The 57,671-nt window shown below is 53.8% G+C and carries 37 protein-coding genes (2 of these 37 only partly in view); 26 read left to right on the forward strand and 11 right to left on the reverse strand.

Annotation, left to right across the window (positions count from 1 at the left end; genetic code table 11):
• The 14 genes from ABD851_RS04750 to ABD851_RS04815 form a co-directional block, all read left to right on the forward strand.
• Positions 1 to 1,650: the 3' portion of a SusC/RagA family TonB-linked outer membrane protein gene (locus ABD851_RS04750; RefSeq protein WP_344976164.1), read on the forward strand. It extends 1,521 nt beyond the left edge of the window; the window shows 1,650 of its 3,171 coding nt (coding positions 1,522–3,171); its start codon lies beyond the left edge, outside the window; its stop codon occupies positions 1,648 to 1,650.
• Positions 1,651 to 1,701: 51 nt separating this feature from the next.
• The gene (locus ABD851_RS04755) at positions 1,702 to 3,594 is read left to right on the forward strand and encodes a RagB/SusD family nutrient uptake outer membrane protein (RefSeq protein ID WP_344976169.1); all 1,893 of its coding nucleotides are present in this window, start codon (positions 1,702 to 1,704) and stop codon (positions 3,592 to 3,594) included.
• Positions 3,595 to 3,662: 68 nt separating this feature from the next.
• Positions 3,663 to 6,941: a SusC/RagA family TonB-linked outer membrane protein gene (locus ABD851_RS04760; RefSeq protein ID WP_344976172.1), complete on the forward strand. Its 3,279-nt coding sequence runs from the start codon at positions 3,663 to 3,665 to the stop codon at positions 6,939 to 6,941.
• 98 nt (positions 6,942 to 7,039) lie between these two features.
• On the forward strand, positions 7,040 to 8,944 hold the full coding sequence (locus ABD851_RS04765; protein ID WP_344976175.1) for a RagB/SusD family nutrient uptake outer membrane protein: 1,905 nt from the start codon (positions 7,040 to 7,042) through the stop codon (positions 8,942 to 8,944).
• A 39-nt stretch (positions 8,945 to 8,983) separates the two neighbouring features.
• Positions 8,984 to 10,162, forward strand: coding sequence for a DUF5000 domain-containing lipoprotein (locus tag ABD851_RS04770; RefSeq protein WP_344976178.1), 1,179 nt, complete (start codon positions 8,984 to 8,986; stop codon positions 10,160 to 10,162).
• A 22-nt stretch (positions 10,163 to 10,184) separates the two neighbouring features.
• Positions 10,185 to 11,327 (forward strand): DUF4998 domain-containing protein, encoded by a 1,143-nt coding sequence (locus tag ABD851_RS04775; protein ID WP_344976181.1) that lies wholly within the window; start codon positions 10,185 to 10,187, stop codon positions 11,325 to 11,327.
• 170 nt (positions 11,328 to 11,497) lie between these two features.
• Complete coding sequence (locus ABD851_RS04780) at positions 11,498 to 12,046, forward strand: RNA polymerase sigma-70 factor (protein ID WP_344976185.1); 549 nt, start codon at positions 11,498 to 11,500, stop codon at positions 12,044 to 12,046.
• A 222-nt stretch (positions 12,047 to 12,268) separates the two neighbouring features.
• Positions 12,269 to 13,183, forward strand: a complete 915-nt coding sequence (locus tag ABD851_RS04785; protein ID WP_344976188.1) for a FecR family protein — start codon at positions 12,269 to 12,271, stop codon at positions 13,181 to 13,183.
• Between the two features lie 59 nt (positions 13,184 to 13,242).
• Positions 13,243 to 16,737 carry a SusC/RagA family TonB-linked outer membrane protein gene (locus tag ABD851_RS04790; RefSeq protein WP_344976191.1) on the forward strand — a complete coding sequence of 1,165 codons (3,495 nt, stop codon included), beginning with the start codon at positions 13,243 to 13,245 and terminating at the stop codon, positions 16,735 to 16,737.
• Positions 16,738 to 16,910: 173 nt separating this feature from the next.
• Complete coding sequence (locus ABD851_RS04795; RefSeq protein WP_344976194.1) at positions 16,911 to 18,824, forward strand: RagB/SusD family nutrient uptake outer membrane protein; 1,914 nt, start codon at positions 16,911 to 16,913, stop codon at positions 18,822 to 18,824.
• A gap of 18 nt (positions 18,825 to 18,842) precedes the next feature.
• On the forward strand, positions 18,843 to 20,021 hold the full coding sequence (locus ABD851_RS04800; protein WP_344976198.1) for a DUF5000 domain-containing lipoprotein: 1,179 nt from the start codon (positions 18,843 to 18,845) through the stop codon (positions 20,019 to 20,021).
• Between the two features lie 68 nt (positions 20,022 to 20,089).
• A complete protein-coding gene (locus ABD851_RS04805) occupies positions 20,090 to 21,217 on the forward strand; it encodes a DUF4998 domain-containing protein (RefSeq protein ID WP_344976201.1) in 1,128 nt (375 codons plus the stop codon).
• Positions 21,218 to 21,374: 157 nt separating this feature from the next.
• Entirely contained in the window at positions 21,375 to 22,235 is an 861-nt protein-coding gene (locus tag ABD851_RS04810; RefSeq protein WP_344976204.1) for an alpha/beta hydrolase, read from the forward strand.
• 58 nt (positions 22,236 to 22,293) lie between these two features.
• A complete protein-coding gene (locus ABD851_RS04815; RefSeq protein WP_344976207.1) occupies positions 22,294 to 23,781 on the forward strand; it encodes a sulfatase in 1,488 nt (495 codons plus the stop codon).
• A gap of 47 nt (positions 23,782 to 23,828) precedes the next feature.
• On the opposite strand, the gene ABD851_RS04820 is transcribed toward ABD851_RS04815, so the two are convergent.
• Positions 23,829 to 24,494 carry a DUF6624 domain-containing protein gene (locus tag ABD851_RS04820; RefSeq protein WP_344976210.1) on the reverse strand — a complete coding sequence of 222 codons (666 nt, stop codon included), beginning with the start codon at positions 24,492 to 24,494 and terminating at the stop codon, positions 23,829 to 23,831.
• A gap of 252 nt (positions 24,495 to 24,746) precedes the next feature.
• On the opposite strand from ABD851_RS04820, the gene ABD851_RS04825 reads away from it, so the two are divergent.
• The 6 genes from ABD851_RS04825 (at position 24,747) to ABD851_RS04850 (ending at position 34,142) form a co-directional block, all read left to right on the forward strand.
• A complete protein-coding gene (locus ABD851_RS04825) occupies positions 24,747 to 27,773 on the forward strand; it encodes a SusC/RagA family TonB-linked outer membrane protein (protein WP_344976212.1) in 3,027 nt (1,008 codons plus the stop codon).
• A gap of 31 nt (positions 27,774 to 27,804) precedes the next feature.
• Positions 27,805 to 29,475 carry a RagB/SusD family nutrient uptake outer membrane protein gene (locus ABD851_RS04830; protein WP_344976215.1) on the forward strand — a complete coding sequence of 557 codons (1,671 nt, stop codon included), beginning with the start codon at positions 27,805 to 27,807 and terminating at the stop codon, positions 29,473 to 29,475.
• Between the two features lie 48 nt (positions 29,476 to 29,523).
• A complete protein-coding gene (locus ABD851_RS04835; RefSeq protein ID WP_344976220.1) occupies positions 29,524 to 30,564 on the forward strand; it encodes a DUF6807 domain-containing protein in 1,041 nt (346 codons plus the stop codon).
• 98 nt (positions 30,565 to 30,662) lie between these two features.
• Positions 30,663 to 31,556, forward strand: a complete 894-nt coding sequence (gene atpG, locus ABD851_RS04840) for an ATP synthase F1 subunit gamma (RefSeq protein ID WP_344976225.1) — start codon at positions 30,663 to 30,665, stop codon at positions 31,554 to 31,556.
• Positions 31,557 to 31,721: 165 nt separating this feature from the next.
• Positions 31,722 to 32,801 carry an SMC-Scp complex subunit ScpB gene (gene scpB, locus ABD851_RS04845; protein ID WP_344976228.1) on the forward strand — a complete coding sequence of 360 codons (1,080 nt, stop codon included), beginning with the start codon at positions 31,722 to 31,724 and terminating at the stop codon, positions 32,799 to 32,801.
• A gap of 12 nt (positions 32,802 to 32,813) precedes the next feature.
• A complete protein-coding gene (locus ABD851_RS04850; protein ID WP_344976231.1) occupies positions 32,814 to 34,142 on the forward strand; it encodes a hemolysin family protein in 1,329 nt (442 codons plus the stop codon).
• Positions 34,143 to 34,178: 36 nt separating this feature from the next.
• Here the strand turns inward: ABD851_RS04850 and ABD851_RS04855 are convergent, their stop codons facing one another.
• The 4 genes from ABD851_RS04855 to ABD851_RS04870 form a co-directional block, all read right to left on the reverse strand.
• Positions 34,179 to 35,123: a hydrogen peroxide-inducible genes activator gene (locus tag ABD851_RS04855; RefSeq protein ID WP_344976234.1), complete on the reverse strand. Its 945-nt coding sequence runs from the start codon at positions 35,121 to 35,123 to the stop codon at positions 34,179 to 34,181.
• 29 nt (positions 35,124 to 35,152) lie between these two features.
• Complete coding sequence (locus tag ABD851_RS04860; RefSeq protein WP_344976238.1) at positions 35,153 to 36,451, reverse strand: hypothetical protein; 1,299 nt, start codon at positions 36,449 to 36,451, stop codon at positions 35,153 to 35,155.
• A 155-nt stretch (positions 36,452 to 36,606) separates the two neighbouring features.
• Positions 36,607 to 38,607 (reverse strand): DNA primase, encoded by a 2,001-nt coding sequence (gene dnaG / locus ABD851_RS04865; RefSeq protein WP_344976242.1) that lies wholly within the window; start codon positions 38,605 to 38,607, stop codon positions 36,607 to 36,609.
• A gap of 53 nt (positions 38,608 to 38,660) precedes the next feature.
• Positions 38,661 to 39,002, reverse strand: a complete 342-nt coding sequence (locus ABD851_RS04870) for a hypothetical protein (protein ID WP_344976246.1) — start codon at positions 39,000 to 39,002, stop codon at positions 38,661 to 38,663.
• Positions 39,003 to 39,101: 99 nt separating this feature from the next.
• Between ABD851_RS04870 and ABD851_RS04875 the strand changes: the two genes are divergently transcribed.
• Together ABD851_RS04875 and ABD851_RS04880 are read left to right on the forward strand one after the other, a co-directional pair.
• Complete coding sequence (locus ABD851_RS04875; RefSeq protein WP_344976249.1) at positions 39,102 to 39,983, forward strand: DnaJ C-terminal domain-containing protein; 882 nt, start codon at positions 39,102 to 39,104, stop codon at positions 39,981 to 39,983.
• Positions 39,984 to 40,021: 38 nt separating this feature from the next.
• Positions 40,022 to 40,321 carry a chaperone modulator CbpM gene (locus ABD851_RS04880; protein ID WP_344976252.1) on the forward strand — a complete coding sequence of 100 codons (300 nt, stop codon included), beginning with the start codon at positions 40,022 to 40,024 and terminating at the stop codon, positions 40,319 to 40,321.
• A 257-nt stretch (positions 40,322 to 40,578) separates the two neighbouring features.
• Here ABD851_RS04880 and ABD851_RS04885 read toward each other — a convergent pair whose 3' ends face one another.
• The 6 genes from ABD851_RS04885 to ABD851_RS04910 all read right to left on the reverse strand — a co-directional run bounded on the left by ABD851_RS04885 (position 40,579) and on the right by ABD851_RS04910 (position 52,112).
• On the reverse strand, positions 40,579 to 42,138 hold the full coding sequence (locus ABD851_RS04885; protein ID WP_344976255.1) for a SusD/RagB family nutrient-binding outer membrane lipoprotein: 1,560 nt from the start codon (positions 42,136 to 42,138) through the stop codon (positions 40,579 to 40,581).
• Positions 42,139 to 42,180: 42 nt separating this feature from the next.
• Positions 42,181 to 45,279, reverse strand: a complete 3,099-nt coding sequence (locus tag ABD851_RS04890) for a SusC/RagA family TonB-linked outer membrane protein (protein ID WP_344976258.1) — start codon at positions 45,277 to 45,279, stop codon at positions 42,181 to 42,183.
• 380 nt (positions 45,280 to 45,659) lie between these two features.
• Positions 45,660 to 46,727 (reverse strand): LacI family DNA-binding transcriptional regulator, encoded by a 1,068-nt coding sequence (locus ABD851_RS04895; protein ID WP_344976261.1) that lies wholly within the window; start codon positions 46,725 to 46,727, stop codon positions 45,660 to 45,662.
• A gap of 13 nt (positions 46,728 to 46,740) precedes the next feature.
• On the reverse strand, positions 46,741 to 47,997 hold the full coding sequence (locus ABD851_RS04900; protein ID WP_344976264.1) for a dicarboxylate/amino acid:cation symporter: 1,257 nt from the start codon (positions 47,995 to 47,997) through the stop codon (positions 46,741 to 46,743).
• A 147-nt stretch (positions 47,998 to 48,144) separates the two neighbouring features.
• On the reverse strand, positions 48,145 to 50,073 hold the full coding sequence (gene nagB, locus ABD851_RS04905; protein ID WP_344976270.1) for a glucosamine-6-phosphate deaminase: 1,929 nt from the start codon (positions 50,071 to 50,073) through the stop codon (positions 48,145 to 48,147).
• A gap of 323 nt (positions 50,074 to 50,396) precedes the next feature.
• Positions 50,397 to 52,112, reverse strand: a complete 1,716-nt coding sequence (locus tag ABD851_RS04910; protein WP_344976273.1) for a beta-N-acetylhexosaminidase — start codon at positions 52,110 to 52,112, stop codon at positions 50,397 to 50,399.
• A 416-nt stretch (positions 52,113 to 52,528) separates the two neighbouring features.
• Between ABD851_RS04910 and thrA the strand changes: the two genes are divergently transcribed.
• From thrA to ABD851_RS04930, 4 genes are all read left to right on the forward strand, one after another.
• Positions 52,529 to 54,976 (forward strand): bifunctional aspartate kinase/homoserine dehydrogenase I, encoded by a 2,448-nt coding sequence (gene thrA / locus ABD851_RS04915; RefSeq protein WP_344976276.1) that lies wholly within the window; start codon positions 52,529 to 52,531, stop codon positions 54,974 to 54,976.
• A 38-nt stretch (positions 54,977 to 55,014) separates the two neighbouring features.
• Positions 55,015 to 55,959 (forward strand): homoserine kinase, encoded by a 945-nt coding sequence (locus tag ABD851_RS04920; RefSeq protein WP_344976279.1) that lies wholly within the window; start codon positions 55,015 to 55,017, stop codon positions 55,957 to 55,959.
• 73 nt (positions 55,960 to 56,032) lie between these two features.
• On the forward strand, positions 56,033 to 57,337 hold the full coding sequence (gene thrC / locus ABD851_RS04925) for a threonine synthase (RefSeq protein ID WP_344976282.1): 1,305 nt from the start codon (positions 56,033 to 56,035) through the stop codon (positions 57,335 to 57,337).
• 67 nt (positions 57,338 to 57,404) lie between these two features.
• On the forward strand, positions 57,405 to 57,671 hold the beginning of the coding sequence (locus tag ABD851_RS04930) for a DUF3472 domain-containing protein (RefSeq protein WP_344976285.1). Its footprint extends 1,098 nt past the window's final position; only the first 267 of its 1,365 coding nucleotides appear in the window; its start codon is at positions 57,405 to 57,407; its stop codon lies off the right edge, out of view.

Consider the following 57,671-nt stretch of genomic DNA (forward strand, 5'->3'; position numbering starts at 1 on the left):
TATATCGAGTCGAACTGGGCCACCCAGGGAGGGATTGCCGCCCGGCAGGAACGGCAGATATATCAGTGGCAGGTGGACAACCTGATCAAATGGAGCCATACCTTTAACAATATCCATCATTTTGACGTGACCCTGCTGGCCAATGCGGAAAAATACCAGGTATGGCGGAACAAAATATCAAACAATGGATTTGACCCGAGCGATGCCCTGGGTTATCATGATATTGGATCGGGCATAAACCCTGTCGTCGGGAATACCGGGGATTATAACGATGAGACCGGTGCGAATACCACATTGGGCGATGAATACAGTACCGGGGATGCGCTGATGGCCCGGGTCTTTTATTCGCTAAAAGACCGGTATATGCTGACTCTGTCGGTGCGCCGGGACGGCTATTCCGCTTTCGGATCCTCCAATCCGCGGGCTACCTTTCCGGCTGCGGCTTTTGGTTGGGTGTTTACCGAGGAACCGTTTTTTAAGGCAGACTGGCTGGATTTCGGCAAGCTGCGGCTGTCTTACGGGGTAAACGGAAACCGGGATATCCCTCGTTATGCCGCGCTGTCCATCCAGCAGACCGGCAAATACCTGCATGTAACACCGGATGGAAAAATTGTACAGGTTTCCCAGCTGTATGTAAATAATATGGCCAACCCCGATCTGAAATGGGAAAGAACCAGCGCCTATAATATCGGGCTGGACTTTTCGCTCTTTCACAGCATCCTCGACGGAAGTATAGATGCTTACCTGAGTAAGACCACCAACCTGCTGGTACAGCGGGCATTACCCGATGTGATTGGTTTTGACTATATCTGGGATAATCTCGGTGAAGTGGACAACAAAGGATTTGAGATCAACCTAAGCTCGCACAATATCGATCATCCTACTTTTTCCTGGAATACCTCGGCCAACTTTTCGTTGAACCGGAATGAGATCGTACATCTGTATGGTAATATGGTGGATATAACGGATGCCAACGGAAAGGTGATCGGGCAGAAAGAGGCGGATGATGTGGGCAACAAATGGTTTATTGGCCATGCCATCGATGCAGTCTGGGACCAGAACGCCGTTGGCATATGGCAGTCTGATGAAGCGAATGAAGCCCAAAAGTACGGCGTGTCCCCGGGCGACTTCAAGGTAAAGGATGTGAATAACGACGGCCAGTATACGGATGCAGACCGGGAATTCCTGGGCTTTACCGAGCCCCGGTTCCGCTGGACCCTGCGGAATGAATTTACTTTCTGGAAAAACATCAGCCTTTCCTTCGTGGTTTATTCCATATGGGGGAATATCGCTGCTTTTAACCAGGCGAAGAATAACAGCGGCTTTATTGACCGGAGCAGCTACTATGACTTTCCCTACTGGACGGCTGACAACCCTACGAATGATTATGCCCGCCTGTATTCCAGCAATGGGAGCGCCACCTACAGCGTTTATCGAAAAAAATCCTTTATCCGGCTGGACAATGTCGCCCTGGCCTATACCTTTCCCCAGAAATTACTGAAACGGGCAAGCATCCAGGGCCTTAAGGCCTATTTCACCGTTAAGAATGCCGCCCTGTATGCGCCGGACTGGAATTTCTGGGATCCGGAACCCAGCACTTCCGGACCCACGCCCCGGATCTATACGCTCGGACTGAATCTGACCTTGTAAGCGATGAGTTGTGATAAATGGTATTTTTCAACCAGATCAAAACTGAAAACAATGCAACCGAATCATAAAAACCAGCGCTTTGCTTTTGCTTCAAAAAAGCTGTGGCTTGCTGCCCTGCTGTTTGCAGGCGCAATGGGCTGTACAAAGGATTTTCTGAAGCCCAAACCCAAATCATTTTATGTACCGGAAACGGCTTATAATACGCCGGAAGGATTAAATGCCGCCCTGGTGGCCTGTGAGCGGAACATGCGCTACGAATGGTATGGGGACGGCGCTCCCATCATTACCCAGATGCTTTTCTCCGATGTGGCCGTGGACGGTACGACCGACAAATCCGGTCCGGCGCAGGACCTGAACCTGCTCATCACCCCGGATGCCGTTGTAAGCGGTAGCGATAATGCGGACCATAACCGGATCTTCTGGTACTGGAGCGAAGGATACAAGGGTATCAAATATGCCAATACGGTTATCTTCTACATAGATGAGCCGGATTGGGACACCACTTCTGCCGAAGAGATGGCGCAGCGCAATGCCATCCTTGGCGCCGCTTATTTCCACCGGGCCTACCGCTATTATGATCTCTGCAACGAGTTCGGGGATGTTCCCTGGGTCGGAAAGATATATGACTACCCCAAGCTGGATTTCCAAAGCGTAAAACGGGAAGTTATCCTGCAGCAGATCAAAAAAGACCTGGAGTTTGCCGCCGAATGGGTGCCGGATAATACGGATAAGGGTACGGTGACCAAAGGGGCCGTGCTGCATCTGCTGACCAAGGTCAACCTGGCCCTGGGTGATTTTGACGATGCTATCGCCTCCGCGAGTGCGGTGATCGATGGTGGAACCTATCACCTGATGACCGACCGTTTTGGAACGGATGCGGATGATGCTTCCAAAAATGTCATCTGGGACCTGCATCAATCGGAGAATAAATCCATTGCTGCCAACAAGGAAGCGCTTATGCTGGTGATCGACAAACCGGATGTGGACGGAAAATCCGGTGGGATCAGCGTCATGCGGCAGTGTGTCCCCGAATTCTACGCGGCGATCAACACCCCTGCTGGGAACAAGGGTACGACAGATAAAGTAGGTGTTGAATTCGATCTTACCACGATGTACGGCCGCGGAATAGGGAGATGCCGCCCTTCCAACTACAGCCAGTTTTCGCTTTGGGATAACGATGCCGGTGATCTGCGCCATGCTCCGGGCAACTGGGTGAACATGGAGGATATGGTGTATAATGAGCCTGATCTGAAAAGGAACGATCCGCCTGATCATCCTGCAGATCCCTATTATGGGAAGCACCTTCAACTGCACAATAGCGCAGGAACATTGCTGTGCTCCGATACCATCCGCTGCTGGTTTGGCTGGCCCTATTACAAGCTGTATGTGCCCGATAATATCAATTCCCAGCCCCAGGGTGGGAATGGAGACTGGTATGTGTTCCGCCTCGCGGAAACCTACTTGCTTCGTGCGGAAGCTTATTACTGGAAAGGGAACCTGGCTGCAGCGGCTGACGACCTTAACAAGGTGAAGGCCCGTGCCCAGGCGCCCCTGATCACGGCCGGCCAGGTAAATATCGGCAGCATACTGGATGAAAGGGCAAGAGAGCTGTATTATGAAGAGCCCCGCAAGGTGGAGCTGACCCGTATCGCTTACCTCTTTGCGAAGACCGGGAAACCCGCCTATAACGGGAAAACCTACAGCCTGGATAATTTCTCAACGGATAACTTTTTCTATGACCGGGTGATGGAGAAGAATAATTTTTATAAAAACAACATCACCACTATTCACGGAGACCGGTATACGATGAGCCCTTATCATGTGCTCTGGCCTATACCGCAGAAAGCGATAAACGACAATACCCAGGCGCGTATTAACCAAAACAAAGGATATACCGGTGCGGAAAACAACATACCCCCGCTGGATAAGATACCGGAAGACTGAGCAGGGCCACCCGGCCCTGCCCGGTCTTTACCTTTTATTATTATTTATTTGACAAAAACTCCATGCTTATGACGCAAGTCTACTTCGGGAGAAGCTTACGCTACGTCGTCTTCTCTGTTTGCTGTGTCTGTTGCCTCGCCTCTCTGCAGGCATTTGCCGGTCGCGCTGCCGTCCGGCTTCCGGCCCTTGATGCCGGAGGCATGCATACCACATCCTCCCCCGCAAAGATGTCTCTGCCCGCTGTACTGCTGCCGGATAAGGAAGTCCGGGGGCTTGTTACCGACAGCAGCGGAGCGCCCATGCCCGGGGTGACCGTCTCCGTAAAAGACAAACCTACCGTGGGTACCACTACCGACCTGAACGGTCGTTACATCCTGGTCGTACCGGATAATGCGGTGCTGATCTTCAGCATGGTTGGCTTCGACAAACAGGAAGTACCGGTGAGCGGCAGGACCTCCGTTAATATCAAGCTGCAGCCGGCATCCAACACGCTGGGTGAAACGGTGGTCGTGGCTTTTGGTACCCAGAAAAAAGCCGACGTGGTGGGCGCGGTGACTACCATCAACCCGGCAGAGCTGAAGGTGCCCGCGAGCAACCTCACTACGGCCCTGGCCGGTCGCCTGTCCGGCGTGATCGCTTACCAGCGCAGCGGGGAACCGGGGCAGGACAATGCCGAGTTCTTCATCCGCGGCGTCACCACCTTCGGATATAAAAAAGACCCGCTGATCCTGATCGACGGCATCGAAAGCACCACTACCGACCTGGCCCGCCTGCAAACGGATGATATCGCCGCCTTTTCCATCCTGAAAGATGCCACGGCCACCTCGCTCTATGGCAGCCGTGCAGCCAACGGGGTGATCCTGATCAGCACCAAGGAAGGGAAGGAAGGGAAGATGTCCATCTCGGTCAGATTGGAAAACTCGGTTTCCACGCCTACGCGCAATGTGGAACTGGCCGACCCCGTCACCTATATGAAGCTGAACAACGAGGCCGTGCTGACCCGCGATCCGCTGGGCATCCTTCCCTATACAGATCAGCAGATCGATAATACCATTGCCGGTACCAACCCTTACGTATATCCGGCCACCAACTGGCGGAAAGCCCTGATGAAGGATTACACCATGAACCAGCGGGCCAACCTGAACGTAAGCGGAGGCGGCCAGGTAGCACGGTACTATGTAGCCGGCTCCTATAACCTGGATAACGGCGTCCTGAAAGTTGACCATCAGAACAACTTTAACAATAACATCAAGCTGAAGAATTATTCGCTGCGCTCGAATGTGAATGTGAATCTGACCAAATCTACCGAAATGGTCATCCGGCTGAGCGGCAACTTTGATGATTATACCGGTCCTATCGATGGGGGAACCCAGGTATACCGGAACATCATGCGGACCAATCCTACCTTATTCCCGCCCTTTTTTCCGGTGGATGCCGAGCATCAGTATGTAAAACATATCATGTTCGGGAACTATGATGACGGGAGCGGCGTCTATTACCTGAATCCTTATGCCGATATGGTAAGGGGCTATAAGGATTATACCCGTTCGGTCATGTCTGCCCAGTTCGAGCTTCACCAGGATCTTTCTTCCCTGACGGAAGGGCTGAGTATCCGCGGACTGCTGAATACGACGCGGAATACCTACTTCGAGGTGGCCCGTGCCTATGATCCATTCTGGTACCAGGCAGGAGGATATAACAAATATGAAAACAGCTACAAGCTGTCCCTGCTCAACGAAGAGACCGGTACGGAATACCTGAGCTATGACCCCGGCAAGAAAGAGGTGGCTTCCAATTTTTATTTTGAATCGGCGCTGAATTATGCCCGTACGCTGAAGGACAAACATAGCCTGAGCGGATTGCTGGTGTTTATGGTAAGGAACAACCTGACCGGCGACGCCACCGATCTGCAAAGCTCGCTTCCCTTCCGGAACGTAGGGCTGGCCGGTCGTGCCACCTATTCTTATGAGAGCAAATATTACGGGGAGCTCAACTTCGGCTACAATGCTTCTGAGCGTTTTTACAAAAGCCATCGCTGGGGTTTCTTCCCCTCTGCCGGTGTAGCCTGGACGATCTCGAATGAAAAATTCTGGGAACCGCTGAAAAATAAGATCACCAACCTGAAGCTCCGGGCTACCTACGGGTTGACCGGGAACGATGCCATCGGTGATTCCAAAGATCGCTTCCTGTACCTTTCTAATGTGAATATGAACGACGCCAACCGGGGGGCAGTGTTCGGAAAGGATAATAGCTATAGCAGAGCAGGCATTTCCGTATCCCGTTATTCCGATCCCAATATCACCTGGGAAAAGGCTACCCGCGGCAACCTGGGTCTGGAAATAGGGATCGTGGACCGGTGGAACATCCAGGCCGACTTTTACCGGGAAGTACGGAGCAATATTCTCCAGACCCGCGTATCCACACCGGCGGAAATGGGTCTTTCCGCCCAGCCCAAGACCAATATCGGGAAAGCCCAGGGACAAGGGGTAGATCTTTCGTTGGATTATAACCAATCCTTCAGCAACAGCTTCTGGGTGCAAGGTCGCGCGAACTTTACCTACGCGGCCAGCAAGTTCCTGATCTATGAAGAATATGATTACCAGGATGCTCCCTGGAAATCCCATATCGGGTACTCCCTCAACCAGCAATGGGGTTATCTGGCCGAACGCATGTTCGTGGATGATGCGGAAGCCCTCAAATCTCCGCACCAGAATTTCGGAGAATACGGCGGCGGCGACCTGAAGTACCGCGATGTGAACGGGGACGGACAGATCACCGAGCTGGATCAGGTACCCCTGGGTTACCCGACTACTCCCGAGATCACCTATGGTTTCGGTTTTTCCATGGGGTATAAAAACTTTGACATCTCTGCTTTCTTCCAGGGAACAGGACGGGAGTCCTTCTGGATCGATGCAGAAGCTACCGCGCCGTTTGTGTCCTTCCGGTATCAAAGTGAGAAAGATAATAACCAGCTGGTTGGTGTACACCTCCAGAACGAGCTGCTCAAGGCCTATGCAGACAGTCACTGGTCCGAAGAAAACCGAAACCTGTATGCGCTCTGGCCGCGGTTGAGCACTACCGAAATGGGGAATGCCAACAACTCCCAGCGCAGCTCCTGGTTCCTGCGCAATGGTGCTTTCCTGCGACTCAAGCAGCTTGAGATCGGTTACAACCTGCCTCCTGCATCAGCCCGGCACCTTTTCATGAAAGGCCTCCGGATTTATCTGAGCGGTACCAACCTGCTTTGCTGGAGCAAATTCAAGCTCTGGGATGTGGAAATGGCCGGTAACGGTCTCGGCTATCCGGTACAGCGGGTGTTTAACATCGGTGTTCTGGCTTCCTTTTAAACTGTGCATATATGAAACCGAGCAAGACAATAGATATCGCACAGGCAGATGTTCATATGCGAGGTTCCATCTGACCATTAAAACATAAATATTAACAGATGAAAAAGACGATAAAAATCTCTCTGTTCGTTCTCCTTGCGGGTATGTTCGGGGCCTGTAATAAATACCTCGATATCATCCCGGATAATATCGCGACCATAGACTACGCTTTTCGCCTGCGCAGCACGGCGGAGCGCTTTCTGTTTACCTGCTATTCCTATGTGCCGGATCTGGGCACCTTTGCCTCCAACCCGGCCTTGTCGGCCGGGGATGAGCTCTGGCTGCCCCCGACCAGCTCTACGCAGGCCTGGCAGATCGCGCGCGGGAACCAGCGGGTCGTGAATCCTTATATGAATTACTGGCAAGGTAGCTCCGGAGCCAATGATATTTACGAAGGCATCCGGCAGTGCAACATCTTTCTGGAAAACATCGCCCTGGTACCGGATATGGACGATTATGAAAAAAAGCGCTGGATAGCAGAGGTGAAATTTCTTAAAGCGTATTATCATTTCTGGCTGCTGCGTTCCTACGGTCCTATCGTGCTGATCAAGGAAAATCTGCCGGTATCGGCCGGCCCGGATGAAGTGAAAATACCCCGTTCTCCGGTCGATTCCTGTTTTGATTATGTGGTGCAGCTGCTGGACGAAGCGGCTTCGGATCTCCCGGACAAGATCGATAACGAAGCTTCAGAGCTGGGCCGCGTCACCAAGGCCATCGACCTGTCCTTCAAAGCCTATGTTTTGGTTACAGCGGCCAGCCCGCTCTTTAACGGAAATCAGGATTATAAGGGTTTTGCCAATCGGGACGGAACGCCGCTCTTCAATACCACGGTCGATCCTGCCAAGTGGGAAAAGGCCGCGGCGGCCTGTAAAACGGCTGTAGAATTCTGCCAGTCGCTCGGTTATAAGTTGTATTACTATAACCCCCAGCTGCTGCAGTACGATCTGTCGGATACTACCATGATCCAGATGAACATCCGCAACGCGATCTGCGAAAGATGGAATTCCGAGATCATCTGGGGTAATACCAACAGCCCGGCTACCAGCATACAGGCCAGCGCCACGCCCCGCGGTCTTGATCCGGCTAAATCTTCCAATTCGGGTACGAGCGGAAGCCTTGCCCCCCCGCTGAAGATCGCCGAGATGTTCTATAGCAATCATGGCGTACCCATTACGGAAGACAAGACCTGGGATTATGCAGGCCGTTTCAGACTGCGGACCGCAGATTCTACCGATAAGTATACGCTAAAGGAAGGTTATATCACTGCCCAGCTGAATTTCGACCGGGAGCCGCGTTATTATGCCGATCTGGGTTTTGACGGGGGTATCTGGTACGGACAGGGTCATTATGATGACAAAGGCTCCGATCTGTTGTATGTTTCCAGCAAGAAAGGGCAGCCTGCTGCGCCTATCAACCTGGCGGCCTATTCCACCACCGGATATACGGCCAAGAAGCTGGTGAACTTTAACAATGTGATCGGCGATGGCAACACCTATACTGTTCAATATTATCCCTGGCCGATGATCCGGCTGGCCGATCTTTATCTACTCTATGCCGAGGCGCAGAATGAAGTAAGTGGACCGGGAGCAGAAGTCTATAAATATATTGACTCGGTTCGTGCGCGGGCGGGTCTCCCTTCGGTGGCGGAGTCCTGGTCTAATTACTCCCGGAACCCAAACAAGTATACGACCAAGGAAGGCATGCGCGACATCATCCACCAGGAACGGCTTATCGAGATGGCCTTTGAAGGACAACGCTACTGGGACCTGCGTCGTTGGAAGGAAGCGACTACGGAGCTGAACAAGCCGATCACGGGCTGGGACCTGGATCAGTCCGAACCGGCCGGGTATTACCGCCAACGGCTCATCTTTAACCAGACCTTTACGACCCGGGATTATCTCTGGCCGCTGAATGAGAACACCATCCTGGCCAACAGCAAGCTGGTACAAAATCCCGGATGGTAATAAGTATATAGCCGATTAATCACTGATAATACAACCGCCATGTATAAATATTTACTGATTGCCGTCATGATCCTGCTGGCAGGATGCCAGGGCGACGAAAAAATGACCCCCGTCAACAAGAATGACGCCGTTCCGGATCAGGTCAGCAACGTGCATATCAAGAACCTTCCCGGAGGGGCCAAGATATCTTACAATGTGCCCAAGAGCGAAAATCTGTTGTATGTCAAGGCGCTCTATGAGATCCGGAAAGGAACCGAGCTGGAGGTAAAATCTTCCTATTATAACAACAGCCTTACCATACAGGGCTTCCCGGATACCTCGGAGTATGAGGTGAAGCTGTATACCGTAACCCGTGGGGAAGTAGCATCCGAACCCCTGACCATAAAGGTGAAGCCGCTTACCCCGCCGATAACCACCGCCTTTCGCAGCCTGGCGTTAAAGGAAACCTTCGGGGGGCTGAGTGTGGGATTTAAAAACGAAAGCGAAGCGGATATTGTGCTTACAGTGTTGACCCCTGATTCGTTAGGAGACCTGTATCCCGCCGAGGTATATTATACGAAGCGGGACAGCGGCGTATTTGCCGCCAGGGGCTTTGAGGACAAGCCGAGAAAGTTTGGCGTCTTTGTCCGGGACCGTTGGAATAATCACTCGGATACCCTTTACACCGAAGTGACGCCGCTGTTCGAGGAAGAAATGGACAAGACGAAATTCAAAGCCGCAAACCTGCCCACCGATACTTATACGCAACATTGCTGTGGTACCGGGATGAGCGATATCTGGGATGACAACTGGAACGGCGGAAATGCCTTTCATACCAAGCCAAGCACCGGCCTTCCCCAGTGGTTTACTTTCGATATGGGCGTTTCCGCCCGTCTGAGCCGGTTTAAATTCTATCACAGAAAGGGGAGCGGCGCAGGTACCGATGGCGCATTTTATTCCGGAGATCCCAAGATCTTTGAAATCTGGGGAAGTAATGATCCGAGCTCTGACGGCAGCTGGGATAACTGGGTGCTGCTGGGCCATTTTGAAGCCATAAAGCCTTCCGGGCAGGCTACGCCCACCACCGAGGATATACAGTATGCCTGCGTGGATGGAGAGGACTTTGAATTCGGCCCCGATATCCCCAAAGTAAGATACCTGCGCTTTAAAACCCTGCAGACCTGGGGTACGGACTATATCTATATTGCCGAACTCACCTTCTGGGGTAACACTCAATAATCCATCTTCCAAAAAAAATAATATGAAGCAGTTTTATCAATATACGCGTTATGGCCTAATGGCTATATTTCTTCTGACGGCTTTACTGTCCGCCTGCAGCAAGATGGACGATACCTATAAGGATTTCTGGAAAGACGGGGAGATCGTATATCCGGAAGGAGCGGACTCCCTCCGGGTGCATTCCGGAAAAGAAAGAATCCTGCTTGAATGGCTCGTTTTATCGGATCCTACCCTCACCAGGGCCATGATCTACTGGAACAACCGTTCCGATTCCCAGGAGGTGCCTATCCAGCAGAAGGGGCCCGGAGTGGATACCGTTCGGGTAATGTTCCCTGATATGCCCGAAGGTACCTATTCTTTTGACATCATTACCTATGATGATAAAGGCAATGAGTCGGTACCGGTGAGCGGTGTAGGTCATTCTTACGGAGAAGTCTATGTCAGCACCCTGCTTCCCCGGCTGACCAAGACCTCTTATTTTGCCGATGACAGCTTGAAGATAGCCTGGAGCGATCCCGCTGATATTACCTCTTTGGGTTCTGAGCTGATCTATACCGATACCACCGGCGCGGAGCGGCAAATTCATGTGTTGCCGGATGTGGACAGCACTATTATCCTGGATTATGATTTTGACGCTTCAACCAACTACCGGTATCACACTCTCTTCCTGCCGGATTCGCTTTCACTGGACACCTTTTATACTCCATATACCAGCGTAAAGGTGCTCGGGCCGCCCATAGAGCTGCCCAAGACAGGATGGACCGTTACCGCTTCCAGCTATGACCAGCGGAGCGGAGATGGACGGAAGCCGGAGCGAGCGATTGATAACGACCCTGCTACAAACTGGATAAACCAGATATCCCCGCAGTTGGATTATCCGCATGATATCACGGTCGATATGGGAGAGGTGAAAGAAAATATTTTCGGATTTACCCTTACTGTTTCCAACCGTGTCGAAACGCCAAAAGATATCGAGGTGCTGATCAGTGAAGACGGTTCGGCGTGGACTTCCATGGGGCGGTTTACGGTCAAGAAGGAAGCGTCCCAGCAGTTTTTCGATTTCCCGGAAATGCAGCAGCTGAGGTACTTTAAAATGATTGCATACGAACCTTCGGGAGATACGAAGAATATAGTGGTAGGAGAAGTAGGTGTTTACAGCCGATAAAAAGTCTCGGGAGTAGAAAACGAAAAGTCCGGTCTCAGCGCCGGACTTTTTTTACGGAGTATTCCCAACATCTTTTGTTTTTTGCCAATTGCTTTAGATTTAATTTAAATGCAAACGATTGCTTTTTTAAAGGTAATTTATACTTTTGAGCCGATAAACATAAACGATTATTGAAGCTACTGCCCGACATAGTATTACTCCATCAGCTAAAGCACCGGAACAGCCGTGCGGCTTTTGAGGAACTGTATCAGCGGTACTGGCAGATGATCTACGATATCGCCTGCCAGAAACTGCGGGATAAGGAAGCCGCCAAAGACGTAGTGCAGGACATCTTCGTCATGCTGTGGAGCCGGCGGCATGAGCTGACCATCCGGGCCAATTTTTCAGGCTACCTCTATACTGTGCTGAAGAACAAGTTCATCGATATGGAACGGAAACAGGCTGTTCAGCGGAAGGTGCAGGCCGAGCTTTTGCATACGACCGGCAGCTTTGCAGATGACCCGGTATCTGACTATCTCGATGGCAGGGAACTTGAGCGACATCTGCATTTTCGCATACAACGCATGCCCGAAGGCATGCGGGAGGTCTTCCTGCTGAGCCGGCAGCAACAGCTCTCCCATCAGGAAATTGCGGATCACCTCTCCATTTCCGTGAAAACGGTAAAGAAACAGATCAGCAACGCGCTTAAGCGTCTTCAGTTGCGCGAGTATCCGCTGTAATATCCGTATATCTCTCCGGCGGGGCAGCGACAGAAAAATTTTTTACACCCATACTCCCGTTCGCCTTCTCATTCGTCTTTATACCAAATCATGTGATTTTTCCTGCCGTTCCCTAAACCGGAGAGCGGATAGGATGGGCCTCGTCTTGTATAGTGCTGTTGTGTAATACAGCCGTTTATACCGCATAGAGGTTTGTATCTGTATGAAATACCCGTAAGAACAATGAGCAAACGCCTGTACAGAAGATTCGGACTGCACAAAGGACCGGACGATGATGGTTCCGAAGAGGAGAGGGCTGCGGTCGGAAAAGATATCCTTGAGCGGATCAGGGAAGCCACCGGCTTTTATGAAGCCCGTGACCCTGCACGCGGACGGAAGATGTATCCCTATCTGCTTGCCGCCGCATCTTTGCTGCTGCTTGTCGCCGCATTCACCGGGTTCCTGTGGCTGCGTCACGACGGCGCTGCCGGCGGATACATTACGGTGACGGTTCCTGCCGGCCAGGTCAGGGAGCTGAAGCTTCCCGATGGATCGGTGGTCTGGCTCAATGCGGCCAGCACCCTGCGGTATCCGGCCGCTTTTGACAGCGTAAGGGAAGTATGGCTGGAAGAGGGAGAAGCTTTTTTCTCGGTAAAATCCGATCCCTCGGCTCCTTTTATCGTCCGTTCTTCGGATTTGCAGACGCGTGTGCTCGGAACTTCTTTCCGGGTGAAAGCCTATAAATCCCTCCGCGAAGTAAAGGTGGCGGTCATAACGGGGAAGGTATCGGTAAGCACGGGACGGGAAAAGCTGGGGATACTGCAGCCCGACGAAGAGATCATATATGATAAGGCGAAGCATCATACGGTTGCGGCGCCGGTGAAGGCCGAGGAAACGGTGCAGTGGCAGCATGGAGACGTCATCCTTCGTGCCGCGCATTTCGATGACATTGCCCTGGCCATCGGAAATGCATACAACATGAAGCTGGTATATGACAAAGCCGCTTTTAGGGAATGTGAAAGCAGCATACGGTTTAATACGCATATGCCCCTGGAAGAAGTAATGCGCATGCTACGCGATATACAGCATATCGGGTACCGTATTGACCGGGAGAGCGGGGAGGTGGTCATCAGCGGAGGAGGTTGCAGCGGACAGTGAACTAAACGGCTTTTCTTACTCAGAAGCCGTTGCAGCATACAAAAACAGCAGATAAAGGCATGAGACAATTTTACCTGAACCAGACCACATGGATCAGAGCCGGATGGATTGTGGTAGGTGTATTATTTATGACGGCCGCAACCCTTCCCGCTAAGGCCGGTTACAGCCAGCAAGCGCTTTCCGGGAAGAAAATAACACTCGGGATAAAGGACACTTCCCTGGAAGCAGTACTAAAAGAGCTCCGGGAGGCGACCGGAGTAGAGTTTACCTTTAACAATACCGAGATGCGGCGTATCCGGGTGCCTGCAGCACAGTTTTCTGACGCCCGCCTGGGAAATGTGCTGGACAGCCTGCTGCAGGGTACCGGCTATACATTCCGCAATGCCGGGGAGAGCATTCTGATCTATCATCAGAAAGAGACAAGCCCGGCTTTACCTTCCCTCTCCGGGGTGCGTGCCGTGCTCTCTGATGCGGATCTTGCCGTGGAAGTTCGCGGTCAGGTTACGGATAGCAGCGGAGCGCCGCTGCCCGGGGTTACCGTATCCGTAAAGGATGCCCCCGCCATCGGCACCACCACGGATCTGAACGGAATGTATATCCTCAAGGCAGTACCGGATGGCGTCGTCCTGGTGTTCAGCATGGTCGGATTCGACAGGCAGGAGGTTTCGGTTACCGGAAGGACAGAGATCAACATCAGGTTGCTCCCGGCATCCAATACCCTGGGCGAAACGGTGGTAGTGGCTTTTGGTACCCAGAAGAAGGCCGATGTCGTCGGGGCCGTTACAACCATTAACCCCGCTGAGCTGAAGGTGCCGGCCAGTAATCTTACTACAGCCCTCGCCGGCCGTCTGGCAGGGGTGATCGCCTATCAGCGCAGCGGCGAGCCCGGAGAGGACAATGCCGACTTCTTTATCCGGGGCGTTACCACCTTCGGCTATAAGAAGGATCCGCTGATCCTTATCGACGGTATCGAGACAACTACTACGGACCTGGCCCGGTTGCAGCCGGACGATATCGCCAGCTTCTCTATTATGAAAGACGCGACGGCCACCTCGCTTTATGGCAGCCGTGCGGCCAACGGCGTGATCCTGGTCACTACCAAGGAAGGAAAGGAAGGTAAAGCCTCCATCTCGCTGCGGCTGGAAAATTCCCTGTCAACCCCTACGCGGAATGTGGAGCTGGCAGATCCCGTCACTTATATGAGGCTTAGAAACGAAGCTGTACGGACGCGCGACCCCCTCGGGGAATTGCCGTACATGGACCAGAAGATCGATAATACCATCGCCGGCACCAATCCCTATGCCTATCCCGCTACAGACTGGCGCGACATGCTCTTCAAGGATTATACGATGAACCAGCGGGCCAACCTCAACGTAAGCGGAGGCGGCCAGGTGGCCCGTTACTATGTGGCCGGCTCCATCAATCAGGATAATGGTATGCTGCGGGTGGATCACCGGAATAATTTTAACAGCAATGTAAATCTTAAAAGCTATACGCTCCGGACCAATGTGAGCGTGAACATCAGCAAATCTACCGCATTGACTTTCCGGCTCAGCGGTGTCTTTGACGACTATACGGGTCCGATCAGCGGAGGAGCCGATCTTTATAAGAAGGTGATGCGCACCGATCCCGTGCTGTTCCCGGCTTATTATCCGGTAGACGAAGAGCATCGTTACGTAAAACATATTATGTTCGGCAACTACGATGACGGTAGCGGCGGATACTATCTTAATCCCTACGCGGAGATGGTAAAAGGCTACAAGAACTATTCCCGTTCGAATATCAGCGCACAGTTCCAGATAAATCAGGATCTCAATTTCCTTACGAAAGGACTTTCTGCCCGCACCATGCTGAATGTTCAGAAAAGCGCCTATTTCGATGTCACCCGCCAATATGCTCCGTTTTATTATCAGGCCAGCGCTTATGATAAGCAGACCGGCACCTATGCGCTTGATCTGCTTAACGAAACTTCCGGCACCGAATATATCGATTATAAAGAAGGGGAGAAAACGGTCAGCTCGAGCTTCTACTCCGAATCGGCCCTGAACTATAATCGTATGCTTCAGGATAAACATTCTCTTAGCGGTACATTAGTTTTTATGGTGCGCCAGAGCCTGTCGGGGAATGCAGGGAATCTTCAGCTTTCCCTGCCCTCCAGGAATGTAGGGCTGGCGGGTAGGGCGACCTATTCCTATGGCAGCCGGTATTACGCCGAGCTGAATTTCGGCTATAACGCCTCGGAAAGGTTTTATAAAAATCATCGCTGGGGCTTTTTCCCGTCCGCCGGAGTAGCGTGGACCGTTTCCAATGAAAAGTTCTGGGATCCCCTGAAGCATGTCGTGAACAATCTTAAGCTGCGGGGTACTTACGGCATCACGGGGAATGACGCCATTGGAAGTCCCAACGACCGTTTCCTCTATTTGTCCAATGTAAACATGGACGACGGGAACCGGGGGGCGGTATTCGGCAGGGATAAGGACTATTCCCGGTCGGGCGTGTCCATCTCCCGTTATTCGGATCCCAACATTACCTGGGAAGTGGCTAAGAAGACGAACCTGGGATTGGAAGTGGGATTGCTGGGGCAGGTGGACATACAGGCCGACTTCTATAAGGAGCGCCGGAGCAAGATTCTGATGCCCAGATCCGAAACACCAGGTACCATGGGACTACAGGCGCAGCCCCAGACCAATGCCGGCGAAGCCGAAGGAAAGGGGGTTGACCTGTCGCTGGATTATAATCACTCGTTTAACAACCAGTTCTGGATCCAGGCAAGGGCCAATTTTACCTATGCTGCAAGCAAATTCATTGTCTATGAGGAACCGGATTATTCAGCTACTCCCTGGAAATCCCATGTAGGCTATTCGCTGAATCAGCAGTGGGGATATATTGCAGAACGCCTGTTTGTGGATGATGCGGAGGTAGGCGGGTCGGCCCGGCAGAATTTCGGAGAGGTCCGGGGCGGCGATATCAAATATTACGACATCAACGGCGACGGACAGATCACTACGCTTGATCAGGCGCCCATAGGTTATCCGACTACGCCGGAAATCGTATACGGCTTTGGCTTTTCGATAGGATATAAGGATTTCGACTTCTCGGCGTTCTTCCAGGGACTGGGGCGGGAATCCTTCTGGATCAATGCAAAAGCCACAGCGCCTTTTATTCCTTTCTTGTATGACAAAGAAACGCTGCCGGAACAGCCGCGTAATCAGCTGTTGAAGGCCTATGCAGACAGTCACTGGTCTGAAGACCATCGCGACCTGCACGCCCTCTGGCCCCGGCTGAGTGATCAGCTCAATGAAAACAATACCCAGCAAAGCACCTGGTTCATGCGCAACGGAGCCTTCCTGAGGCTGAAGCAGGTGGAGATCGGCTATAACCTGCCGGAAAAAGCCGCCCGCCGGATATTTATGGAGCGTCTGCGGATCTATATCAACAGCACCAATCCCCTGTGCTGGAGCCGTTTCAAGCTGTGGGATGTGGAGATGGCGGGTAACGGGCTGGGCTATCCCGTACAGAAAGTATTCAATGCAGGGGTATTGTTGTCCTTTTAAAACCGATGTGATGAAACCGAGCATGTTCATCTGCCAGCCGGCGAATCATATGATGTGCGAGGTTTATCTCGCTCATAATTGATTTATATAGGTCTCGATGCAGCTTCGCAGTCACCTACCCGCCGCAAAGCTATAGCAGGCGGGTACAACCACTAAAAAAAGAATATTAAGGGATGAAAAAATCAATGATCATAACAGGCTGGGTCGTGCTATCCGTTGTATTGACGGCCTGTGATAAATACCTTGATGTGGTTCCCGATAACGTCGCCACCATCGATTACGCTTTCAGAACAAGAAGCACTGCGGAGAAATTCCTGTTTACCTGTTATTCCTATATGCCGCATTACGGCGCTCCCGAGGGAAGTGGCGGTAATCCCGGTTTTGTGGCCGGCGATGAGATATGGCTTACGCCCAATAACGCTTCCAATGCCTGGCAGATCGCCCGGGGCAATCAGAAAGTGGTTCAGCCGTACACCGACTTCTGGCGCGGCGGGAATGGCGGGATTGATCTCTATCAGGGGATACGGGACTGCAATATCTTTCTTGAGAATATTGACATGGTCCCGGACATGGAAGAATTTGAGAAGAACCGCTGGATTGCAGAGGTAAAGTTCCTCAAGGCCTATTATCATTTCTGGCTTTTGCGAATGTACGGTCCCATTCCCCTCATCAGGGAGAATCTGCCTGTGGATGCCGACCGCGAGGCTGTGCAGTTATTCCGGGAACCGGTCGACACCTGTGTAGCCTATATCGTCCGGCTGCTCGACGAGGCGGCCGCGGATCTGCCGGACCGGATTGAAAACGAGGTCGCCGAGCTGGGCCGCATCACCAAGGCCATTGATCTCTCATTGAAGGCGGAGGTGCTCGTGACGGCTGCCAGCCCGCTGTTCAACGGGAATGCGGACTATACCGGCTTTGCCGGACCGGATGGCAAACCGCTTTTTGACGCCGCGCCGGACCCCGGAAAATGGCAGGTAGCCGCCAAGGCCTGCAGGGAAGCCGTGGAGCTCTGTGAATCGTTGGGGTACAAGCTGTATTATTACCAGCCGCAGTTTTCTCAATATGACCTTTCCGATACCACCTTAACGGAAATGAGCATACGCAATGCGGTATGTGAAAAATGGAATGCAGAGGTGATATGGGGCGATATCAACAGTACGAGTAATACGATACAGGCCAGAAGCACACCGAGAGGGCTGGACCCCGACAGGTCGGATAATCAGAGCACCCTGTCGAACCTGGCTCCTCCGCTCAAGATCGTGGAGCAGTTTTACAGCAATCACGGCGTCCCCATTACGGAAGACAAAACCTGGGATTATGAAAAGAGATTCGACCTCGTGACGCCGGGCACAGAAAGCCGGTACGACCTGAAGCCGGGTTATACTACGGCGTCGCTCAACTATAACCGGGAACCCCGTTTCTATGCCGACCTTGGATTTGATGGCGGAATATGGTACGGGCAGGGCCGGTTCGATGATAAGAGCAATGACCTCCTCTTCGTATCTGCAAAAAGAGGGCAACCGGCTTCCGTGATCAATCCGAATAACTATTCGGTGACGGGATACTGGCCCAAGAAATTGGTCAACTTCCAGAATGTGATCGGAAGCGGAAATACTTATACCGTACAGGATTATCCCTGGCCCATAATGAGGCTGGCCGGATTGTATCTGCTGTATGCAGAAGCGCAAAACGAAGCATCCGGGCCTGGACAGGAAGTCTTCAGGTACATAGATGCGGTACGGGAAAGGGCAGGACTGCCCACCGTGGAAGATGCCTGGACGAACTATTCCACTTCCCCGGGAAAATATACCACCAAAGAGGGCATGAGAGAGATCATCCGCCGCGAGCGCCTCATCGAGCTGGCGTTTGAAGGGCAGCGTTACTGGGATCTTCGCCGCTGGAAGGAAGCGGCAAAAACACTGAACCAGCCCATTACAGGCTGGGATACCAACCAGGAAGATGCAGCTTCTTACTACCGGGAAACAGTACTTTATAATCAGCAGTTTACTACCCGCGATTACCTGTGGCCGATCGGCGAGGATGAGGTTATTTCAAATAAGAACCTGGTCCAGAACCCGGGATGGTAATTCAAAAACGCAAATAAAATGACCATGTATAAATATCTGTTGTTTCTGTTCCTCTTCCCGGTGCTGGCAGGGTGCAGGGAAGAAGATGACCCGGGAATATTCGTGAACGATAAGGCGCCGGATCCGGTAAGCGGGGTACAGGTGAGAAACCTGCCCGGTGCCGCCCTTCTTACCTATACGCTGCCGCAAAGCAAGGACATGCTCTATGTAAAGGCGACCTATTCGATCCGTAAAGGGGTGGAAAGAGAAGCGAAGTCCTCCTATTTCAACAACGGCCTGCTGGTGGAAGGGTTTCCGGACACCTCGGGCTATACGGTAACCCTGTACGCAGTGAGCCGGGGCGAGAAGATGTCGGAGCCGGTGACCGTGACCGTACATCCGCTGACGCCTCCCGTGCAGGAGGTGTTCCGGTCCCTGGAGTTGGAAAGGACGTTCGGAGGGGTGACCGTAAAGTTCAGGAATGCCAGCGAAGCAAACGTCGTAATGACCGTGCTGGCAGAGGACTCCACCGGCGAGATGAAGCTGGCGGATAACTTCTATACAAAGATGAAGCAGGGCGCTTTTGCCGCCCGCGGCTTTGATACCACCAGGAGGAGATTTGCCGTCTTTGTGAAAGACCACTGGGACAACCATTCGGATACCGTTACGGCCGAGCTCACTCCGCTTTTTGAAAAACAGCTTGATAAAAGCAAATTCAAGGAGGTGCACCTTAGCCAGGATAACTGGGAACCGAACGGCCAGAAGCCCATGTCCAAGCTCTGGGACGGGATCATTCCTACGGGCGAGAGCCATGCCATGTTTTCCAGTAAAGCCGGAGAAGGCTTTCCCCAGTCCTTTACTTTTGATCTGGGGGTAACGGCCTCGCTGAGCCGGTTCACCTATTATCCCCGGTCAGACGGCAGCTTTGCTTATTCAAACGTTCCCCGGCTTTTTGAGATATGGGGCTCCAACGATCCGGCGTCCGACGGCAGCTGGGAGAGCTGGACAAAGTTACTGGACTGCGAGATGATCAAGCCTTCCGGGTCGCCGCAGGGGACCGTCACCGATGAGGACAGGGCCTATTCCCAGGCGGGGATAAACTATGAATTTCCGCCCGGCACCCCACCGTTCAGGTATATACGTTTCAAGACGCTGGAAGTATGGAGCGGGTCCAATATATCTATCCTGGAACTTAATATTTACGGAAATGATCAGTGATCCGGGTTCCGGATTACCGTTCTGTACCGCAATCAGTGTTATCATTCATATAGATAAACGACATAGAGATGAAGATCAGGTTGCTTGACCGGCCTATCCTCAGGGCAGCTTGCCTGCTGATAGCCGTCTGCGGCATTCACGCCTGCAGCAAAATGGATGCTACTTACCGGGACCTTCTCAGCAAGGGTCCGCGCGTATATGTGGGTAAAGCCGATTCCCTGAAGGCCTATCCCGGCCATAACCGTATAAAACTGTCCTGGCTGGCGATATCGGATCCGGCCATAAAGCGGGCGGTGGTTTACTGGAACAACCGTTCGGACTCGTCGGCAGTCACGATACAAAAAACATCCGGTGTGGACACTATAAATGTGATCCTGCCGGATATGCCGGAAGGCACCTATTCTTTTGAGGTCATTACCTATGACGACGAAGGTCATTCCTCCGTACCGGCCTATGCCATAGGAGAAGTATTTGGGGATAATTATATACGTTCCCTCCACAACCGTATCATCGAAAAAGCGTTGTTCAATAATGATTCCCTGCAGATCGTATGGGGCCGGCCTGAGGCAAAGATGGCCGGCATCGAGCTGCGCTATGCGGATACGACAGGTGCCGGCCGGCTTGCCGTTGTACCGGCAGATGCGGATACCTCATTTATCGAAGATTATGATTTCAGCACGGCGGATAATTTCCGGTACCGGACAATGTATCTGCCCGATTCGTTGTCCATAGATACATTTTATACTCCCTATGATACCATACGGGTAATAGGAGCGCCGGTGGAATATCCCAAGACCGGATGGACGGCTACCGCCTCTGATTACCGGCAGGGCAACGGTCCCGGAAGCATCATCGACAACGATCCCGGCACCATCTGGGTCAACGAGGCAAATACGGATTTCCCTCATGTCCTTATGGTCGACATGGGGAAAACGATAGCTCCGGTAGACGGGTTCTCCTTTCAGCAACGGACCCCCACTGCAGATCCGCGCGTACAGGCTTTTGAGCTGCTGGTCAGCGACGACGGAACGCAATGGCGCTCGCTGGGCACCTACGAGCTGGCGGATGAGGGCGACTTACAACATATTGATCTTACTACCCGGGAAAGCTTCCGATATTTCCGTGTGGTTTGCAATACGGTATACCGGAACAAACCCAATGTTTCACTGGCGGAGGTCGGTGTATACCGCCGTTAGGTATTTCGGGCAGCGTGCTGCGGTACAAAAAGGCAAATTAGTTTCAATTTATCCCGGATCGTAAAATTGCCAGGTTAAAAATGTATTTTTATCAGGCTTCCTTCATGAATAAGATGAGCGGAGCATAAAGATTTTTTATTGCACCAAACGGTCATGTATGATGAGCTGGACAGGTCTGAGGTTAAGAAATGGTCTTGCGGGGGTACTGTTGACATTTTTAGCGGTCAACGCTGCCGCTGCCGCGGATACCACGTTGCTTCCCTTCCGTACCTACACCTATAAGCAGGCGGGAACAAGAGCGCTGCAGCTTGAAGTATTCACGCCGTCCTTCCCGAGGGGGTCAGGCGGCTACCCGGTCATTATCCTCTTTCACGGCGGCGGATGGGTAGGCGGGAAGCGGCAGTCGATGGAGCAGGAGTGTCGCTATTTCGCGGGCCGCGGTATGGTGGCGGTCACGGCATCGTACCGGTTTATGGACCGGAAGGCGCAGGGCATTGCCGGCACAAAGGAGATCTGTCTCCGTGATGCCAAAAGCGCGATACGCTGGGTAAGAAGCCATGCTGCCATGTTGGGTATTGATACCGCGAAGGTCGTGCTCGGCGGCGGCTCTGCCGGAGGGCATCTGGCTACCATGGCAGCGTTGGATCGTCGCGTCAACGATCCGCAGGACGATACCACGATATCTACCCGGGCGCTCGCCCTGGTATTGTATAACCCTGCCTACAGCCCCGGCGAAGACCCGGCGCTGCAGCCTTTTGATAAATTAAGCAGACAGACGCCTCCTGCCATTTTGTTTTACGGCGACGGGGATACGAAATGGGGTCCGCCCGGTGAACAGTTTTACGGGGAGCTGAAGAAGCGTCAGGTGACCACGGAGTTATGGATTGCGCCGGAGCAAAAACACGGTTTTTACAATAAGCCTGAATGGAGCCTGGCCACGTGCATAAAAGCGGATGCTTTTCTGGTCCGCCTCGGCATACTGCCTCCGGTCCCGTCCCTGTTGCGCCGGTATCCCTGACCCGGAAGCCCTGAGAAGGGTCTCCTCATTTTATTGTTTGAAACGGAAATATTGTACGATGACAAAGCAGACATGCCTGATCTTTCTTTTTATGCTGGCGATTACAGCAGGTTATGCCCAGCAGCAGCCGGCCGGCCAGCGTCCCAATGTGCTTTTTATCTGTATTGACGATCTGCGCCCTGATCTGGGTTGCTACGGCAGCCAACAGGTGCATTCTCCCAATCTGGACCGCTTCGCCGGGTCCTCGATGCTGTTTAGCAAGCAATACGCTACGGTGCCCACCTGCGGCGCTTCCCGGGCCAGCATACTTACCGGCATGCTACCCCGGGAAAAGGCGGATCTGAGCAATGAGGCTGCTGCGATGAAGATATCGGGAAAGCCCGAAACGGCAGAGCCGGAGACCTTTATCGCACAGCTGAAACGCAACGGTTACTATACTGTCGGCATCGGAAAGATCAGCCACTATGTGGACGGCTACGTATACCCCTATACGGCGCCGAAGAGCGATAAGCTGGAGCTGCCCCACAGCTGGAATGAGATGCTCTTTGACCCCGGCAAATGGAAGACCGGCTGGAATGCCTTTTTCGGATATGCGGACGGCTCCAACCGCCAAAGTAAGAAAGGTGAAATAAAGCCTTATGAAGCTGCTGATGTGAACGATGAGGGCTATCCTGACGGGCTTACCGCCGCACTGGCCGTTAAAAAGCTCAGGGAGCTGGGCGCCAAAAAACAGCCCTTCTTCCTGGCGGTGGGCTTTTTCAAGCCGCATCTGCCGTTCAATGCGCCGAAGAAGTACTGGGATATGTATGATGAGTCCAAGATCACACTGACCCCCTCACCCGGCATTCCTGAAAATGTAAACCGGGCCAGCCTGCATGGCAGCGCGGAATTTAACCAGTATAAGCTGGGAGAGGAGAAGGCTTCGCTGAATGCCGCCGTTTCGGATGCTTATGCCCGGAAGCTGCGTCATGCTTATTATGCCTGTATCAGCTATACCGATGCGCAGATAGGGAAAGTGCTGGATGCCCTGAAAGCCGCGGGCCTGGACAAAAATACGGTGGTGGTGATCTGGAGCGATCATGGCTGGCACCTGGGCGACGACCTGGTATGGGGCAAGCATACCATCTTTGAATGGGCGCTCCGCAGCGTGCTGATGATCCGGACGCCGGCGATGAAGCAGGGTGCTGTCTGCGATAAGGTGGTGAGCGCTGTCGATGTTTATCCTACGTTGATGAGCCTGTGCGACGTACCCATGCCGCATAGAACGGATGGGCAAAGTCTGGCGCCGCTGCTCCGGAATCCCCATGCTCGGCATTGGAATGAAGCCGCCTACAGCTATTTCCGGAACGGGATCACCGTACGGACAGCCCGCTACCGGCTGACCCGGTATTTCCGGAAAGCGCAACCCGTCATCGAGCTGTATGATCATCAGACCGACCCCTGGGAAAATCATAACGTGGCGGCCCAACATCCCGATATTGTAAAAGCACTGATGAAGACCTGGGAGAAAGGGAATACGGGGATATATGACAAGCGACAGCAATAGCCGGAAAGACTTACACGATGGGCGGCTGTATTGAAGCCGGTATGCTTCTATAGCTTTACTTCCGATAGTTTTACCACCCGGTATATCACCCCCAGCCGTTTTGCATTCTGCTCTACTGTTTGGTCGAATCCGGCCTTTTTCCTGCGTTCATTAACCTTTTCAGCATCTTTAATGGGCCACACAAAACATTCATTTTTTCCGTTTTTAAGTAAACGGCAAGTGACCTGGGTGCCATATACCTGTTCCTTCCCTTGGTTCACCAGGTAACGGTCCTCCATCATCGCTACAAGTCTGAAAGGGAGCTCCTTTTTTTGGCCGGCTTCATATATAAGGTCGATGTATTTTTCGATTTTATCGGAATGCTGTATTACATACCAGGCCGATTCATTTGAAGGTGATCCTACAAGAGATTTGCCGGGATAGCCATACTGGCGGAAAACATGTTCTATAAAGATTAGATTGGAGGAATCGATCTCGCTCTGCAGCTTCCATATTCTGGATTCCAGTTCTTTTTGGGGTATGGAAAGAGCCCTGGAAATGGAATCTCTTTTGAGGGGATCAGACATTTCCGTCAGTATGCCTCTGTATTGCTGATCAAGGATCATAACGCTGTCCAGTTGTCTTTTTAAAGTGATATTGATCCTTGCCTGGCTAAAAGCAGTATGGGTGTTCAGTAACGTTAATAATAACAAATGAGAAAATAATAGCTTCATCTTGCTGAAGATAGGTACTTTTCTTAAAATGGAATGTCCCATCCATTTTTTTCAGCCTCATATAATTTTTCCCGGACCTTTTTCGTTACCATTTTAGAAATAATTAAAATGCAAACGATTGCTTTTAGAAAAGTAATTTATAATTTCGATTTAGCAAAGATAAAATAATCTCCTGGCAGCGGATGGAGCATATCTGCGCAGACCGGTGTGAAAACACGGGAAGTTCTTTTTTTGATTTAAAAACACCTATTGATGAAGTACTATCTTTTGAAGTGCAGGGCGCTGCTATGCCTGCCCCTGTGGTTTACGCTGCAGGCGCAGGCCCAGCAGCTGCAGATCAGCGGCAAAGTAACCGATCAGACCACGGGGGCAGCCCTGCCCGGCGTGTCGGTGAGCGTAAAGGGAGGAACTACCGGCACCGTTACCGATGCCACCGGCAACTTCAGATTGCCGGCATCCGGCACTAAAGATTCCCTGGTATTTACCTATATCGGCTATACCGCCAAAACCGTGGCCCTCAACGGTCGCACCACTTTGTCGGTGGCCCTTTCGGGTAATCAGAAAGCCCTCAACGAAGTAGTAGTGGTCGGCTATGGCACCCAGCAGCGGAAAGATGTCACCGGCTCCATCTCTTCGGTGGACTCCCGCTCCATCCGCGAAGTGCCGGTCACCAATGCCCAGCAGGCCCTGCAGGGCCGCACTGCCGGAGTGGATGTGGTGACCTCCACCCGCCGGCCCGGGTCGGAACCGCAGGTCCGCATCCGGGGAAACCGCTCCTTTTCTGCCGGGAACGGACCCCTCTATATCGTGGACGGCATACCCTTCTCCGGCAGCATCAACGATATCAACCCCGCCAATATCGCCTCCATGGATGTGCTGAAAGATGCTTCCGCCACCGCCATCTATGGCTCGCGCGGGGCCAACGGGGTCATCCTCATCACCACCAAACGGGGCAAGGAAGGCAGGCCCGTCGTTTCCTATGACGGCTACTACGGTGTGGTGCGTCCCCTCGGTTATATCGATGTCATGAACGGTCCCGAATTCGCCGGGATGCGCAGGGAAGCCAACCGTCCGCCGAATGGCAGCTATGACGATAAAAATCCCGAAGCCTCGGACGGTAAGATTTTCAGCAAATCCGAACTGGAAAATATCAAGAACGGCGTTTCCACCGACTGGCAGCGGCTGTTACTGAGTCCGGGTTACCAGACCAGCCATGAGCTGGGCGTATCCGGCGGTACCGAAAAGACGAAATATGCCATCGCCGGCAGTTATTTCCGGGACCAGGGTATCCAGCAGGTACAGAACTATGAGCGTTATAACCTCCAGGTGAACATCGACCAGCAGCTGGGCAAAAGGGTACAGGTCGGCATCTCCTCGCTGAGCACACTCAGCTACCGCAACGGCGAAGGATACAACGGCCTGGGCAATGCCATGCGCAGTAATCCGCTTGGGAAACCTTATGATGACGAGGGAAAGCTGATCCTCTATCCCGTGGATGACAACCAGATGCCCAACCCCCTGGCAGATTATGTAGACGGTGCCCGGATAGAACGGCGGCGGCGGATGCGCGCTTTCAACAGCCTCTATGGGGAAGTGACCATACTGGACGGGCTGAAATACAGGCTGAATTTCGGATCGGACATCTACCAGGACAACCTGGGTAATTTCAGGGGGAAAGAGACGACCGACCTGCTGATCGGCGGCGGCGACGCTACGGCCTACCAGTCCAACGAATACCAGTATGCCTATACCGTGGAAAATCTGCTGACCTATAAAAAGATCTTTGCGCAGAAACACAATCTCGACGTGACCGGTCTCTATAGCATACAGCGGCAGCACAACGAGCAATCCCGTACCGATGTAAAAGGGATATCGGTGGAAGACCAGGGATATTTCAACTTTGGGGACGCCTCCCAGGTAACAGGCAAGTCGAGCAGACTCGAGCAATGGACCATCCTATCGTTCATGGGCCGGGTGAATTACGGTTTTGACGACCGTTATCTCGCCACCTTTACCTTGCGTGCCGACGGCTCCTCCCGCTTTGCCCCGGGACATCAGTGGGGATATTTCCCCTCCGTGGCGCTGGGCTGGAACCTGTCGCGCGAGAATTTTCTGAAAGATTCCCGCGTCGTGGACAACCTGAAGCTGCGCGCCAGCTACGGGCAAACCGGTAACACGGGCATTGAGCCCTACCAGACCCAGGGCGCCCTGTATCGGGTGGGCTACCTCCTGGGAAATAACGGCGTCGTCGGCTACCGGCCGGACCTGATCCGGAACCCCGACCTCACCTGGGAAACCACGGCTTCCATCAACGCAGGACTCGATTTCGGCTTTTTCGACGAGCGGATATCCGGATCGCTGGATGTGTACCGGCAGAAAACCACCGATCTGCTGATGGAGCGGCAGCTGCCCTATACCAGCGGATTTAAAAGCGTGCTCGAAAACGTGGGCGCCACCCAGAACCAGGGTATAGAGCTGGGCATCTCCAGCGATAATATCCGGAATGATCACGACGGCTTCAGCTGGTCCACCGACCTGAACGTTACCCTCAACCGCGAGAAGATACTGAAGCTCTACGGCGGCGAGGAGGATGACATCGGCAATGGCTGGTTCATCGGCCGGCCTCTCAATGTATTCTACGATTATGAGAAGATCGGCATCTGGCAGGAGGATGAAAAAGACGAAGCGGCCAAGTACAGTCAGAACCCGGGAGAGATCAGGGTCAAAGACCAGAACAATGACGGCAAGATTGACGACGAGGACCGGGTGATCCTCGGGAGCCGGCAGCCGGATTGGACCGCGGGTATGACCAACCGTTTCAGCTATAAGGGCATTGACCTGTCCATCGTGATGTTTGCCCGGGTAGGCGATATGATCTCCAGCGATTATTACACCTCGCTGACCACGCTCTTCGGCCGTTACAACAACCTGAATGTCGATTACTGGACGCCCGATAATCCCACCAACGCCTTTCCGCGTCCCAACCAGAACCAGGAAAGTCCGCTGTACAACAGCACCCTGAAATACTTTGACGGCTCTTTCTTCAAGATACGGAACATCACGCTGGGGTATAATTTCCCGGAAGAAATGGTCCAGCGCTGGAAGATGCAGTCGCTGAGGGCTTACCTGAGCGTGCAGCAACCCCTGATCCTCGCCCCATACCGGCAGAAATATCACGGCATTGATCCGGAAGGGATCGATTCCGGCAACAAGGGTACGCTGCCCATCGACGTCCCTGCCACCTATATGGTGAATTTCGGGGTAAATGTCCGCTTCTGATGATTTAGAAAACCTGCTAAAAATTACGATTATGAAACGACTATATTGGATGCTTTTGCTGGGCGTCGTTGCCCTGCCCTCCTGTAACAACCTGCTGGACGAAGAGGTAGTGAGCGGTGTAACGGATGATTTTTACAATACGAAGGCCGGCTTTGAATCGGCCGTCAATGCGGCCTATGTGGGCATGCGTTCCTTCTACAGCTCGGAGCGGGGAATGACCCTGACCGTCTTCGGCACCGATACCTATACCAACGGATCGGATGGCGGCTTTAAATATGTCAATCAGTATACGGCGCAGCTGGATGCGCGCTATGCGCATGTGAACGAGGTATGGAACGATTTCTATGTGGCCATCAATACCTGCAACGCGGTGGTGGACCGGGCGGATACCATTCCGGACCTGGATGAACAGACCAAAAATGAACGGGTGGCGGAAGCCCGTTTTCTGCGCGCTCACTATTATTTCATCCTCGTGCAGCTTTTCGGCCCGGTGCCCCTGAAGGTACATGAGAATACCAAGATCGAGACGGAGGCTACCCGCGCCCCGGTGAAAGAAGTATACCAGAGCATTGTCGGCGATCTGCAGTATGCGGTGAAAAATCTTCCGGAGAGCCAGCCCGAGGTTGGCAGGGCTGCCCGGCCGGCTGCCGAGCAGCTGCTGGCCCGCGTCTATCTTACCCGCGCTTCCTCGGCTGCAGCGGAGGCGGACGACTATGCCCATGCCGCCGAATATGCCGGCCATGTTATCCACAACTATGATTTCCAGCTGCTCGATGATGTGGGGAAGGTGTTTGAACAGGGAAATGAGCATAATGCGGAATCGGTCTGGACCGTGCAGTATACCACTGATCCCCTGTACAACAACGACGAGGGCGTTCGTAACGACAATACCAGCGAGAACTATGCCTCCCGTTTCTTCCTCATGCAGTACGATGTGCTGCCGGGCATGCTCCGCGACCTGAAGAACGGCACGCCCTGGAAGCGGTTTACCCCCACACCTTTTCTGCTGGATACCTTGTACAGGGACCGGGTGAATGACGACCGTTATGATAAATGGTTTACCTCCGTATGGTATGCCAATAACGCCGGCTCCATCCCCCAGGATCCGGCTACGCACCAGCCGAAATTCAAAGTGGGAGACACGGCCATCTGGCTGCCGGGGCATGAGGTCAGCGACGCCTTTATTGCCTCCAAGCCCTACCTGGTGGTGCCGCCGCGCAACTACACCCAAAAGCTGTATCCTTCGCTGAACAAGTTCGACGATGCCCTGCGCGCCGACAACCAGGCTTCCGGCGTCCGGCCTTTTATCGCCTTCCGGCTGGCCGAAGATTATCTCATCGCCGCCGAAGCGCTGATGAAGACGGGCAAAACCGCCGAAGCGGTACGGTACATCAATACGCTCCGCGAAAGAGCGGCAAAGCCGGGCGCTACTCCCGCCGAGACCGGGGAACATAAAAAAGCGATGGATATTACGGCAGCTCAGCTGAATATGGATTTTATCCTCGATGAACGGGGGCGGGAGCTGATCGGGGAACAATTCCGCTGGTTCGACCTGGTGCGTACCCATCAGCTGCTGACCCGCGTGAGGGCTTATAATCCCGACGGCGGCCCCAATATAAAAGACTTTCATGTGCTGCGGCCCATTCCGCAGGATCAGATCGACCGTACCACCAACGAGTTTCCGCAAAACGAAGGTTATTGATATTGCTAAAGTTATGTGTTAACTTCATGGCTGCTTTAAAACTACTCCATGCGAAAACTCAAGTCTTTTCTCCTGGCCGGCGCCGGGCTCTGCTCCGGTACCCTCGCTGTTGGCCAGCATGTGCAGCTGGTTTCCCATCCGGATGCCCATAAAGTGGATGTGCTGGTGGGCGGGAAACCTTTTACCACCTACCTCTATCCCGATACCCTTGAGAAGCCGGTGCTGTATCCGCTGCGGACGGCAGACGGACAGATCGTCACCCGGGGCTTCCCGCTGGACCCGCGCTCCGGCGAGCCTACCGACCATCCGCATCATCTCGGCATGTGGCTCAACTATGAAAGCGTGAACGGGCTCGACTTCTGGAATAATTCCTATGCCATCCCGGCGGAGAAAAAATCCCATTACGGCTGGATCCGCCCCCAGCGCATCCTCGAGGCCCGCAGCGGGAAGAAGGGCGTGCTGAAGGTCACGGCGGAATGGCAGCAGCAGGACAGAACCGTGCTGCTGAACGAGCAGACCACCTATGTATTTTCCGGCGATGAACACCGGCGCACCATTGACCGTATTACCACCCTTACGGCGGTACGGCCGGTGACCTTTGCCGATGTAAAGGACGGCATGCTGGGTATCCGCGTCGCCCGCGAGCTGCAGCTTCCCGAAAAAAAGCCCCAGCAGTTTGCCGACAACAGCGGCAACGTCACCACCGTGGCTGCGGATAAAGACGATGTGGCCAGCGGCGATTACCTGACCAGCGAGGGAAAAACCGGCGACGACGCCTGGGCTACGCGCGGGCGCTGGTGTATGCTGTTTGGTAAAAAGGGGGGCGAAACGGTGAGCATCGTCATCTTCGATCATCCCGGCAATCCCGGCTATCCCACCTACTGGCACGCCCGCGGGTATGGTCTCTTCGCGGCCAACCCGCTCGGACAAAAGGTATTCAGCAAAGGAAAAGAAGCCCTGAACCTGCAGCTGCAGCCGGGGCAGTCCGTAACTTTCCGGTACCGGGTGCTGATCACCGACGGGGATGCGCCGCCCACGGCCGCGCAGCTGAATAAAATGGCCGACGTCTTTGCCAAAGCATCCGATTAGCATTGGGTTTATCCAACCGCTTGCCGTATCTTTGCGCGAAATTTCCGGATACGGGGATTGTTTTATCCGTAAGTAGTTAATTATTAAGTACATAATATATGCCCGGCCAGCTAAAAGAAGTACGTAACCGCATCAGTTCCGTTCGCTCCACCCAGCAGATCACCAAGGCGATGAAGATGGTGAGCGCCGCGAAGTTCCGCCGTGCGCAGGACGCTATCCTGCAAATGCGGCCCTACGCGGAAAAGCTGCAGGAGATGCTGCAGAACATCGTCAGCAACAGCGACGGGGATGTGGATCTGCGCCTGGCCCAGGAGCGCCCGGTGGAGAAAGTGCTGCTGATCGTGGTCACCTCCGACCGCGGACTGTGCGGGGGCTACAATGCCAATCTTATCAAGCTGGCCAAACAGACGATCCGGGAACGCTATGCCGCGCAGTTCGAAAAGGGAAATGTGACCCTTATGCCGGTCGGGAAAAGGGGAGCCGATCATTTTGCCAAAAACGGATTTAAGCTGGACACCCGCTTCCGGGATCTGCTTATCGATCTCTCTTTCGAAAGGGTACAGCAGGCTGCCGCCGCCGCCATGGAAGGATTTATAGCGCAGCAGTACGATGTGGTGGAGATCATCTACAGCCGCTTTGTGAATGCTGCTGTCCAGCACTATGAAGTAGAGCGTTTTCTGCCTATTCCCCGCATCCAGCCGGAGCCCGAAGCCGGTAAGAAAGCGCTGAAGGCCGCTTTTATCTTTGAGCCGGACGAAGCTTCGCTGATCCGGGAGCTGATGCCGCGGATCCTGAATACCCAGCTGTTCAAAGCCACGCTGGATGCATGGGCATCCGAAAACGGGGCCCGCATGACTGCCATGGACAAGGCCAGCGAAAATGCGGATGAGCTGCTCCGTTCCCTCCGTATTTCCTATAACCGTGCCCGCCAGGCCGCGATCACTACCGAGCTGACGGAAATCGTCAGCGGTGCCGCCGCCCTGGCCGGATAATTCACAAATAATCCACAGCGGTTGAAATAATTTTTTCAGAAAGCGTCAAAGGCTGTATTTTGGCTTTTGACGCTTTTTTTTACAGGCCCTCTTCCCACCGCCAGACACGGGTCAACGGTATGACCTTACAGGGGACGGTAAAAGCCGCAAAGAACGAAAAGAACCATGGAGATCACACAGATTATCCCGCATGTGGAAGCCCTGATATTTGCTTCGGACCGGCCGCTGCCGGCGCTGGAGATCGTAGAACTGCTGAACAATGCCCTGGGCTTTCTGGAAGATAAGGCTACGCTGGACCAGGTAGAAGCCGCTGTATCCGCCATCCGGGAAAAATATGCCTCGGAGTTTTATGCGTTTGATATCCGGCAGAGCGGCGGCGGGTACCAGTTTCTGACCAAACCGGAATATCATAAGGCCGTAGCCCAGCTCAACGGCGATAAATACCTCAAAAAGCTATCGCCCGCCTCTCTCGAGACCCTCGCGATCATTGCCTACAAGCAACCCGTTTCCAAAGGCGATGTGGAAAGCATCCGGGGGGTGAGCGCCGACTATGCCATACAGAAGCTGCTGGAAAAAGAGCTGATCGTTATTGCCGGGCGTAACGAAGAATTGCCGGGCAAGCCGCTGCTGTACGCCACTTCCCGGTCTTTTATGGATTATTTCGGGCTCAATTCACCTGCCGACCTGCCCCGTATCAAGGAGATATTCTCCCCTGCAGATGCTGCGCCCACAGACCTGCGTGCGCCGGAAGCCGGTGCGGAAAACCAGGAAGGGGTGGTGCTCAACGGGGTACACCTTTCCGTATCGGAAGGCGGACGGCTTACTGCTTTCCCGCAGGAAGCCGAGCCGGAGACTGCCGAGCATACCGGGACGGAAGAAGGGACTGATATTTCGGAAAACGGGTCCGGATCTCCGGAAGCGGAGCAGCCCGGCGCCGATGATCAGCCCGCGGCGGAAGATGAGGCCGGATTGTTTGCCGGAGAAGCGTCGTTCGCGGCGGAAGCGCAGTCCGAAGAAGAAGCGCGCCGCGCCGGGGAAGATGAGCCGGCAGGGGAGGAGGATGCGGCGGACGTTACAGCAGAAGATGCAGCTGCCGGAGAAGATGCGGGAGACGCCGATACCGGGGAAGATGGAGAAGATGCGGATGCTGCAGAAGAAGAGGAGGATGAGGAAGACAGGGAAGATGAAGGAGAAGAAGATGATGATGATGGAGCGCCCGGTACGGATAAGGATAACGCTGCTTAATTTTGTGCAAGCATGTGGCTGGATATTTTTATAACCATATTTCTGGTATTGCTGAACGGATTTTTTGTGGCGGCGGAATTTGCCATCGTAAAGGTCCGCTCTTCCCAGCTGGATACCCGTCCCGGGATTTCCAAGGCGCTGGCCAACACCACAAAGGGCATTCTGCAAAGACTGGATCATTATCTTGCCGCTACCCAGCTGGGCATTACCCTCGCTTCGCTGGGGCTCGGCTGGATCGGGGAGGATGTGGTAGCTGCGCTGCTGGAACAGCTGTTTACCGGTCTGCATCTTAACCTCTCCGAGCACCTGGCCCACCAGATCGCCCTCCCGGTGGGTTTTGTGGTGATCACCATGCTGCATATCGTGTTCGGGGAGCTGGCCCCGAAATCCCTGGCGATCCGGTATGCCACATCCACCTCGCTGCTGATCGCGTTCCCCCTGAAGATATTCAATACGGTCTTCCGTCCCTTTATCTGGCTGCTGAACGGCATCGCCAATATGGTATTGAAGCTGGCGGGCGTGAAGCCGGCCAAGGAAGGAGAGACCTATTCCGAAGAAGAGCTGAAGCTGATCGTATCGGAAAGTCACGAAGGCGGAGCCATCGATGAAACGGAGCGGGCGCTGATCCACAATGTATTCGATTTTGATAACCGCCGGGTGAAGGAAATACTTACCTACCGGAAGAATATCGTAGCGGTGGACGACCGTCTTTCCCTGCAGGAGGCTGCCGCCCTGATGCTCCGCGAAGATTACTCACGGTATCCTGTATACGAAGAAAACCTGGATCAGGTTACCGGTATTATCTTTGCCAAGGACGTGCTGCGCGCGCTTTATGAGGTATCTGAGGAGGATGCTGGCAAAAAGACGCTGAAGGATTGCGTCCGGAAAGCTTATTTTATCCCCGAGAATAAAAAGATCAAAGACCTGTTGCGCGAATTTCAGCAGCAAAAGCAGCAGATGGCCATCGTGGTGGACGAGTTCGGGTCTGTTCTCGGTCTGGTCACCATGGAGGATATCCTGGAAGAGCTGGTGGGTGAGATACAGGATGAATACGACGACGAAAAGCCGATCGTCGAAAAAGCGGATAAATATACCTTTCTGGTGGATGCGCAGAATGCAATTTCCGATATCAACAAATACCTGCCTTACGATCTGCCGAACAGCGATGAATACGACACGCTATCGGGCCTGATCCTGAATATCCACAAAAACTTCCCGCAGAAAAACCAGCGTATCCATGCCGGGGATTATGAGATCACGATCCTGTCCACCGGTGAAAAGTCGGTCGAAAAAGTGCTGCTGCAGGTGGTTGCCGACCGGCGGGACCCACCGGGGGGGTAAAAGGCGAAAGGTAAAAGGTAAAAGGCGAAAGACGGCTCATCCGAGCTGTATCTGCACGACCTGTTTGCGGGATTTTGTCTTCATCTTTTCGGGGATAATGGCGGATACCTCTTCCCGGAAAGCAGCGATGAGCGCCTGCTTGATGAAGTGGCGGTGGGTGACCAGGCTGATCTCCCGCACCGGTTCCGGCGAATGGAAATAACGGATCATTTCGAGACGGGCGTTTTCCAGCTCGGTAATGGAGAGCTCGGGCAGCACCGTCCAGCCCCGGTTTTGCTCCACCATCCGTTTGAGCGTCTCCACGCTGCCGGTATTGTAGGCAAGGTTGCGGTCCCCGTATTTATCATTGTGCTCCCTGCAGAGGTTCAGCACCTGGTTGCGCATGCAGTGTCCCTCGTTGAGCAGCCATACGTCCCGGGTGGTCAGCTCCGAGGCCTTTACCACCTTTTTCCGGTACAGGGGATGATCCGGTGAGGTGTATACGACAAAGCTTTCGTAGAACAACGGTTGCTCCCTGAGCTGCGCATCCTCCAGCGGAGTGGCCAGCACGCCGCAGTCCAGCCGCTCCTGCTTCAGCTGCCGGCAGATTTCTTCCGTATTGTATTCCCATACTTCCAGCTTTACGGCGGGGTATTTGGGCGTAAACTGCGCCACCAGCGGGGGAAGCAGGTAGGGAGCCAGGGTTGGGATGATGCCGACACGCAGCGTGCCCTGCACCTCCTTTTTGTAATTGTCTATGATCTCCCGTACCCGGGCATTCTCCTTCAGGATGATGCGGGCCTGCTCGATCACTTCCTCGCCGATCTCTGTAGTCGTCACGGGCAGCTTGCTGCGGTCAAACAACTTTACCCCCAGCTCATCCTCCAGCTTCTGGATCTGCATGCTCAGGGTGGGCTGCGTAACAAAACATTTCTCTGCGGCGGTGACAAAGCTGCGATAGGTGTCCACGGCCACGATATACTCCAGCTGAACGGCGGTCATGTCGCAAAGGTATAGATAAATCCTATACTTTAGAATATCTTATACCGGTATTTGATATTGTCGGTGTTGTGCTGCAGCTCGCTGATGTTGATGGAGGCGCGGATATCGGTTACCGCTTCATCCTTGAGGCTCCTGAATTCGTCCTGTTTTTGCTTTACGATGTTTTTATCGGCGAGCCCGTTGTCCTGGGCGATGGTCAGGGCGCTGTTGACCTTGTCGTAATAGGTATCAAGCAGGGTGAAGTATTCGTTGTAAAGATTTTCAAATCTTTTTGTCTGCAGCACGAGGTCTTCCAGCTGGTTGTTGGCTTCCTTCAGGCTCATGTTCTCGCGCAGCAGCTTTTCATAATCCAGCTTGCTTGTTCCGGGAATGGTATACTTTTTCTCCAGTTCGGCAAAGAACTTTTCTGCGCTTTCCTTATTGAATTGAATGAAATATTCGTTCAGCACCACGCCCAGCGGTTTGTTGTCCGCCTTTTTGGGCAGGGCCATACCGAGGGCGCTGGCCGTAAACTGCAGGTGGTCGAACATGTTCTGGTGCAGCAGGTTGAGCTGGTCCTTGTTGAAGTTCAGCCCATACTGGAATTTCTGGTTGCCCTCGTTCAGCGCAGTATAATAGACTACGTATTTGTTCAGCTCCTGTTCAAATTTTTTCAGGTTTTTCTCATTGATGGCCTTGTTGTTTACGCTTACGCTGTGAAAGAAGGTCATCACCGAATTGGCGATGCCCAGCGGGGGCGTCAGCGCAGTCAGGCTTTTGAAGATCGGGCTGTTGATGATGGAGTTGGTGGCATCCACGATCTTTACGTTGCGGTCGTTCCGGTCCGCCTTGCCTTCCAGCACGATCGTCTTCACCATATCGAGAATGCGTTCGCTGAAGGAGAAGCCCAGCATCTTGCTTTCGGGGTTGTTCAGCGAGGAGATAAAGACGTCCAGGTTATTGGTGGTGGTACGCGATTTAAGATCGATGATCTTTTTATTGAGATAGTAATACGTTTCCGAAGAATTGATCAGGTTGTTTTTCAGCAGCTCATACTTGGTGCGGTTGTCGATCTGCTTGCCCTGCATAAGCCCCTGGATAGCGGTGGAGTTCTGACGTTCGTTGTCCGAAACTTTCTGTATGCTGTCCAGCAGCTTCCGTATGGTGGTATCCTGATTCTGGTAAACGACGCGCGGCAACTCGGCCGCGGAACTGTCCTGCGGATGAATAGTGGTGTCTGCCTTTACGGCTGTGCGGGCCTTTTCTGCCGCAGACTGCTTCTTCTGGGCAAACAGCGGCATATGGCAGGTAGCTAGGATCAGCGCAATAAGAAGTAGCCTTGCTTGCATGAAAACGAGGTTATCTACTGATAATTAAAGGATTTGACGGCCTAAATTCATGCTAATTACCAAAGGCAAACGTACATAAAATTTTTACATCCACCAATCTCAAACTGGGAAACCTCGCCAGAAACCGGAAACTGAAACCTCAAACCGGAAGCCTCCTACTTCAGGATCACGGTGCCGAGCCTGCCGGTGATCTGGTATTCCATTTCCTTGAGGTGCCGGTGCAATTGCAGGCAGCTCATCTGCTCTTCGGGGGTAGCGGCTTTTTCCATATCCTGCTGGTTTTCATTCAGGAGGCGTTTTATCTTTTTCAGCAGCAGGTAATTCAGCGCAGAGCTGACATCCTGCTTGTAGACGCTGTCCCGATGGGTAACCTCTATCTCGTGCATATCCTTCCAGTTGGGACTCACCTCGTACGGGAAATGCAGCACGGCCACAGCCAGGCTGCTTATCTCCGGGTCGGCATGATAGATGAAAAAGCGAGTCTCCGGCTGCTGTCCGGCCTCCACGAGCGCCTTGTAGCTTTCCAGGATGCGGCGCACTACGGCATTATCGATGAGGTCGTATTCCAGCGGGGCCTCGAAAATATGCTGCGCCACGGTGCTGTGCTCATCCCAGGCCCTGTGTCCGTGTTCCAGCAGCACCCTTACCAGACCGCGCTCCTGCTTATCGTCCTGCAGCAGCAGCTCGGCTCCGTCTTCCGCCTCTCCGGGCATTTCCGTTGCAGGTGCGGCCTCCGGCAGGACGGCGGCAGCGGCGGGGTTGCGGGTGCGTTCCTGCTTCTGCAGCCTTTCACGCAGATGCTTGTTGACCAGCGATACCAGCCCCTGCTCGTCGATCTTCAGTATTTCGCTGCACTGCCGGATATAGTCCTGCTGCAGGGTAAAATGTTCGGTTTTATTGATGCGTGAGATGGTTTCGGCCAGCTGGTTGACCAGCTCCGATTTCCGTTTCGGGTCGTTACCGGCTTCCTCCAGCGAGACTTCCAGCTTGAAAAAGATAAAATCCTTTTTGTGGGTGCGGATAAAGTCGCGGAAAGCGCCTGCGCCGATCCGCCGCACATAGCTGTCCGGGTCTTCCTTGTCGGGGATAAGGGCCAGCTGGACGTTCAGTCCTTCTTCCAGGGCCAGGTCGAGGCCGCGCAGGGCGGCTTTTACCCCGGCGGCGTCGCCATCGTACAGGATGGTAAGATTGCCCGTATATTTTTTGATCAGGCGCAGCTGGTCCGGGGTGAGCGAGGTACCCCCCGAGGCTACCACGTTTTCGATGCCGGCCTGGTGCAGGGAAATGACGTCGGTATACCCTTCCACGAGCAGGCATTCGTCGGCCTGGCTGATGGCCTGCCGCGCGAAATAGGTGCCATACAGGAGCTTGCTTTTTACATACAGCTGGTTTTCCGGGGTATTGATGTATTTGGGCGCCCGGTCGTTGCTTTTCAGTATCCTGGCGCCGAAGCCGATCACCTTGCCGGTCTGGTTATGCACGGGGAAGATCACCCGGCCGCGGTAGTTGTCCGCGGGTTCCCCGTTGCGCGTCACCACCAGCCCCGTTTTCTGCAGATATTCGATGCTGTAGCCTTTTTTCAGCGCTGCCCGGGCAAAGGCATCCCGTTTGTCGGGATTGTAACCCAGCTGGAATTTCCGGATGATGTCCTCGCTGAAGCCGCGTTCCTGGAAATAAGAGAGGCCTACGGCCTGTCCTTCTTCGGTTTCAAAAAGGGTATGAGAAAAATATTCTTGCGCAAACTCGTTGACGATATGAAGGCTTTCGGCCAGCTGGCGCTGGGCGACGATCTCGGGGCTGAGCTCCGTTTCCTCCACTTCGATGTTGTACTTCTGGGCCAGCCAGCGGATGGCCTCCACATAGGAATACTTTTCATGCTCCATGATGAAGCCGATGGCATTGCCGCTGCGGCCGCAGCCAAAGCACTTGTAGATTTCCTTGCTGGGGGAAACGGTAAAGGAAGGCGTTTTCTCGTTATGAAAAGGGCATAGCCCCAGGTAGTTGGCGCCCCGTTTCTTGAGCTTCACAAAATCTCCTACGATATCCACGATATCGATGCGGGACAGGATCTGCTGTATGGTATTTTCCGAGATCAGAAGGCGGCGGTTTGCACCATAAAGGTGCGATTTTCTCTCAAAAGGGACAAAAACCGGCATTCCGGAAAGCGGATTTTTCTCCCCGGTATGCCGGCGCGCTGTCGGGCAGTCCCTTACTTGCCATCCCCGTCCGTATCCGTCTTATCCCTGATCTCTTCTTCTTTCAGACGGACCTTTTTGCCTTTTTCGTCAATATAATACTTCCGGTCTTTTTTGTCGATATACACCGTTTCACCGTTGGGACCTTCTTTTCCCTTATAGACCTTGTCGGCGACAGCTGAGGCCCCTTTCGAGGCGGTGGAGGCGGCTTTGTGACCCGCCTTTTCGATCTTGTGACCCGCCTTTTGAACAGTACTGTCTATACCCTGCGCAGAAGCGGATACGCCGGTGAGCACACCGGAGAGGGTCAGGGCGGCGGCAAAGAGCAAGCCCCGCCATTTTTTTGTGTTGTCCATAACCTTGGTTTTTATGCTTGTCTGTTCCTGTATATCCAAGAATGGTGCCATGGCGGGCATTTTTCCTTATATTTAGGGGTAGAAAACAAAAGCACCTTTATGGCATTTATCGATTATTACCAGGTGCTGGGCGTAAGCAGACAGGCAACGGAAAAAGAGATCAGGGATGCCTACCGCAAGCTGGCGCGGAAATATCATCCCGACCTGAATCCGGGAGACAAGGATGCAAAACAGAAGTTCCAGCAGATCAACGAGGCAAACGAGGTGTTGGGCGACCCGGAGAAGCGAAAAAAATACGACCGTTACGGGGAGGAGTGGAAACATGCGGAAGCCTATGAAAAGGCCGGTGCGCGTCCCCATCCGGGAGGCGGGCAGGAGCAGTCCTTTTCGGGAACGGACGCCGATACCGATTTTTCGGAGTTCTTTTCTTCCATGTTCGGCGGTGGGGGCGGGGGCGGCAGCCGGGTGAGGTTTAAGGGCCAGGATTTCCACGCTGAGCTTCAGCTGGGCCTGGAGGATGCTTACCATACCCATAAGCAAACCCTTACGGTCAACGGTAAGCATATCCGGGTAACCATTCCGGCCGGTATTGAGAACGGGCAGACCATCCGTATCCGCGGATACGGCGGAGCCGGCGTCAACGGCGGCCCCGCCGGCGACCTCTATATCACCTTTGCGCTGGCGGATCACCCCCGCTTTAAAAGGCTGGGGAACGATCTCTACACAACGGTGGACCTGGACCTGTACACCGCATTGCTGGGCGGGGAAGCCATCGTGGATACCCTGGACGGAAAGGTGAAGCTGAAGGTAGCTCCTGAGACGCAGAACGGCACGAAGGTACGGCTGCAGGGGAAAGGCTTTCCGGTGTACCGGCAGGATGGAAAATACGGCGACCTTTTTGTAACCTATTCCGTACGCTTACCGGTGAACCTCACCGAAAAGGAAAAGCAACTGTTCCGGGAGCTGGCCGGTCGGCAGTGAACCGCCGAAGGGACCAACCGGATCATTAAATTAAGATCATGCAGAAAGATGAACTGATACCGCTGGAAGTATTCTGCACCCGCTGCAGCGTGGAAGCAACCTTTGTCCGCGCCCTGGAAGATTCGGGCCTGATAGAAGTGGTGACGGTAGCCGAAAGCGCCTTCATCCGCCAGACCGCCCTGCCGGAGCTGGAGAAGCTGTCGAGGCTGCATTACGATCTCGACATCAACCTGGAAGGCGTGGAAGCCATCAGCCACCTGCTGCAGCGGGTCCGGTATCTGCAGGAAGAGATTACCGCCCTGAGAAACAAGCTCAGGATGTATGAAGGAGAAGATTAGTATTAGTCAATAGGGGGTTCGGTTTCTGGCTTCGGGTTCCAGTTTGAGGTTCCGGTTGATTTGATGATTTGGAGATTTGATGATTTGGTGATGGAGTAATCATCAAATCAGCACATCATCAAAGGCGAAGCCTTCACTGAGACAAATAAAAAAACATTATGCACGAAGTAAATTATCAAATTCATTAACTGCCTTTCGCCTTTCGCCTTTCACCTTTCGCCTTTCACCTTTCACCTTTGACCTACCCCTTTAGGGGATTAATCCTTGTCCCACCACAGCGGGGTCGCAATATTATCCGGGCCGTTAAGCAGGCTCTGGCCCTGTTTCAGCGCATTGGCATCGTTTTGCTGTTCTACCGTCGGATAGGGAACCCTTTTGATAAAACCCTGCGGCAGATCCGCATTATCGGATTTTACCACCGGGTATTGCCTGGGATAGCCGGAACGGCGTACCTCGGCCCAGGCTTCAAGGCCGTCCGGGTACAGGGCCAGCCATTTTTGCAAACCGATCTGTGCCCGTTCGGTAGCTTCGTCCTGCGCCCATTTCACGGTAATGGCAGGATCCACCGGAGGGGATTGCTGGTAATCATCCGGCGCAGCAGGCTTTTGGGTGCTGCTGATATAGCTGCTGATCTTTGCAGCATCTGTGACGCCCCATTGTTTCAGGCTGGTCTCGATTCCTTTCTCATACAGTTCCTGGGCGTTACCGTCCATCTCCCACCCGTTGAGGGCTCCTTCGGCGCGCAGGAAATACGCCTCGGCGGCATGCATGATATCCATGTGGCGGGTATTGTCCGGTATCCAGGTGGACCCATCCCAGGTGATCCAGCTCTTCCCGATCTGAGAAGTATAAGCCGGTGTATTGGCGTCCTTGTTCAGGTCGGTGTTCTCCTGCCCGTTGCGCAGGGAGGCGTATTTTCCTGTCTTGACGGCGGGCTGAAAATAATTTTCCAGGCGGGGGTCGTCAAATCCCTTGAGGTAGGAAAGCATGGTGGAGCTCATGCTGAATTCATTCCAGACGGCAATATAGGCGAGCCCGTTAACATCTGTTCCGTCGAGCGTCTTGTACATATAGGCATCGTCGGCGATGTCTGTAAGGACTCCATCTCTGACGGCGGCTTCGGCTTCCTTTTTCGCCCTTGCCGGGTCCACTGCCGAGATCCGCAGGGCCAGCCGCAGGCGAAGCGTATTGGCAAACTTGATCCATTTGGCAACGTCCCCCGAATAGATAAGATCGTAGTCGCCGTACAGGCTTTCCCCGCCGTTCTTTTTCAGGATCTCCACAGCGCCGGTCAGCTGCTTGAAAAAGTCGTCATAGATCTTATCCTGCGGATCGTATACCACCGTAGTATCCATGCCGGCCATGAAATAAGGGACCGGACCATAGTAATCGGTGAGGCGGTGAAAAGCGAATACCCACACGATACGGGCCAGCGCGTTCTCAGTGGACGAGGTGTCGGTGTTTTCGAGGACAGCGCGCAGCTGGGGGGCCACCTGTGTATAGACGTTCCGCCAGCCGATATCCAGCCAGTCGTACCGGATAGAATAGCGGTCTGTCTGGAACCCGGTGGAAGTGGTAGCGTAGTACTGGGCATAGAGATCGGCAAAGAGATTCTGTGCCGTCTGGTAAGAAGAGCCTTTGTTGGAAGATGCGGCTTCCGCAAAAGAAAAAAGGTAGGGTACCTGTTGCTTGTCCACATCTTTCAGCTTGGTATGATCGGTGTTGATCTTGTCGAAATCCTTGGTGCAGGCGCCCAGCAGCAGGACGGTGCCGGTCATCAGGATTGCGCTGCGGTAATATTTTCCGAGGTATAGCATAGGACAAATTGTGTGTTAATCAATATATGCAGCGGGTGCATATCAAAATGACAGTTTTACGTTCAGTCCGAAATTTCGCGATATCGGCGGCATACCCGATTCGATTCCCTGAGAGTTGCCGGCGCCCAGGCTTACGCCCGGGTCTACCGGGATTTTTCGTTTGCCGATTCCCGGGATATCCAGGACAGATTCTCCACGGTACAGGAAAAAGAGATTGCCGCCGGTGAGCGATACTCTGGCCATTTTCAAAAAGCCTTTGTTGAGATTAAACGTATAGCCGAGGGATATTTCCCGCAGCCGGAAGTTGGTGGCGTCATAGGTAAAGAATTGGGTCCAGGCCGCCCTTCCGCCCTGCGATACTGTTCCCCAGAATTGTTCGGCGTCAATGGCCGTTGTGTTCTGGCTGCCGTCGGCGTGCACGGCATTGAGCACCAGGCCGCCGTCGCGGTATTTTTCGGTATAATCCCGCAGGCCGAAGAAGGCCAGGTAGGAATCGGTTCCGGAGATCAGGCTGCCGCCCACCTGTCCGTCGATGAGGAACGACAGGGTGAAATTTTTATATTGAAAGGTATTGGACCAGCCGAGGTTGAAGTCCGGGTTGAAATTGCCCACCTTTTCGTTTGGCGTGATTACCGGCAGTCCGTTGTTGTCCACCAGATAGCGGCCATCGTCATCCTTGGCCCATACCTGCCCGTAAAGGTCCCCGTATGCGCCGCCCTCTTTTACCACTACCTGTCCCAGCCGGGCGCTGCCGGAAAGCGTAGCCTGTATGATTTCCGGCGCCAGCAGCCGGATCACCTTGTTTTCATTGCGGGCGAAATTGACCGTGGTATTCCAGTTGAATGTTTTCCCGGCGACCGGCGAGGCGTTCAATACGATCTCTACCCCGGTATTCTGCACATTGCCGGCGTTGATATAGCCCGTGGTGAATCCCGTGGGCACCGGCAGCCCGAGCGTGAGCAGCTGGTTGATGGTGTTGGTTTTGTAAAAAGTGGCGTCTATGCCGATGCGGTTATCGAGGAAGCGCCATTCCGTGCCCGCTTCAAAAGAGCGGGTCTGGGCGGGCTTCAGGTTGGGGATGTTCTGGGTAACGTCCCGGCTGATATAACCGTGGGTGCCGCCCGGCGAAAAGGAATAGTACTGGTCCAGCCGGTAAGCGCCGGCGCCGTTCCCGACGAAAGTATAAGAGGCCCTTACCTTGGCGAAGCTGATCCAGGACGGCAGGTGCATCATATCGGACAGTATAGCGGTGATCCCTGCTGAAGGATAGAAATAGCTGTATGGCGGCGGCAGCGTGGAAACCCAGTCGTTCCGTGCGCTCAGGTCGAGGTACAGGTATTGCTTAAAGCCCAGCTGGGCGGTGCCGTAAACAGACTGCATCACCGAGCGTGAGATGCTGTATGTGTTGGCCGGGTTCGATGCATTTTGAAGGGTGAACAGGTTGGGGATGTTCAGGCCATTGGCAGTAGCATTGGTGGCGTTATATTTTTGATCCAGTATGCTGGCGCCTATATTATAATTGAGGTCGAAGGAGGGAGAGAGCGTGTTGTCGCCGCTCAGCAGCAGATCGATATTCTGCTCCGAACGTTCTGCATGGTTGCGGAAGAACTGTCCTCCCGTCTGGGTGGTGGGCTGTACGGTATGATCGTAAAAAGAGCCCGTGGTCTTGTCCGTATAACGGTCCAGCGTATATCGCGCCTGGATGCTGAGCCAGTCGGTGAGCTGGTATTTGGCGGAGCCCAGCAGCGTGATGCGGTCGCGATCCTCATTATAGGAGGTGCGATGGGTGTACCAGAGCGGGTTCATGTATATGGAAGGGTTGGAGGTAGGCCAGGGGGCGGGGATGGGCTGTCCGGATACAGGGTCCGTATCCTCAAAATGCTTCAGGCTGTCAGGGCTCAGATCACGGGGCATGATGAACGCGTTCAGGGGAGTGCCCGTTTCCCCGAGACGGGGTTTGTTTTTTATGGACTGGCTGACATAAGTAAGCTTGGCATCCGTGGTCAGCTTGTCGGTGATATGCGTATTGATACGCAGGTTAAGGGTATTCCTGTTCAGCTCGTTTCCGGGTATGTTGCCGGTAGCGTAGTTATTGGTATATGAAGTATAGGCCTGTACTTTTTCGGAGCCGCCGGATATATTGACGGTATTGTTGACCGTATTCGCGGTATTGAAGAAATCCCTTACGTTGTCCGGATAGGTTTTTGTTTCCGGTCCCCAGCTGGCCCCGGTGCTGTAGGGACTTTCGGGGGCCGTGCCGCCGTTGCCGCGGCCGTAGGAGTTCTGGAAAGGTATCAGCAGGTAGGGCGGCTGCATCGTGACGCTGCCGCTGTAGTTTACCGCTACTTTCCCTGCAGCACCTTTTTTGGTGGTGATCACGATGGCGCCGTTCCCGGCGCGGCTGCCGTACAGGGCAGTGGCGGCAGCTCCCTTCAACACGCTTACCGATTCAATATCATCCGGGTTTATGGTGGCGGTGCCATCTCCTCCCGTATATCCGTTGGAGCCGCCTGTTTCATCGGTCGGCTGGGAGCCGAACGAGTTATCCACTGCCACCCCGTCGATGACCATCAGGGCGGTATTGCTGTTGCTGATGGTACGGTTGCCCCGCAGCACTACGCGGGTGGCGCTGCCGGGCCCGTCGGCAGAAGGGGTGACCACAGCCCCGGCGATCTTACCGGCGAGGCTGTTTACCACGTTGGCATTCGGGTCTCTTACTTCGGTGAGCTTGCTTCCCTGTATCTGCTGCAACGCATAGGTAAGTGTTTTGGTTTCCCGTTCAATACCCAGCGCCGTGACCACCACGGCCTTAAGCGACTTGCTTTGTTGGCCGAGTTTTACGTTAAGAAGCGTATCCACTACTGTGCGCCGGACTGTCTGGTAACCGGTAAAGGAAAAGATGAGGGCCGCGCCTTTGGCGGCCTGGATATGGAATTTGCCGGCAGGATCGGTGGCCACGCCGTTCGGGGTTCCTTCCACCGCAATGTTTACGCCGGGCAGGGGCGAATTTGTTGCGCTGTCTGTTACGGTACCGGAAATGGTAAGGGCTTGTTGTGCAGCGGCCTGCTGCGTCTGCGCCAGCAGGATGGTCAGGATCAGGCAAAAATATCCTGTTAGCAGCCGGCAGGGTTTGAAGCTCATAAGCGTTGTTTTGATCAGTTTCAATGTAGGATTACAGGGCATGCTACGCCTATAAGAACATACCAGGCATGTTCACAGACGTCTCATCTTCCGGCGGTATATGTCCCGCGGTATAGAGAATCAGTGTTTATATATGCGTTATCGTTAGCAACAAGAACAACAGCTCATAACTTTCCTTTGAAAGATGTACATTGATTTCTGAACAAGATTTGACCGGCGGTCAACGGGATACCTGCATAATCTGTATGGAAAAAGACGGCAGGGATTTCAGGCTAAAAAATGCAGTTGTGACATTGCCGCAAAAAAGATACCAAAAACGGTAACGTACCCATTTTTCGTTCTTTTTTGTGCTTCAGCCTGTGGAGTGAGGCTCCTGCGGTTTATTTTGCAGTCTGGTAGAACTCGTAATTTTCTTTGGTGATGATGTCGATAGGCATAAAATGCACCTTCTCGATCTGTGTCCCCAGCACGAGGTGATCGTACAGGGCCATGGTGCCCTGGTAGCCTTGTTCTTCGGGCTGCTGGCAGATGAGGAAGCTGATGGTTCCCTTCTCCAGATACCGGACATTTTCTCTCAGGAAATCATATCCGATAAGCAGAATATTTTCGAGGCCGGATTTTTCCAGAAAAGAAGCTACGGTGGATACCCGTGAGTTCGTTACGAAGATGGCCGTGATATCCGGAAAGTCCCGCAATGTTTTGGACAGCTTCCGGGATACAGCCTGATAATGGGTCTGACGGATATCCAGCTTGATGATTTCCTGCGGGCTGCCATGGTCTTTGAAATAACTCCTGAACCCGTCTTCTTTTCTCAGCAGGTGATGATGGTTGTCTATCTCCCGGGAGATATTTACCACCAGCGTTTTTCCTTTTCTGGAAGTGCCAAGGTTAACGAGGTGGGCGCCGAGATAGCCGCTCTGAAACAGATGAGGGCCGATATAGCAGAGGCTGTCCTGCTGGGGGATATCCGAGTTGATAAAGACGTAGGGGATGTTGCGTTTCCTGCATTCCTCCGCGAAGTGAACGGCTTCTTCAATAAAAGACGGGGCCATGAGGACGCCATCCGTCTTTTGCTTCAGGATAATCTGGGTTTGCCGGGTAAACGATTTTTTGTCGTTTAGATCATAAAAATAATGATCCACGTTGATGCCGTATTGTTTTATCGCTGCGGTAGCACGCTGTATGCCGTTGAGCGGCGCTTCCCAGTAATCGGTTTCTTCGGATACGCGCGGGATGAGGATGGCGAAATGAAATACTTTCCGCGAGGCCAGCCGGCTGGCCAAGATATTGGGCTGGTAGTTCATTTCCCGGATGATCAGGTCGATCTTGCGGCGGGTTTTCTCGGATACTCCCGTACGGTTATGGATCACCCGGTCCACGGTAGCGATGGACACATTGGCCCGGCGGGCGATTTCCTTTACACCGGAGCTGGTGGATTTTTGCTTCATATATGCCGTGCTTTTATATACCGTTTTTAAGATGGAGCTCTGCTGTCTTTACTGTTTTTCCCGCCCCGATCCTTGCGATCATCATTCCTGCTACCGTATCGCCGGTGGCGTTCAGCAGGGTGGCCAGCGGATCCACCAGCGTTCCCACGATCATCACGGCAGGCAGGGCCGCCGGCGGAAAACCGTACACCGAGATCACCAGCAGCTCACCGATATAGCCCCCATTGGGGATGCCGCCTTCCACGATACTCACGATCACCGTTATCCCAAGGGCCAGCAGGAGGGTGTCGGCACCCGAGAAGCTTTTTCCGAACATCGCAAATACTACCGCTATCTTGACGATGGAAGAGATGCTGGAGCCGTCTTTATGTAAAGTAGCGCCCAAAGGTACTACCATATTGCCAATATGTTCGGGTATACCCATCTTCCGCGCGGCTTCGAGATTGGCCGGTATCACCGCGATGCTGCTGCAGGTGCCTATGGCCGTCAGCCCCGGCAGAAGATTGTTCCGCCAGTACCGGCTGATGCCGGCAGCCCCTCCGCCGATAAAGGCATATACGCTGAACAGGACCACGAAATAAAACGTGCCGAACCCGTAGTACAGGGCCAGCGACCGGGCATAGGTGCCGAAGAGCTGGGGGCCGAACACTGCCGCCTGGTAGGCAAAATAAGCACCCAGGCCCAGCGGGGCGACCTTCATCACCAGCATGAGCAGCTGCTGCATCACCTCGTCGCCGGATTTCAGGAAGGCGCGGAAAGCGCTGCCGGCTTCCCCGGAGCGGAGGGCGGCAAATCCGGTCAATACGGAAAACAGGATAAGCGCCAGCATATGGCCGCGGGACAACAGCTCATAAAATTCGCCTGTGCTGATCAGGCCCGTGATCTGCTGTCCGATATCCTGCTCGCGCAGATCGGCAGTAAAGGCAGGATCGTTAACCAGAGACTGGTGTATGGGGAACAGCTTTACGGCCAGGATGGTCAGGATCGCCGCAACCAGCACGGTAGCGATAAAGACGGCGATCATCAGCATGAAAAGACGGCCCAGACGCTGAGAACGGTCGATATGGGCGATCGCCGAAGCAATGGCAAAGAATACAAGGGGGATCACCGCCGTAAACAGCAGGTTCAGGAAGATGTCGCCCAGGGGCTTGACAAACTTCACCTCGTTTTTGAAAAGCAGCCCGAAGACGCTCCCGGCGAGAATGCCGCCGAGCAATAGCAGGATACTCCCGTAATTCTTGAAGAAGCCGTGCTTTTTTGCTGCAATCATTAATCTAAGTTAATGGTTTAGGGCAATATGCAGGCTATAATCTAAGTCAATAGTTTAAGGCGGTAAAAGACAGGAGGGTTACCTTCTGCTTCCGGATCGGGGCGGCAGCCCGAGGATCCGCGGAAGAAAAACAGAGAAATGTCCCCCTCAGAAATGATGACGCACAAAGGCCTCAAGCGCAGCATAATGCGGCAGCCCGAGCCTGTCATAAAGCTGGGCGGTAAAAGCGTTCCGCTCCTCGGCCCGCTGCCAGAACTCGCGGGCGTCCGATCCCTGGAAAGGCACGTTGTCTTTCTGACTCTGGTGGATAAAGATGCCGTTCCTTTTCTGGATGACCTGTCCCGGGCTCATCGGTACCGCCATTTCTATTTCGTAAGGCTCCCATTCCGCCCAGGCGCCGCGGTACAGCCATACCCAGCAGTCCTTCATGAATTCCTCCTGCTTGAGCCGGTCGATGGCTTCGAATACGATATCCAGGCATATCTTATGGGTGCCGTGCGGATCGGCAAGATCCCCGGCGGCATAGATCTGATGCGGCTTTACCCGGCGGATCAGGTCCATGGTAATGCGGATATCCTCTTCTCCCGGCGGGTTCTTCTCGATCTTGCCGGTTTCATAGAAAGGCAGGTTCAGGAAATGGATATGGTCGTCGGGGATACCCACATAACGGCAGGTGGCTTTGGCCTCACAGCGGCGGATCAGCCCTTTTATGGCGCGGATCTCCGTAGTGTCCATATCGCTCGGCCGCTTGGTCCTCAGAAAGGCGCGGGCGTCTTCCATGATCTCGGAAACATGACTTTTGTCGATCCCGAACATATCGTCGAAGCCGGCCACGAAGTCGATGAAGCGGGTGACAAATTCGTCCCCCACGGCAATATTGCCCGAGGTCTGGTAACCCAGATGCACCTCGTGGCCCTGTTCATGCAGGCGGATAAAAGTACCCCCCATGGAAATGATATCGTCGTCCGGATGGGGTGAAAACAGGATTACCCGTTTGCTGGCGGGCTCCGAACGTTCGGGGTGGTTGGGGATATGCACATGTGGCTTCCCCCCGGGCCAGCCGGTGATGCAGTTTTTCATCCCGTTGAACACCATCAGGTTGATATCGTACGAAGGACCGAAATGCACCAGCAGGTCGCTCAGGCCGTGATCGTTATAATCGTTGTCCGTCAGCATGAGGATGGGCTTGTTCACCGACAGGGCGAGGGTGGATACCGCCTTGCGGATCATCTTCGGCGTCCACTCGCATTCGCCGGTGAGCCAGGGCGACTTGAAGCGGGTCAGCTCGGCGGCGGCCTGCTCATCGAGGACAAAGGTGCAGTCAGGGTGCTGCTGCAAAACGGAAGCGGGCACCTGCTCCGTGTTGTGACCCTCCACGGCCCGCTGCACAACGGGCGCCTTGTGCTGGCCCCAGGCCAGCAGGATCACCTTCCGCGCCAGCAGGATATTGCTGATCCCCATGGTGATGGCGAGGCGCGGCACCTGGGCCATGTTGGAAAACTCGTAGGAGTTGGCCAGCCGTGTAGTGTTCTCCAGGGCGATCAGGCGGGTGCGGGAATTGACGTTTGAGCCGGGTTCGTTGAAGCCGATGTGCCCGTTGTTGCCGATGCCGAGGATCTGCAGGTCTATTCCCCCCGCGGCAGCGATCTTTTCTTCATAGGCCAGACACCAGGCCTTTACCTGGTCTTTGGGAAGGGTACCGTCTGGGATATGGATGTTTTCCGGACGAATGTCCACATGGTTAAAAAGCTGTTCCTGCATAAAGCGGTGATAGCTCTGCAGCGCATCGGGCTCTATGGGATAATATTCGTCCAGGTTGAAGGTGATCACCCCCTCAAAGCTCAGTTCTTCCTCCTGATGCATGCGCACCAGCTCGGCATACAGGTTTTTGGGTGTGGAGCCGGTGGCCAGGCCAAGCACGCAGGGTTTACCGGCGGCCTGCTTCTCCCGGATAAGGGCGGCAATGGTCCGGGCTACCGATTCGGATCCTTCGCGGGCATTTTTAAAGATCTGTACCGGTATTTTTTCAAAGCTGTCCGTCAGGTCGATGTCCGCTGTGTTGGGTTTGGGATTCAATAGTCTAAGGTTTAAAGTTTAAGGTCTAAAGTCGATCTGTCTGAAATGAAACTTGTTCCGGTTTCGGGTTTGAAGTTTCTGGTTTCTGGTTTACGTCGTTCACAAAGAGTTTTAGCGGTCTCCGTGAAACGCAGTTCGGCAACGCCATTTAAAAATAATTCAATCCCGTTGCCAATGCGGTGCATTTATCTCGCGTACTATGATTTTTAAAGGCCTCGATGAAGGCTCCGCCTTTCTGGTTTGATAAAGTCATCATCAAATCAGCACATCATCAAACCCTTAAAATGCCTTTCACCTTTTACCCTTCACCTTTTGCCTTTCTTTTACTTGGGGGTTCCGGTGCTGTCGGTTTTGAAGATATCAAAATAGCTGGTGCCCCAAAGCCGGTAGCGGGCATACTGTGTTTTCAGTCTGTCGGTGAAATCGTTGAAATTCTTTTTTTCTTTCGGAGACCAGGCTATTTCCGCCAGCGCCGCCGCCCGGGGGAATAGCATATATTCCACTTTGGAAGGCCAGGCGATATATTCCGTCCAGAGATTGGCCTGTACGCCTTTGATATACTGCGCCTCATCGGCAGTCAGCTCCTTGGGGAAGGGCTCGTAGCTGTATACCTTTTCCAGGGGCAGGTTCCCGCCGATGGACAGGCTGTCGTGGTTGTCAGACTGGTAATAATCCAGATAGCAGTAGGTGGTGGGGCTCATGACCACATCGTGGTGCTGCTTGGCCGCTTCGATACCGCCTTTTTCGCCCCGCCAGCTCATTACCGTGGCATTGGGGGCGAGTCCGCCTTCCAGGATCTCATCCCATCCGATGATCTCCCTTCCCTTGCTGTTCAGGTATTTTTCGATGCGCTGTACAAAATAGCTCTGCAGCCCTTCTTCGTTTTTTAATCCTTTTTCCCGGATCAGCTTCTGGCAAAACGCGGAGCGCTTCCAGTTGTCCTTCGGGCATTCGTCGCCGCCGATATGGATGTACTTGGACGGGAAAAGCTGTATCACCTCGTCCAGCACGTTTTCGAGGAAGGTAAAGGTGTATTCGGTCGGCGCATATACGTCCTGGAACACACCCCAGGTCTGTTGTACCTGCTTGCCGGTACGGGGGCCGTTCCAGGGGGTCTTACCGATTTTGGTAGATTCGTTGGGGAAGCAGCTCAGCTGCGGATAGGCGGCGATGGCCGCGGAGGAATGGCCCGGCATCTCGATTTCGGGGATGATGGTGATATACCGGTCTGCCGCATACCGTACGATGTCTTTGATCTGCTCCTGCGTATAGAAGCCCCCGCTGCGGGTTTTATCATTTCCGTCCCCGGGGTGATGGCCGATGATGGTGCCGTTTCTCCAGGCGCCGACTTCGGTCAGGCGGGGATATTTCTTGATCTCAATACGCCAGCCCTGGTCTTCCGTGAGGTGCCAGTGGAAGGTGTTCATCTTCTGCAGAGCCAGATAGTCGATGAATTGCTTGACAAATGCAGTATCAAAGAAATGACGGCCGCAGTCGAGCATCATGCCGCGGTAAGCAAAACGCGGGTGATCCGTTATCTTCACCGCAGGGATCTTCAGTGACTGGGAGCGGTCCGGCGGCAGGAGCTGGATGAGCGTCTGCATACCATAAAAAACGCCTTCTTCATTGTCCCCGTTGATGTTCACCTTGTCGCCCGTCACCTCCATATTATAGGCGCCCGGGATTTTGTATTCTATTTTCTCGTAATTGAGCACGACCACGTTGGAAGCAGGAATATCCTCCCCGTTTTTGCTGAGGTCCTTTACCTGCAGCTGAAAGCCATAGTACTTTTGCAGATAAGCGTTAAAAAACCGTATGGATTTTTCCAGACCGGTGCCTGACATCACCAGCATGGTAGAGGGGTTGATGGTGAAGTGCCCGGCCTGTTTTTCCACTTTTACGGGCGCCGGGATGATGCTCACCGGGGCCAGGCTGCTGTCTGTGTCAGTGCCGCCGCCGGAAGTGCTGTTGGAAGTGCAGGACAGCTGGGCCAGGGGCACCAGTAACATAAGCAAGCAGGTATGCCTGAATCGAAACATGGTGAAAGGTTTTACAGGTGACGGCGCAGACGGGTTGTCCCGGAGGCCGGATTCGGGTTAATCGGTTATAAAGCAAAGCAAGTCCAAAAGAACGACAAAAATATTTAAAATGCGGCAGGACAAGGGGCTCTTTTTTTAAAAGCGCAGAAAATTGCTTGGAAATGTAAATTATTTTATAATTTTACACCCTCAATTTTCGATCTCCATGAATGCAACAGGTAAACAAAGGGTTTTTCGGACAACAGTATCAGCACTGATTTCCGGGACCATTATTATTACCTGCATGCGATCATGGAGGCAGGAACTGTAATGCACCTAAAGAAGCAGCCGCAGCGCCTTCCTCCGAAACGGGGAAGGCGCTGTGTTTTTTATAGCCGCTGACGATTGCTTAACACAAAATGCTGTAACAGAGAAACATGAAGATTTTAAAGTTCGGGGGTACTTCGGTAGGATCCGTGGAAAGCATCCGTACGCTGGCCGGCATTGTAAGATCAACGCTGCAGGAAGGGCAGCGCGTTGCCGTAGTGACCTCCGCTATGGGGGGTATTACCAATTGTCTGCTGGAGATGGCGGCCCAGGCCGAAGCCGGAAGCGACTTCCATGTATTGCTGCAGAAGATGGAGCAGCGCCATCTTGAAGTGATCAAGGCCCTGATCGCTGTAAAGCGGCAGAACCCCGTGATCATGCAGCTGAAGATCTTCATGAACGAGCTGGAAGACCTGCTGCAGGGGGTAAAAGCCGTTGGGGAGCTTTCCGCCAGGACCCAGGACAGCATTGTCGGCTATGGCGAGCTTTGCTCCACCTTTATCGTGGCCCAGCTGTTACAGCAGGATCACCCGGACGCCCGGTTTGCGGACGCCCGGCTATGGATCAAAACAGACAGCGCCTATGGCCATGCCCGGGTGAACCAGGAGCTGACCGACCAGCTGATCCGGGATGCGTTCCGGGATAATCCCGCCGCTGTGTTCTGTATTACCGGCTTTGTGGCCAGCAATGAAAAAGGACAGACCACTACCCTCGGGCGCGGGGGCAGCGATTATACCGCCGCGCTGGTAGGTGCGGCCATAGAGGCCGAGGAGATACAGATATGGACGGATGTGGACGGTTTTATGACCGCCGATCCGCGGATGGTCAGCAAGGCCTTTACCCTGCCGGAGATATCCTATACCGAGGCGATGGAGCTGACCTATTTCGGCGCCAAGGTGATCTATCCGCCCACGATGATCCCGGCTTTTGAGAAGCGTATACCCATTGTGATCCGGAACACCTTCAATCCCTCCTTTACCGGTACCGTGATCCGTGAGCATGCCCATCGCAACGGCCACCTCATCCGCGGCATCTCTTCCATCAGCGATGTCAGCCTGATCAACCTGCAGGGCAGCGGCATGGTGGGCAGAACAGGCTTCAGCGGCCGCCTTTTCTCGCTGCTGGCCAGGGAAGGGATCAATATTATCCTGATCACCCAGGCTTCTTCAGAACATAGTATAACCCTGGCCGTGAGTCCGAAGGACGCCGCCAACGCCCGCCGGCTTATTGCAGCCGAGTTTGAGCTGGAACTACAGACCGGCAAGCTGGAAATTCCCCGTGTGGAGGATGAACTTTCTGTGCTGGCCGTGGTCGGGGAAAATATGAAACACACCAGCGGCGTGAGCGGCAAGCTGTTTAACGCACTGGGCAGAAACGGCGTAAACGTGACAGCTATTGCACAGGGATCCTCGGAGTACAACATATCCGTGGTGATCCGTAAAAACGACCTGGCCAAGGCCCTCAACTTAGTACATGAGGCCTTCTTCCTCTCCCGGATAAAAACCCTGAATGTGTTTTATCTCGGCGTGGGCAATATCGGGAAAACCCTGCTGCGTCAGGTAAAGGACCATGAAGCCTACCTGCTGGAGCACAATGCGCTCCGGATCAATATGGTAGCCATTACCAATACGCGGCAGATGCTGTTTCGCGAAGCCGGCATACCACTTCAGCAATGGGAGCGGCTGATGCAGGAAGGGGGAGAGCCGGCCGACCTGGAGCAGTTTATCTCCCGCATGAAGGCCATGAACCTGCCCAACAGCGTATTTATCGATAATTCGGCCAGCGCCGACGTGGTGAACCATTATGCTTCGCTGTTTGCCGCCAGCATTTCGGTGGTGACCTGTAACAAGATCGGGAATTCGGGCTCCTATGAGCAATACAAGGCCTTCAAGGCCGCGGTGAAGAAGCATGGCGTGAACTTCCTGTACGAGACCAATGTGGGCGCCGGGCTGCCGATCATCAAAACCCTGCAGGACCTGCTGGTGAGCGGGGATAAGATCATGAGGATAGAAGCTATCCTGTCCGGCACCATTTCTTTTATCTTTAATGAATTTAAAGGAGACAGAAGGTTTTATGATGTCGTAAAAGAAGCCCGGGCAAAGGGGTATACCGAACCCGATCCCCGCGACGATCTCAGCGGGCTGGACTTTATGCGGAAGATGCTGATCCTCGCCCGGGATTCCGGATATGGTGTGGAAATGGAAGATGTGGAGATCGAGCCCATCCTCCCGGAAAGCTGTATGCAGGCGACTTCGGTGGACGCATTTTTCGAAACCTTATTGCAGGAAGATGCGTATTTTGAGGAGCTGAAGCAGCGGGCCGAGCGCGAAGGGAAGGTGCTGCGTTATATCGGCGTGCTGGAAGACGGTAAGGTAAGCATCCGGCTGCAGGCTATCGATGACCGGCATCCTTTTTACGCGCTGTCCGGCAGCGATAACATCATCGCCTTTACCACGAACCGCTATACCGCCTGTCCGCTGGTGGTGAAGGGCCCCGGCGCCGGCGCCGAAGTTACCGCGGCAGGGGTGTTTGCCGATCTGGTGAAGTGCGCTAATTAGAAACCGGAAACTGAGAAACAAGAAACTATAAATAGATCATGGGCGACGATTGTTGTAAATCCGTAAAAGTGTTTGCCCCGGCCACCGTGGCCAATGTGGTATGCGGCTTTGACGTGCTGGGCTTTGCCGTATATGCGCCGGGCGATGAGGTCATCATGCGGCTCACCGACGAAGCGGGTGTAAAGATAAAAGCCATACACGGGGATGAAGGAAAGCTGCCACTGGACCCGGCAAAGAATACCGTGAGCGCCGCTGTGATCGATTATCTGCAGGCTATCGGCGAGCCGGAGCGTGGCGTAGAAATTACCCTTTTTAAAAAGATGCCGGTAGGCAGCGGTCTGGGCTCCAGCGCCGCCAGCACGGTAGCCGGCCTCTTTGCCATCAACACCCTGCTGGAGGAACGTCTTCCGCGGGAAGCCCTGCTGCCTTTTGCCATGGCCGGAGAGCAGCTGGCCTGCGGGCAGGGACATGCGGATAATGTGGCTCCCGCGCTTATGGGCGGCTTTGTGCTGATCCGCAGCTATGACCCGCTCGACGTCATCCGCCTGCATACCCCTCCGGGACTGGTATGCGCGCTCATCCACCCTCACCTCGAAGTCGCCACCCGCGACGCCCGGCGGATCATCCGGCAACAGGTATCTCTGAAAGATGCGGTACAGCAGTGGGGGAATATCGCCGGTCTGGTCAGCGGGCTCTATCGCGAAGATCATGCGCTTATCAGCCGGTCGCTTCAGGATGTGATCATAGAGCCGGTGCGTTCCATGCTGATCCCCGATTTTTATACCCTGAAGCAGAAAGCCCTGGACCAGGGTGCGCTGGGCTTTGGCATCTCCGGTTCCGGTCCCGCCGTCTTTGCCCTCAGCACAGACCAGGACACCGCCTGTAGCATCAGGGATGCCGTACAGGAACATCTCCGTACGCTGGGCATCGAATCGGACGGCTACGTTTCCCAGGTCAATGCCGAAGGCCCCCGCATTATGTAAGGATGCGCAGACTAAAACGTTAACCCATTTCATAGGATGCCGGAAAGCCGGCGTGTGCATAAAACAGGAAGGGATGCAGTACTACAGTACAAAGGATAAACATACAAAAGCAGATTTCCCCCAAGCGGTTTTTCAAAGCCTCCCGCCCGATAACGGGCTTTATATGCCGGAGAAGCTTCCCCGGCTGGAAGAGGCGTTTATAAAAAAACTCGGCGGCTTCTCTTTTCCCGAGATAGCCTTCCGGGTGGCTTCCGCCCTGCTGGAAGAGGCCATATCCGCGTCCAGGCTCCGGGAGATCATCGATGAAGCGGTTAACTTCCCGGCGCCGGCGGTACCCCTGGGAAAAGATACCTATGTGCTGGAGCTGTTCCATGGCCCCTCCCTGGCGTTTAAGGATTTCGGCGCCCGCTTTATGAGCCGGGTGATGGCTTATTTTCTTGAGCAGCAAACTCGCCCCCTTGACATTCTTGTGGCCACCTCCGGCGATACCGGCGGCGCCGTAGCCCTCGGATTTTATGATGTGCCGCATATCCGGGTGACCATCTTATACCCCTCGGGTAAGGTCAGTCCCGTGCAGGAGCAGCAGCTGACCACGCTGGGAAAAAACATCCGCGCCCTCGAGGTGAAGGGCAGCTTTGATGATTGTCAGCGGCTGGTAAAACAGGCTTTCCTGGATCCGGAGCTCAGCAAGACCCTGCAGCTTTCTTCCGCTAACTCTATTAATATTGCCCGGCTGATCCCGCAGACCTTTTACTACTTCCATGCCTGGGCCCAGCTGCAGCAGGCGGGCCATACCGCCCCTCCGGTGTTTTCGGTTCCCAGCGGCAATTTCGGTAATCTTACCGCGGGAGTAATGGCCTGGAAGATGGGCTTACCGGTAGCCCGTTTTGTGGCTTCCACCAATGTGAACGACGAGGTGCCGGTATACCTTCGCACGGGCGTATTTGAGCCGCGACCCTCCCTGCATACCCTTTCCAATGCCATGGATGTGGGCAACCCGAGCAATTTTGCCAGGCTGCTGGAGCTGCTGGGCGGTGCGGAAGATATGGGCGGTCTGCTTTCGGGATACAGCTTCACCGACGAAGCTACCCGCGAGGCCATCCGGAGCGTTTTCACCCAACACGGTTATGTAATGTGTCCGCACACCGCCGTCGCTTATCTGGGCCTGCAGGAATTTCGGCGGGAAAGCGGAACCGGTAACCCGGGTGTTTTCCTCTCCACAGCGCATCCCTGCAAGTTCCCGGATGTATATGAAACGGATATGCAGCCGGCCATCGTCCTTCCCGAACAGCTGGCGTCGCTGAACGGAAAGCAAAAGCAGGCTGTGGTTATGGAGAACGACTTTTCGCAGTTAAAAGAGATATTGCTGCGCGGATAATCAATCAAGAAAGCCGGACCATCCGACTTTTTTTCCGCGATGCCATACGACCGAAAATCCGATCCTCATGAGATGTCTTCTCTACGTTTGTCTGCTGTCGTTGTCCTGTTCTGCCGCGCTTGCGGAAGGGAAAGCGACGCAGGCTTGGGTTGCTCCGCAGCCTGCAGATATGGCCGCTACTGTTTCCCGGCCGGCAGATACCCTCATTACCGTTCCCCTGGGTGGCAATACCTGGAAATACCCCAAGGAAAACCACGGCGGTCAGCTCAGCGAAGCCGGAATCCGTAACTGGACGGACACCGCCTGCTATTTTATCACCCGTGTCCGGGTAAGC

This window comes from Compostibacter hankyongensis (genome assembly GCF_039541075.1).
GTDB lineage: Bacteria > Bacteroidota > Bacteroidia > Chitinophagales > Chitinophagaceae > Compostibacter > Compostibacter hankyongensis.

What these genes read in the sequence shown, in the direction of transcription:
- ABD851_RS04755 (WP_344976169.1), top strand. Translation starts at nt 1,702, where the DNA reads ATGCAACCGAATCATAAAAACCAGCGCTTTGCTTTTGCTTCAAAAAAG.
- ABD851_RS04760 (WP_344976172.1), top strand. Translation starts at nt 3,663, where the DNA reads ATGACGCAAGTCTACTTCGGGAGAAGCTTACGCTACGTCGTCTTCTCT.
- ABD851_RS04765 (WP_344976175.1), top strand. Translation starts at nt 7,040, where the DNA reads ATGAAAAAGACGATAAAAATCTCTCTGTTCGTTCTCCTTGCGGGTATG.
- ABD851_RS04770 (WP_344976178.1), top strand. Translation starts at nt 8,984, where the DNA reads ATGTATAAATATTTACTGATTGCCGTCATGATCCTGCTGGCAGGATGC.
- ABD851_RS04775 (WP_344976181.1), top strand. Translation starts at nt 10,185, where the DNA reads ATGAAGCAGTTTTATCAATATACGCGTTATGGCCTAATGGCTATATTT.
- ABD851_RS04785 (WP_344976188.1), top strand. Translation starts at nt 12,269, where the DNA reads ATGAGCAAACGCCTGTACAGAAGATTCGGACTGCACAAAGGACCGGAC.
- ABD851_RS04790 (WP_344976191.1), top strand. Translation starts at nt 13,243, where the DNA reads ATGAGACAATTTTACCTGAACCAGACCACATGGATCAGAGCCGGATGG.
- ABD851_RS04795 (WP_344976194.1), top strand. Translation starts at nt 16,911, where the DNA reads ATGAAAAAATCAATGATCATAACAGGCTGGGTCGTGCTATCCGTTGTA.
- ABD851_RS04800 (WP_344976198.1), top strand. Translation starts at nt 18,843, where the DNA reads ATGACCATGTATAAATATCTGTTGTTTCTGTTCCTCTTCCCGGTGCTG.
- ABD851_RS04805 (WP_344976201.1), top strand. Translation starts at nt 20,090, where the DNA reads ATGAAGATCAGGTTGCTTGACCGGCCTATCCTCAGGGCAGCTTGCCTG.
- ABD851_RS04810 (WP_344976204.1), top strand. Translation starts at nt 21,375, where the DNA reads ATGATGAGCTGGACAGGTCTGAGGTTAAGAAATGGTCTTGCGGGGGTA.
- ABD851_RS04815 (WP_344976207.1), top strand. Translation starts at nt 22,294, where the DNA reads ATGACAAAGCAGACATGCCTGATCTTTCTTTTTATGCTGGCGATTACA.
- ABD851_RS04820 (WP_344976210.1), bottom strand. Translation starts at nt 24,494, where the DNA reads ATGAAGCTATTATTTTCTCATTTGTTATTATTAACGTTACTGAACACC.
- ABD851_RS04825 (WP_344976212.1), top strand. Translation starts at nt 24,747, where the DNA reads ATGAAGTACTATCTTTTGAAGTGCAGGGCGCTGCTATGCCTGCCCCTG.
- ABD851_RS04830 (WP_344976215.1), top strand. Translation starts at nt 27,805, where the DNA reads ATGAAACGACTATATTGGATGCTTTTGCTGGGCGTCGTTGCCCTGCCC.
- ABD851_RS04835 (WP_344976220.1), top strand. Translation starts at nt 29,524, where the DNA reads ATGCGAAAACTCAAGTCTTTTCTCCTGGCCGGCGCCGGGCTCTGCTCC.
- atpG (WP_344976225.1), top strand. Translation starts at nt 30,663, where the DNA reads ATGCCCGGCCAGCTAAAAGAAGTACGTAACCGCATCAGTTCCGTTCGC.
- scpB (WP_344976228.1), top strand. Translation starts at nt 31,722, where the DNA reads ATGGAGATCACACAGATTATCCCGCATGTGGAAGCCCTGATATTTGCT.
- ABD851_RS04850 (WP_344976231.1), top strand. Translation starts at nt 32,814, where the DNA reads ATGTGGCTGGATATTTTTATAACCATATTTCTGGTATTGCTGAACGGA.
- ABD851_RS04855 (WP_344976234.1), bottom strand. Translation starts at nt 35,123, where the DNA reads ATGACCGCCGTTCAGCTGGAGTATATCGTGGCCGTGGACACCTATCGC.
- ABD851_RS04860 (WP_344976238.1), bottom strand. Translation starts at nt 36,451, where the DNA reads ATGCAAGCAAGGCTACTTCTTATTGCGCTGATCCTAGCTACCTGCCAT.
- dnaG (WP_344976242.1), bottom strand. Translation starts at nt 38,607, where the DNA reads ATGCCGGTTTTTGTCCCTTTTGAGAGAAAATCGCACCTTTATGGTGCA.
- ABD851_RS04870 (WP_344976246.1), bottom strand. Translation starts at nt 39,002, where the DNA reads ATGGACAACACAAAAAAATGGCGGGGCTTGCTCTTTGCCGCCGCCCTG.
- ABD851_RS04875 (WP_344976249.1), top strand. Translation starts at nt 39,102, where the DNA reads ATGGCATTTATCGATTATTACCAGGTGCTGGGCGTAAGCAGACAGGCA.
- ABD851_RS04880 (WP_344976252.1), top strand. Translation starts at nt 40,022, where the DNA reads ATGCAGAAAGATGAACTGATACCGCTGGAAGTATTCTGCACCCGCTGC.
- ABD851_RS04885 (WP_344976255.1), bottom strand. Translation starts at nt 42,138, where the DNA reads ATGCTATACCTCGGAAAATATTACCGCAGCGCAATCCTGATGACCGGC.
- ABD851_RS04890 (WP_344976258.1), bottom strand. Translation starts at nt 45,279, where the DNA reads ATGAGCTTCAAACCCTGCCGGCTGCTAACAGGATATTTTTGCCTGATC.
- ABD851_RS04895 (WP_344976261.1), bottom strand. Translation starts at nt 46,727, where the DNA reads ATGAAGCAAAAATCCACCAGCTCCGGTGTAAAGGAAATCGCCCGCCGG.
- ABD851_RS04900 (WP_344976264.1), bottom strand. Translation starts at nt 47,997, where the DNA reads ATGATTGCAGCAAAAAAGCACGGCTTCTTCAAGAATTACGGGAGTATC.
- ABD851_RS04910 (WP_344976273.1), bottom strand. Translation starts at nt 52,112, where the DNA reads ATGTTTCGATTCAGGCATACCTGCTTGCTTATGTTACTGGTGCCCCTG.
- thrA (WP_344976276.1), top strand. Translation starts at nt 52,529, where the DNA reads ATGAAGATTTTAAAGTTCGGGGGTACTTCGGTAGGATCCGTGGAAAGC.
- ABD851_RS04920 (WP_344976279.1), top strand. Translation starts at nt 55,015, where the DNA reads ATGGGCGACGATTGTTGTAAATCCGTAAAAGTGTTTGCCCCGGCCACC.
- thrC (WP_344976282.1), top strand. Translation starts at nt 56,033, where the DNA reads ATGCAGTACTACAGTACAAAGGATAAACATACAAAAGCAGATTTCCCC.